The organism is Vibrio sp. SSH13-20 (assembly GCF_040104475.1).
Lineage (GTDB): Bacteria > Pseudomonadota > Gammaproteobacteria > Enterobacterales > Vibrionaceae > Vibrio > Vibrio harveyi.
Map to the genome: position 1 here is coordinate 1 of NZ_JBECOU010000009.1, position 55,293 is coordinate 55,293.

The 55,293-nt window shown below is 45.1% G+C and carries 65 protein-coding genes (1 of these 65 only partly in view); 15 read left to right on the plus strand and 50 right to left on the minus strand.

From position 1 onward, the window contains the following. Window positions 1-626: 626 nt before the first annotated feature. The 7 genes from ABMY42_RS22225 to dusA all read right to left on the minus strand — a co-directional run bounded on the left by ABMY42_RS22225 (window position 627) and on the right by dusA (window position 7,654). The gene (locus tag ABMY42_RS22225) at window positions 627-1,406 is read right to left on the minus strand and encodes a phosphoadenylyl-sulfate reductase (RefSeq protein WP_272759049.1); all 780 of its coding nucleotides are present in this window, start codon (window positions 1,404-1,406) and stop codon (window positions 627-629) included. Next, entirely contained in the window at window positions 1,399-3,135 is a 1,737-nt protein-coding gene (cysI, locus tag ABMY42_RS22230; RefSeq protein WP_272759050.1) for an assimilatory sulfite reductase (NADPH) hemoprotein subunit, read from the minus strand. Before cysI ends, ABMY42_RS22225 begins: the two co-directional genes overlap by 8 nt. Beyond that, on the minus strand, window positions 3,135-5,009 hold the full coding sequence (locus ABMY42_RS22235; RefSeq protein ID WP_152163024.1) for an assimilatory sulfite reductase (NADPH) flavoprotein subunit: 1,875 nt from the start codon (window positions 5,007-5,009) through the stop codon (window positions 3,135-3,137). Before ABMY42_RS22235 ends, cysI begins: the two co-directional genes overlap by 1 nt. Window positions 5,010-5,126: 117 nt before the next feature. Beyond that, complete coding sequence (locus tag ABMY42_RS22240; RefSeq protein ID WP_005451530.1) at window positions 5,127-5,357, minus strand: hypothetical protein; 231 nt, start codon at window positions 5,355-5,357, stop codon at window positions 5,127-5,129. A gap of 150 nt (window positions 5,358-5,507) precedes the next feature. Beyond that, complete coding sequence (locus ABMY42_RS22245) at window positions 5,508-6,173, minus strand: TIGR04219 family outer membrane beta-barrel protein (RefSeq protein ID WP_009697568.1); 666 nt, start codon at window positions 6,171-6,173, stop codon at window positions 5,508-5,510. Between the two features lie 100 nt (window positions 6,174-6,273). Further along, entirely contained in the window at window positions 6,274-6,489 is a 216-nt protein-coding gene (gene pspG, locus ABMY42_RS22250; protein WP_005451528.1) for an envelope stress response protein PspG, read from the minus strand. A 163-nt stretch (window positions 6,490-6,652) separates the two neighbouring features. Beyond that, the gene (gene dusA / locus ABMY42_RS22255) at window positions 6,653-7,654 is read right to left on the minus strand and encodes a tRNA dihydrouridine(20/20a) synthase DusA (protein ID WP_349266811.1); all 1,002 of its coding nucleotides are present in this window, start codon (window positions 7,652-7,654) and stop codon (window positions 6,653-6,655) included. 109 nt (window positions 7,655-7,763) lie between these two features. On the opposite strand from dusA, the gene ABMY42_RS22260 reads away from it, so the two are divergent. The 3 genes from ABMY42_RS22260 to ABMY42_RS22270 all read left to right on the plus strand — a co-directional run bounded on the left by ABMY42_RS22260 (window position 7,764) and on the right by ABMY42_RS22270 (window position 10,224). Beyond that, window positions 7,764-8,825 carry a site-specific integrase gene (locus ABMY42_RS22260; RefSeq protein ID WP_349266812.1) on the plus strand — a complete coding sequence of 354 codons (1,062 nt, stop codon included), beginning with the start codon at window positions 7,764-7,766 and terminating at the stop codon, window positions 8,823-8,825. Between the two features lie 102 nt (window positions 8,826-8,927). After that, on the plus strand, window positions 8,928-9,188 hold the full coding sequence (locus ABMY42_RS22265; RefSeq protein ID WP_289880714.1) for a hypothetical protein: 261 nt from the start codon (window positions 8,928-8,930) through the stop codon (window positions 9,186-9,188). Continuing rightward, window positions 9,178-10,224 carry an LPO_1073/Vpar_1526 family protein gene (locus tag ABMY42_RS22270; protein ID WP_349266813.1) on the plus strand — a complete coding sequence of 349 codons (1,047 nt, stop codon included), beginning with the start codon at window positions 9,178-9,180 and terminating at the stop codon, window positions 10,222-10,224. The genes ABMY42_RS22265 and ABMY42_RS22270 overlap by 11 nt, the downstream gene beginning before the upstream one ends. Window positions 10,225-10,249: 25 nt before the next feature. Here ABMY42_RS22270 and ABMY42_RS22275 read toward each other — a convergent pair whose 3' ends face one another. From ABMY42_RS22275 to ABMY42_RS22375, 21 genes are all read right to left on the minus strand, one after another. After that, on the minus strand, window positions 10,250-10,417 hold the full coding sequence (locus tag ABMY42_RS22275; protein ID WP_349266841.1) for a hypothetical protein: 168 nt from the start codon (window positions 10,415-10,417) through the stop codon (window positions 10,250-10,252). Next, entirely contained in the window at window positions 10,401-10,601 is a 201-nt protein-coding gene (locus tag ABMY42_RS22280) for a hypothetical protein (RefSeq protein ID WP_050908608.1), read from the minus strand. Before ABMY42_RS22280 ends, ABMY42_RS22275 begins: the two co-directional genes overlap by 17 nt. A gap of 97 nt (window positions 10,602-10,698) precedes the next feature. Then, window positions 10,699-11,181 (minus strand): structural protein, encoded by a 483-nt coding sequence (locus tag ABMY42_RS22285; protein WP_140201449.1) that lies wholly within the window; start codon window positions 11,179-11,181, stop codon window positions 10,699-10,701. A gap of 12 nt (window positions 11,182-11,193) precedes the next feature. Further along, on the minus strand, window positions 11,194-11,892 hold the full coding sequence (locus ABMY42_RS22290; RefSeq protein WP_349266814.1) for a hypothetical protein: 699 nt from the start codon (window positions 11,890-11,892) through the stop codon (window positions 11,194-11,196). 2 nt (window positions 11,893-11,894) lie between these two features. Then, window positions 11,895-12,470 (minus strand): hypothetical protein, encoded by a 576-nt coding sequence (locus tag ABMY42_RS22295; RefSeq protein ID WP_349266815.1) that lies wholly within the window; start codon window positions 12,468-12,470, stop codon window positions 11,895-11,897. Then, entirely contained in the window at window positions 12,467-12,898 is a 432-nt protein-coding gene (locus ABMY42_RS22300; RefSeq protein WP_043037037.1) for a hypothetical protein, read from the minus strand. Before ABMY42_RS22300 ends, ABMY42_RS22295 begins: the two co-directional genes overlap by 4 nt. Window positions 12,899-12,901: 3 nt before the next feature. Next, window positions 12,902-13,276, minus strand: a complete 375-nt coding sequence (locus ABMY42_RS22305; protein ID WP_050925318.1) for a hypothetical protein — start codon at window positions 13,274-13,276, stop codon at window positions 12,902-12,904. After that, window positions 13,273-13,464: a hypothetical protein gene (locus ABMY42_RS22310; protein ID WP_043037031.1), complete on the minus strand. Its 192-nt coding sequence runs from the start codon at window positions 13,462-13,464 to the stop codon at window positions 13,273-13,275. Before ABMY42_RS22310 ends, ABMY42_RS22305 begins: the two co-directional genes overlap by 4 nt. Before the next feature lies 1 nt (window position 13,465). After that, window positions 13,466-13,591, minus strand: a complete 126-nt coding sequence (locus tag ABMY42_RS22315; protein ID WP_257887079.1) for a hypothetical protein — start codon at window positions 13,589-13,591, stop codon at window positions 13,466-13,468. Then, on the minus strand, window positions 13,591-13,923 hold the full coding sequence (locus tag ABMY42_RS22320; RefSeq protein WP_043037028.1) for a hypothetical protein: 333 nt from the start codon (window positions 13,921-13,923) through the stop codon (window positions 13,591-13,593). Before ABMY42_RS22320 ends, ABMY42_RS22315 begins: the two co-directional genes overlap by 1 nt. An 11-nt stretch (window positions 13,924-13,934) precedes the next feature. Further along, window positions 13,935-14,765, minus strand: a complete 831-nt coding sequence (locus tag ABMY42_RS22325) for a major capsid protein P2 (RefSeq protein WP_049538370.1) — start codon at window positions 14,763-14,765, stop codon at window positions 13,935-13,937. Between the two features lie 2 nt (window positions 14,766-14,767). Then, complete coding sequence (locus tag ABMY42_RS22330) at window positions 14,768-14,896, minus strand: hypothetical protein (RefSeq protein WP_025556568.1); 129 nt, start codon at window positions 14,894-14,896, stop codon at window positions 14,768-14,770. A gap of 125 nt (window positions 14,897-15,021) precedes the next feature. Next, on the minus strand, window positions 15,022-15,771 hold the full coding sequence (locus tag ABMY42_RS22335) for a hypothetical protein (RefSeq protein ID WP_349266816.1): 750 nt from the start codon (window positions 15,769-15,771) through the stop codon (window positions 15,022-15,024). Beyond that, window positions 15,746-16,183, minus strand: a complete 438-nt coding sequence (locus ABMY42_RS22340) for a hypothetical protein (RefSeq protein ID WP_025556566.1) — start codon at window positions 16,181-16,183, stop codon at window positions 15,746-15,748. Before ABMY42_RS22340 ends, ABMY42_RS22335 begins: the two co-directional genes overlap by 26 nt. After that, window positions 16,176-16,685: a hypothetical protein gene (locus tag ABMY42_RS22345; RefSeq protein WP_349266817.1), complete on the minus strand. Its 510-nt coding sequence runs from the start codon at window positions 16,683-16,685 to the stop codon at window positions 16,176-16,178. Before ABMY42_RS22345 ends, ABMY42_RS22340 begins: the two co-directional genes overlap by 8 nt. Then, the gene (locus ABMY42_RS22350) at window positions 16,678-16,986 is read right to left on the minus strand and encodes a hypothetical protein (RefSeq protein ID WP_025556563.1); all 309 of its coding nucleotides are present in this window, start codon (window positions 16,984-16,986) and stop codon (window positions 16,678-16,680) included. Before ABMY42_RS22350 ends, ABMY42_RS22345 begins: the two co-directional genes overlap by 8 nt. 71 nt (window positions 16,987-17,057) lie before the next feature. Continuing rightward, window positions 17,058-18,920: a replication endonuclease gene (locus ABMY42_RS22355; RefSeq protein ID WP_349266818.1), complete on the minus strand. Its 1,863-nt coding sequence runs from the start codon at window positions 18,918-18,920 to the stop codon at window positions 17,058-17,060. Window positions 18,921-18,944: 24 nt separating this feature from the next. Further along, on the minus strand, window positions 18,945-19,298 hold the full coding sequence (locus ABMY42_RS22360; protein ID WP_079324809.1) for a hypothetical protein: 354 nt from the start codon (window positions 19,296-19,298) through the stop codon (window positions 18,945-18,947). 4 nt (window positions 19,299-19,302) lie between these two features. After that, the gene (locus tag ABMY42_RS22365) at window positions 19,303-19,569 is read right to left on the minus strand and encodes a hypothetical protein (RefSeq protein WP_079324792.1); all 267 of its coding nucleotides are present in this window, start codon (window positions 19,567-19,569) and stop codon (window positions 19,303-19,305) included. 2 nt (window positions 19,570-19,571) lie between these two features. Further along, window positions 19,572-19,754 (minus strand): hypothetical protein, encoded by a 183-nt coding sequence (locus ABMY42_RS22370; protein WP_025556561.1) that lies wholly within the window; start codon window positions 19,752-19,754, stop codon window positions 19,572-19,574. Window positions 19,755-19,763: 9 nt separating this feature from the next. Beyond that, window positions 19,764-20,018: a pyocin activator PrtN family protein gene (locus ABMY42_RS22375; protein WP_017819663.1), complete on the minus strand. Its 255-nt coding sequence runs from the start codon at window positions 20,016-20,018 to the stop codon at window positions 19,764-19,766. A 135-nt stretch (window positions 20,019-20,153) separates the two neighbouring features. Here ABMY42_RS22375 and ABMY42_RS22380 point away from each other — a divergent pair, with 135 nt between their 5' ends. The 4 genes from ABMY42_RS22380 to ABMY42_RS22395 all read left to right on the plus strand — a co-directional run bounded on the left by ABMY42_RS22380 (window position 20,154) and on the right by ABMY42_RS22395 (window position 22,768). Next, entirely contained in the window at window positions 20,154-20,759 is a 606-nt protein-coding gene (locus ABMY42_RS22380; protein ID WP_017819664.1) for a S24 family peptidase, read from the plus strand. 5 nt (window positions 20,760-20,764) lie between these two features. Continuing rightward, window positions 20,765-21,442 carry a hypothetical protein gene (locus tag ABMY42_RS22385; protein ID WP_349266819.1) on the plus strand — a complete coding sequence of 226 codons (678 nt, stop codon included), beginning with the start codon at window positions 20,765-20,767 and terminating at the stop codon, window positions 21,440-21,442. Window positions 21,443-21,832: 390 nt separating this feature from the next. Continuing rightward, window positions 21,833-22,288: a zinc uptake transcriptional repressor Zur gene (zur, locus tag ABMY42_RS22390; RefSeq protein WP_009697566.1), complete on the plus strand. Its 456-nt coding sequence runs from the start codon at window positions 21,833-21,835 to the stop codon at window positions 22,286-22,288. An 18-nt stretch (window positions 22,289-22,306) separates the two neighbouring features. Continuing rightward, the gene (locus ABMY42_RS22395) at window positions 22,307-22,768 is read left to right on the plus strand and encodes a chemotaxis protein CheX (RefSeq protein ID WP_005381269.1); all 462 of its coding nucleotides are present in this window, start codon (window positions 22,307-22,309) and stop codon (window positions 22,766-22,768) included. 100 nt (window positions 22,769-22,868) lie between these two features. Here the strand turns inward: ABMY42_RS22395 and pgi are convergent, their stop codons facing one another. Next, a complete protein-coding gene (gene pgi, locus ABMY42_RS22400) occupies window positions 22,869-24,521 on the minus strand; it encodes a glucose-6-phosphate isomerase (RefSeq protein ID WP_017190915.1) in 1,653 nt (550 codons plus the stop codon). 306 nt (window positions 24,522-24,827) lie between these two features. On the opposite strand from pgi, the gene ABMY42_RS22405 reads away from it, so the two are divergent. After that, window positions 24,828-25,247: a secondary thiamine-phosphate synthase enzyme YjbQ gene (locus tag ABMY42_RS22405; protein ID WP_005451524.1), complete on the plus strand. Its 420-nt coding sequence runs from the start codon at window positions 24,828-24,830 to the stop codon at window positions 25,245-25,247. 51 nt (window positions 25,248-25,298) lie between these two features. Here ABMY42_RS22405 and ABMY42_RS22410 read toward each other — a convergent pair whose 3' ends face one another. Genes ABMY42_RS22410 through ABMY42_RS22420 form a run of 3 tightly spaced genes read right to left on the minus strand, consistent with a single transcriptional unit; the run spans window position 25,299 to window position 28,989 of the window. Next, window positions 25,299-26,495: a hypothetical protein gene (locus ABMY42_RS22410; RefSeq protein WP_349266820.1), complete on the minus strand. Its 1,197-nt coding sequence runs from the start codon at window positions 26,493-26,495 to the stop codon at window positions 25,299-25,301. A 3-nt stretch (window positions 26,496-26,498) separates the two neighbouring features. Next, the gene (gene alr, locus ABMY42_RS22415) at window positions 26,499-27,575 is read right to left on the minus strand and encodes an alanine racemase (RefSeq protein WP_005451522.1); all 1,077 of its coding nucleotides are present in this window, start codon (window positions 27,573-27,575) and stop codon (window positions 26,499-26,501) included. Window positions 27,576-27,588: 13 nt separating this feature from the next. Further along, window positions 27,589-28,989 carry a replicative DNA helicase gene (locus ABMY42_RS22420; RefSeq protein ID WP_349266821.1) on the minus strand — a complete coding sequence of 467 codons (1,401 nt, stop codon included), beginning with the start codon at window positions 28,987-28,989 and terminating at the stop codon, window positions 27,589-27,591. Window positions 28,990-29,309: 320 nt separating this feature from the next. On the opposite strand from ABMY42_RS22420, the gene ABMY42_RS22425 reads away from it, so the two are divergent. Further along, window positions 29,310-30,074, plus strand: coding sequence for a DUF481 domain-containing protein (locus ABMY42_RS22425; RefSeq protein WP_009697565.1), 765 nt, complete (start codon window positions 29,310-29,312; stop codon window positions 30,072-30,074). Between the two features lie 78 nt (window positions 30,075-30,152). Here ABMY42_RS22425 and rplI read toward each other — a convergent pair whose 3' ends face one another. From rplI to pilM, 13 genes are all read right to left on the minus strand, one after another. Next, entirely contained in the window at window positions 30,153-30,605 is a 453-nt protein-coding gene (gene rplI, locus ABMY42_RS22430) for a 50S ribosomal protein L9 (RefSeq protein ID WP_005451518.1), read from the minus strand. A gap of 32 nt (window positions 30,606-30,637) precedes the next feature. Beyond that, a complete protein-coding gene (rpsR, locus tag ABMY42_RS22435) occupies window positions 30,638-30,865 on the minus strand; it encodes a 30S ribosomal protein S18 (protein WP_000090472.1) in 228 nt (75 codons plus the stop codon). A gap of 288 nt (window positions 30,866-31,153) precedes the next feature. Beyond that, on the minus strand, window positions 31,154-31,534 hold the full coding sequence (gene rpsF, locus ABMY42_RS22440; protein ID WP_005451516.1) for a 30S ribosomal protein S6: 381 nt from the start codon (window positions 31,532-31,534) through the stop codon (window positions 31,154-31,156). A 257-nt stretch (window positions 31,535-31,791) separates the two neighbouring features. Continuing rightward, the gene (gene rpe, locus ABMY42_RS22445) at window positions 31,792-32,463 is read right to left on the minus strand and encodes a ribulose-phosphate 3-epimerase (RefSeq protein WP_005451514.1); all 672 of its coding nucleotides are present in this window, start codon (window positions 32,461-32,463) and stop codon (window positions 31,792-31,794) included. Between the two features lie 99 nt (window positions 32,464-32,562). After that, the gene (locus ABMY42_RS22450) at window positions 32,563-33,402 is read right to left on the minus strand and encodes a Dam family site-specific DNA-(adenine-N6)-methyltransferase (protein ID WP_005451513.1); all 840 of its coding nucleotides are present in this window, start codon (window positions 33,400-33,402) and stop codon (window positions 32,563-32,565) included. A gap of 69 nt (window positions 33,403-33,471) precedes the next feature. Further along, entirely contained in the window at window positions 33,472-34,974 is a 1,503-nt protein-coding gene (locus ABMY42_RS22455) for an AAA family ATPase (protein ID WP_349266822.1), read from the minus strand. A 53-nt stretch (window positions 34,975-35,027) separates the two neighbouring features. Continuing rightward, complete coding sequence (gene aroB, locus ABMY42_RS22460; RefSeq protein WP_349266823.1) at window positions 35,028-36,128, minus strand: 3-dehydroquinate synthase; 1,101 nt, start codon at window positions 36,126-36,128, stop codon at window positions 35,028-35,030. Between the two features lie 31 nt (window positions 36,129-36,159). Continuing rightward, window positions 36,160-36,678, minus strand: a complete 519-nt coding sequence (aroK, locus tag ABMY42_RS22465; RefSeq protein ID WP_005451507.1) for a shikimate kinase AroK — start codon at window positions 36,676-36,678, stop codon at window positions 36,160-36,162. Between the two features lie 189 nt (window positions 36,679-36,867). Then, window positions 36,868-38,619, minus strand: a complete 1,752-nt coding sequence (locus ABMY42_RS22470; RefSeq protein ID WP_005451505.1) for a type IV pilus secretin PilQ family protein — start codon at window positions 38,617-38,619, stop codon at window positions 36,868-36,870. Window positions 38,620-38,653: 34 nt separating this feature from the next. Further along, entirely contained in the window at window positions 38,654-39,169 is a 516-nt protein-coding gene (locus tag ABMY42_RS22475; protein WP_005451501.1) for a pilus assembly protein PilP, read from the minus strand. Next, a complete protein-coding gene (gene pilO / locus ABMY42_RS22480; RefSeq protein WP_005451500.1) occupies window positions 39,159-39,752 on the minus strand; it encodes a type 4a pilus biogenesis protein PilO in 594 nt (197 codons plus the stop codon). The genes ABMY42_RS22475 and pilO overlap by 11 nt, the downstream gene beginning before the upstream one ends. Continuing rightward, window positions 39,745-40,320, minus strand: coding sequence for a PilN domain-containing protein (locus ABMY42_RS22485; RefSeq protein ID WP_005451499.1), 576 nt, complete (start codon window positions 40,318-40,320; stop codon window positions 39,745-39,747). Before ABMY42_RS22485 ends, pilO begins: the two co-directional genes overlap by 8 nt. Next, window positions 40,304-41,320: a type IV pilus assembly protein PilM gene (gene pilM / locus ABMY42_RS22490; protein ID WP_026138410.1), complete on the minus strand. Its 1,017-nt coding sequence runs from the start codon at window positions 41,318-41,320 to the stop codon at window positions 40,304-40,306. Before pilM ends, ABMY42_RS22485 begins: the two co-directional genes overlap by 17 nt. Before the next feature lie 178 nt (window positions 41,321-41,498). On the opposite strand from pilM, the gene ABMY42_RS22495 reads away from it, so the two are divergent. Continuing rightward, window positions 41,499-44,069: a PBP1A family penicillin-binding protein gene (locus tag ABMY42_RS22495; protein ID WP_222327319.1), complete on the plus strand. Its 2,571-nt coding sequence runs from the start codon at window positions 41,499-41,501 to the stop codon at window positions 44,067-44,069. 66 nt (window positions 44,070-44,135) lie between these two features. On the opposite strand, the gene oxyR is transcribed toward ABMY42_RS22495, so the two are convergent. Continuing rightward, window positions 44,136-45,044 (minus strand): DNA-binding transcriptional regulator OxyR, encoded by a 909-nt coding sequence (gene oxyR / locus ABMY42_RS22500; protein WP_005451495.1) that lies wholly within the window; start codon window positions 45,042-45,044, stop codon window positions 44,136-44,138. A gap of 174 nt (window positions 45,045-45,218) precedes the next feature. Between oxyR and ABMY42_RS22505 the strand changes: the two genes are divergently transcribed. From ABMY42_RS22505 to ABMY42_RS22515, 3 genes are all read left to right on the plus strand, one after another. Continuing rightward, window positions 45,219-45,947 (plus strand): redoxin family protein, encoded by a 729-nt coding sequence (locus ABMY42_RS22505; RefSeq protein ID WP_005451494.1) that lies wholly within the window; start codon window positions 45,219-45,221, stop codon window positions 45,945-45,947. Between the two features lie 216 nt (window positions 45,948-46,163). Beyond that, window positions 46,164-47,636 (plus strand): dihydrolipoyl dehydrogenase, encoded by a 1,473-nt coding sequence (locus ABMY42_RS22510; RefSeq protein ID WP_349266824.1) that lies wholly within the window; start codon window positions 46,164-46,166, stop codon window positions 47,634-47,636. Between the two features lie 386 nt (window positions 47,637-48,022). Beyond that, the gene (locus ABMY42_RS22515; RefSeq protein ID WP_026000384.1) at window positions 48,023-48,304 is read left to right on the plus strand and encodes a DUF3624 domain-containing protein; all 282 of its coding nucleotides are present in this window, start codon (window positions 48,023-48,025) and stop codon (window positions 48,302-48,304) included. A gap of 154 nt (window positions 48,305-48,458) precedes the next feature. On the opposite strand, the gene argH is transcribed toward ABMY42_RS22515, so the two are convergent. The 4 genes from argH to argC all read right to left on the minus strand — a co-directional run bounded on the left by argH (window position 48,459) and on the right by argC (window position 53,706). After that, window positions 48,459-50,333, minus strand: coding sequence for an argininosuccinate lyase (gene argH / locus ABMY42_RS22520; protein ID WP_005432701.1), 1,875 nt, complete (start codon window positions 50,331-50,333; stop codon window positions 48,459-48,461). A 250-nt stretch (window positions 50,334-50,583) separates the two neighbouring features. Beyond that, window positions 50,584-51,798, minus strand: a complete 1,215-nt coding sequence (locus tag ABMY42_RS22525) for an argininosuccinate synthase (protein WP_005451488.1) — start codon at window positions 51,796-51,798, stop codon at window positions 50,584-50,586. Between the two features lie 90 nt (window positions 51,799-51,888). Next, window positions 51,889-52,680: an acetylglutamate kinase gene (argB, locus tag ABMY42_RS22530; RefSeq protein WP_017819673.1), complete on the minus strand. Its 792-nt coding sequence runs from the start codon at window positions 52,678-52,680 to the stop codon at window positions 51,889-51,891. A gap of 21 nt (window positions 52,681-52,701) precedes the next feature. Further along, the gene (argC, locus tag ABMY42_RS22535) at window positions 52,702-53,706 is read right to left on the minus strand and encodes an N-acetyl-gamma-glutamyl-phosphate reductase (RefSeq protein ID WP_009701791.1); all 1,005 of its coding nucleotides are present in this window, start codon (window positions 53,704-53,706) and stop codon (window positions 52,702-52,704) included. Window positions 53,707-53,850: 144 nt separating this feature from the next. Between argC and argE the strand changes: the two genes are divergently transcribed. Both argE and ppc read left to right on the plus strand, forming a co-directional pair. Further along, the gene (gene argE / locus ABMY42_RS22540) at window positions 53,851-54,987 is read left to right on the plus strand and encodes an acetylornithine deacetylase (RefSeq protein ID WP_017190923.1); all 1,137 of its coding nucleotides are present in this window, start codon (window positions 53,851-53,853) and stop codon (window positions 54,985-54,987) included. Between the two features lie 278 nt (window positions 54,988-55,265). Continuing rightward, window positions 55,266-55,293, plus strand: partial view of a phosphoenolpyruvate carboxylase gene (gene ppc, locus ABMY42_RS22545; protein WP_269989311.1) — the 5' end (the start) only. Its footprint extends 2,606 nt past the window's final position; only the first 28 of its 2,634 coding nucleotides appear in the window; the start codon lies at window positions 55,266-55,268; its stop codon lies beyond the right edge, outside the window.

Genomic DNA, 55,293 nt, shown 5'->3' on the forward strand with positions numbered 1-55,293 from the left:
GAATACTGACTTCAAAACTACTAATGTAATTTTAAAGCTATTATCGTTCCAACAGAACGATAATGAATTGACTGTGCCAAGTCCGAAGACTTGATTGGTCACTTCGTTTCATTGAAACCTAATTTGATACCGAAGTATCTAATTGGATTATCATCAACGAGTGCCCACACAGATTGATAGGTTCTTATTTTTAAAGAGCTACTCTTCTTTGTGATTTACATCACTTCGGAAGAGGCGGTCATTCTAGCGAGATAATTTTCTGTGTCAAACACTTTTTGCTATTTATTTTACTTTTTAAAAGTAAAGGCAATTAATTATTTCGCTTTTCTTTCTGACCTTGCCAACTTAACCTCGAACCCTTGTGAGCTCTGCCCTGTCGACAAGGAGGCATTATAGAGATCGCGCTCACATTGGCAAGCGTTATTTTGCAAAAATTGCAAAAATAATAGTTAAACGACGACTTTTCGATCAAAGCCTTATTTATCCAACTTTACCCCAAGACTGCATACAACTTATCCACAGAGTTATCCTTTTTATGCTCCTTTTTCTTTCGCTATATATAAAGAAAGCTGCTTTACAGCAGCTTTCTTTATTTACCCTAAACACGGCTTTTGCCAGATTAGCATCTAAATACCTGAGCCATCCTGCTCACTACCATCGTCTTCATGCAATCCACATTCACGCTTTAAACCAAAGAAACGAGTTTCTTCTTCCGACATGCCCGGTTCCCACTTTCTAGTTGTATGAGTGTCACCGACAGAAAGGTAACCTTGATCCCATAGAGGGTGATAACTCAAACCATGCTCTTCTAGGTAGTAGTGCACATCTTTATTCGTCCAGTCGATCACAGGTAAGAATTTAAATACGCCATTTTGGATCGACAAGATTGGAAGACCAGCACGAGATTGACTTTGCTCTCGACGCAGTCCTGAAAACCAAGTACCGACATTTTGCTCACGCAGAGCTCGTCGCATTGGCTCGACTTTGTTTATCTTGTTGTACTTTTCAATTCCCTCTATACCCTGTTCCCAAAGTTTTCCATAACGTGCTTCTTGCCAATTCGCACTTTCTTTAGCTTGATACACTTTAAGGTTAAGGTTCAGTTGCGCTTTCAACTGATCGATGAATTGATATGTCTCTGCAAATAGATAGCCGGTGTCCGTTAGGATAATTGGAATATCCGGTTTTTGTTGTGTCACAAGATGGAGCATCACTGCGGCTTGGATACCGAAACTGGACGAGACAGCGAACTCCCCTTCCAAATTCTCCAATGCCCACTTTACTCTATCTTGTGCCGAAAGCTGTTCGAGCTCGACATTGATTTGAGCAAGACGGAGGATTTGCTCCGTCTTAGTTAATGTCAATAACTCTATTAGCTCCGGTTTGGACGCTACAGAATCAAGCATGGAAGTCCCTCTTTGATACGAATACTTCTTGGATAATGCCAGCTCGAATCGTGAAATCGCCAAATGCCTCGCCTTCTTCACGTTCAGCAGCCCAACGAGCCACCAGCAGATCAATCTCTTCTAAGATTTGCTTATCCGTAATGTTCTCTTTATACATCTTCGGTACACGAGTACCGCCTCGGTTACCACCTAGATGTAAGTTGTATCGACCTGGCGCTTTACCAACTAAGCCGATTTCTGCCAGCATTGCTCGCCCACAACCATTTGGACACCCTGTTACACGAAGAATGATATTGTCTTCTTCAGGCAGACCATGCTTTTCTAGAATATCTTCTACATCGGTTACAAATTGAGGAAGGAAGCGCTCTGCTTCTGCCATGGCTAATGGACACGTTGGAAACGCCACACACGCCATCGAGTTCTTACGTTGTTCACTTACGCCGTCATCCATCAAACCATGTTCACGAGCAATCTTCTCGATCTTCGCTTTTTGGCTTTTTGGTACACCAGCAACAATCAGGTTTTGGTTTGCAGTCATACGAAAATCGCCTTTATGGATTTTGGCAATTTCAGCAACACCCGTTTTAAGTGGTTTACCTGGGAAATCTAATAGACGACCATTTTCAATGAAGAGTGCTAGGTGATGCTTACCATCGATACCTTCAACCCATCCGATACGGTCACCACGTTCCGTGAATTCGTAAGGACGGCTTTGCTCAAACTTAACACCGGCACGTTTTTCTACTTCCGCTTTAAACACATCACTACCGACACGATCTAATGTGTATTTGGTTTTTGCATTCTTACGGTTAGAACGGTTACCCCAATCACGTTGAGTTGTTACTACAGCAGCAGCAACATCAAGCGTCTTCTCTAATGGAATAAAACCAAAGTCATCCGCTCTACGTGGATAAGTCGATGTATCGCCATGCGTCATCGCTAGACCGCCACCAACAAGCACGTTAAAACCAACCAACTGTCCGTTATCTGCAATCGCTACGAAGTTAAGATCGTTAGCGTGTACGTCTACGTCATTTTGCGGTGGGATAACCACTGTGGTTTTAAACTTACGTGGTAAGTAGTTCTTACCTAGAATCGGTTCGTCTTCTTCCGTGCTTTCTACTTTTTCACCGTCTAACCAAATCTCGGCATAAGCGCGTGTCTTCGGTAGTAGATGCTCACTGATCTTCTTCGCCCATTCGTAAGCTTCTTGGTGTAGCTCCGACTCCACTGGGTTAGTGGTGCACAACACGTTACGGTTAACATCACCCGCAGTTGCAATCGAATCAATACCAATGCTGTTGAGCGTTTGGTGCATTAACTTGATATTTGGTTTTAGCACGCCATGGAACTGGAACGTTTGACGAGTAGTAAGACGAATACTTCCATATAGAGAATGCTCGGTTGCAAACTTGTCGATCGCTAGCCATTGCTTTGGCGTAATGATGCCACCCGGCATACGCGCACGAAGCATGACATTGTGCAGCGGCTCCAACTTTTGTTTAGCACGCTCGTTACGGATATCGCGGTCATCTTGCTGGTACATTCCGTGAAAACGAATCAATTGGAAGTTGTCTGCAGTAAAGCCACCAGTAATGCGGTCTTGCAGATCTTGTTCAATCGTTCCACGCAGTAAATTACTTTCTTTTTTAAGGCGCTCGTTATCCGAGAGTGGACCAAGCACCTCACCTAATACTTCTTGGCTGTTTGATTGTTGATTCGCGCTCATTAGTACACATCCCTTTGGTAACGTTTCGCTTTACGTAGATCGTTGATAAATGCTTCGGCTTCTTCACGAGATAGCTTGCCTTGTTGCTCGGCTACAAATACCAGCGCATCGTGAACATCCTTTGCCATACGAGTGGCATCACCACATACATAGATGTATGCACCATCTTGAATCCATTGCCACACTTGTTCAGCGTTTTCTAGGATGCGATGTTGAACGTAAACCTTCTCTGCTTGGTCGCGACTAAACGCGACATCAAGGCGAGTCAGCAAACCTGACTTGAGGTACTTCTGCCATTCCACTTGGTAAAGGAAATCTTGAGTAAAGGTACGGTCACCAAAGAACAACCAGTTCTTGCCTTCCGCGTCACGGTTATCACGCTCCTGAATAAAGCTGCGGAAAGGCGCAATACCGGTACCAGGACCAACCATGATGATTGGTGTGTTGTCATCTTGTGGCAGTTTGAAGTTATTGTTGTGCTCAACAAACACCTTCACTTCACCGCCTTCTTCTAGACGTTGAGCGAGGAAACTTGATGCTCCGCCATAGCGCTTTTCATCACCTTTGTCGTATTCAACCAAGCCTACGGTAAGGTGAACTTCTTCATCGACTTCCGTTTGACTCGAAGCGATAGAATATAGACGAGGTGTCAATCGACGAAGTAAACCAACTAATTCTTCTGCACTTAACTTGGTCTTCTTCTCTGCAAGTACATCTACCACTTGGGTATTTGCAGCGTACTCACGAAGCTTGTCTTTATCTTCCACTAGCTTTTGTAGTTTCTTACTACCAGATAGCTCTGCGAATTTAGTGACAAACTGAGGGTTTGATGCGGTGATTTCGTACTTGCTAACCAATGCACTGTGAATAGAAAGGCTTTCGCCATCGACTTCAACACTTTCTACACCGGATAGACCAGCCTTCGCTAAGATAGCGTTGGCTAATTCTGAACTATTGTCGAACCAAACACCTAGCGCATCACCTGGCTGATAGGTCAAACCCGACTCTTCGAGATCAATCTCTACATGGCGAACGTCTTTACCTGAATCACGACCTGTGATTTTCTGGCTTGTCAGTAACGTTGCGGTATATGGATTTTGCTTGTTATAAGCAGAATGTCCTGGAGCAGCTTGACCAACAGGCAGTTGGACTACTTCTGCTTCATTGCCTGAAGAAAGGGCTTCTTTTACTTGTTCAAGTGCTTGCTTACGCCATTCAGCGGCCGGCGCTTCATAATCCACATCACAATCAATGCGATCGATGAAGGCAGTTGCGCCTAACTTAGACAAGTAAGTATCGAAGTCTTTGCCCGTTTGGCAGAAGAACTCGTAACTAGAATCACCCAGCGCAATCACGGCGTATTGTAGATTTGGTAATTTTGGTGCTTTCTTAGATTGAAGGAACTCATGCAGTTCAATGGCATTATCTGGCGCTTCGCCTTCACCATTGGTCGACGCCACGATGATCACGTGAGTCTCTTTTGCTAAGTTCTTGCCTTTGTAATCGCTAGCATCAAACAGCTCTACAGCAATGCCTTCTGCTTTGGCTTCTTGCTCTAGCGCTTCAGCAACGCCTTTCGCATTACCAGTCTGAGAAGCAAAAATGATGCTTAGCTTGCCTGCTGGTTTTGCAGCAACAGAAGCAGCAGCCTGTGCGATTGGTGTTGCAGCCGCTGCACTTGGTTGGTTTTGAGCGAGTCCCCAGAAGTAACCGCTGACCCATGCAAGTTGCTGTGAAGACAACTCTGAGACAGTTTGCTGGAGTGAGTTAAATTGCTGGTCATTTAGTGGGCTTGCGATTGGTGGATTAGCACCCTGCCCATTATTATCTTCCGACACTTTCTTGTGAGAATATTCATTCTGTTGAAAAGACATTGTCACGACATCCCTATTCATTGCGTGACGATAGATTAACCACTCTCTCTAATAACAAGAAAGAATAGAAGAGAATGTTTTATAACTTTTTGGAAGTAAGAACGCTGAGCTTAGTGCTCAACGATCCTCAATACGAACTTGTTGAAAGCCAACCGCCAACGCCGATTTTGATGCCGTATCAAGATCATCATATAGGCACTCTTCCCCATGACTGTCTGTGAGGCAAACAAACCCACCACGGGCATGGCGAAACTCGACAACCCATCCTCCCTCTTGAATTGAAGGCTCTATAATGGCTTCGACTAGCTGGTTGTCACGAAATAGATGTCGTAATTCGTTTATTGTCATCGCAATCCCTGCTCCAACTTTTATACATTGCTCCTAGATAAGCATGGTAGAAGAGTGAAACTTGGGCGAGAAATTCGATTTAATATAATGAAGTGATATAAAAAAACGCCGCTTATAAAGCGACGTTTTAAAGGATTTGAGGTTATGTAGTTAGAAAGAGTATTGAGCACCAACGAAGAAGCCGTCTGCAAAGATAAACTCTTTACCTAGGCTCGATAAAAACTCCTCTGACTCTAAATCAATCACACGGTAACCACCACGGAAAGTGAGTTGAGACTCTTGAAAAGGAATTCGGTACTGAACACCAGCCATTAGATCAGTACTCTTAATACCTTTGTTATCACCAAAGTTCATCTCACCAATTACATCAAAGTTTGTATTTGGCACAGTGATTTCTGCGTAGCCATACCAAGCCCAAATCAGCTCATCAAAATCTTCCGTACGAGCATTAGTGCCTGCGTCTACGTATTTTGTATCACTCAAGTTACTAAAAGTAAGACCCGCATCGAAGTGCATCAGGTCGTGTTCAAGAATTTGGTAGTAAAGAGTAAGGTCGAGCTTGTCAAAACCCATGTAATCCGCATCAACACTTGAGTAACGAAGGCGCGCATTCGGTACGTATTTCACGTCATGCTCAATCGCAGCGTAGAAAGACCCCGTTGTGTCGCTATCTCTTCTTACTTCATTCACTTTGGTATCCGCGACCCAAACTTCCCCACCAACCGTCGTAGTGAAAGAAGACTCTTGTTCTGCGAAACAAGGGTAAGACGCAGCCAACGATAGTGTCGCTAAAGCGATGGTCGCTTTATATGTCATGTAATTTTTACTCCGAGATAGCTGATTTCAACATTAAGGGGCATGTGAGAAATACTAACATACTCTCACAGCCCACCATCAACTAAATCTCTACTATCCGTTACTTATAACGAGGCTGGGCAACGAAGTTTTTAAAAAACCATATACCTAGTGCAATGACTATCAACCAAGGCAATAGTTTTAGTACAGCGCCTACCATACCCAATAAGAACATCACAACCAATGCGATACCTGTTGCGGCAAATACCGTTACCATAGTAATACCGGTTACTAATAGGGTTGCTGTGAAAACTAAAATAAAGATCAGCTCCAACATAATCACTTCTCCTTTGTTTTAGTTTTACTAGAGCAGGTTCCATACCAACTTATAAATATATATCTAATACCATGATCTATAAGTAAAAATAAAGCCAGAGGCATTTCTGCACTCTGGCTTTGTTATTTATCAGTTGGTAAATTTCACCAACCACTGGTGAAATTTACACGTTCAATTCTTTTGGAATCTTCGCCAGTGCATCTTGCAGCACTTCTAGACCTGAACCCGGTTTGTGCGCGTTTTCACTGATGTGACGACGCCATTGACGAGCACCAGGCATGTTTTGGAACAGACCCAACATATGACGCGAGATATGACCAAGGTAAGCACCTTTTGCCAATTGCGCTTCAATATACGGGAACATCTCTTCAACGATTTCGCTGCGCTTTTTCACTGGTGCATTTGAACCAAACAGCTCTTGGTCAACAGATGCTAGCAAGTAAGGGCTTTGGTAAGCCTCACGACCAATCATCACACCATCTAGGTGTTGTAGATGCTCTTTCGCTTCTTCTAAAGATTTCACGCCACCGTTAATCGCAATCGTTAGGTGTGAGAAGTCCTTCTTCAATTGGTAAGCGCGTGGGTAATCCAATGGTGGGATCTCACGGTTCTCTTTCGGGCTTAGACCACTTAACCATGCTTTACGTGCGTGGATAGTGAACTGCTCACAGCCACCCTTCTCAGAAACAATAGACACGAAATCCGTTAGGAATTCATAAGAATCTTGGTCATCGATGCCGATACGTGTTTTCACAGTAACAGGCACGTCTACCACATCTTTCATCGCGGCTACGCAGTCTGCGACCAACTGCGGCTCTGCCATTAGGCATGCACCAAATCGACCATTTTGAACGCGATCCGATGGACAACCAACGTTTAGGTTAATCTCATCGTAGCCACGCTCTTGCGCAAGCTTGGCACACGTTGCCAAATCTGTTGGGTTTGAGCCACCAAGCTGAAGGGCTAACGGATGCTCTTCCTCGTTATAAGCCAGGAAATCCCCTTTTCCATGAATGATCGCGCCTGTGGTCACCATTTCGGTGTACAGCAGGGTTTCTTTGGTCATTAAGCGATGGAAGTAGCGACAATGACGATCCGTCCAATCCAACATGGGTGCAACAGATAAGTGGTTAGCCGCGTATTTACTAGTATTGTCAGGTTTCATAAGGTGTTACTCGAAATCTATATACTGTATATATATACAGCAACTTGCTAGAATTGCCCCCAATTAATCCACTCAGTACGCATATAGTACGCATCACAGGAGTAGGACAATGGCGTCATTTAGCATTAAAAAAAGAACACTAAAAAGCGGTGAACCACGCTTCACAGTGGACATAGTAGTCAAAAAGAATTCGGCGATTATACACAGGGAATCGAAAACATTCAGGAAAAAAGAACTCGCTAGAACTTACGCATTAAAGCGGGTTAGTGAGCTGGAAGATCCGAACTTCTCACATCAAAAATCCGTACCGCTATACGTACTGCTCGATATGTTCATTGGTGATAGAGACTTATGGGATAAAACTGGACGCACAAAGCAATACGTAATACGTATGCTCAGAGATTGCGATATTGCCCAAATTCAAAGTGACCAGCTAAAAATTAGCGACCTCATAGAGCATTGCCGCAATAGAAAAGGTGCCGGAGCCCAGCCAGCTACCATCTATCACGATATAGCTTACTTGCGATCTGTCATGAAAAAAGCAAGTCCAGTATTTAACATCAGCGCTAACCACGACATCTTTAATGAAGCGGTATCTGTCCTTGTCGATATGGGTTTAATTGGACGCAGTCAGAAACGTACCAGACGCCCAACAAGTAACGAGCTAGACAGATTGAGAGAAGGGCTACTCGAAAGACAATCGTACAGACCAAACGGAAAGACCCGCATCCCTTTCATCGATATTTTAGACTTCAGCATTTTAACTTGTATGCGCATTGGAGAGGTGTGTTCTTTGCGATGGGAAGACCTCAACACCGAACACAAAACCATTCTAGTTCGAGACCGCAAAGACCCAAGAAAGAAGCAAGGCAATCATATGATAGTCCCTCTTTTGGCTGAGTCCTTCGATATTGCTACAAGACAGCCTAAAACCGGAGCCTTAATCTTTCCCTATAACTCCAAAAGTGTCAGCGCGGGATTTCAGCGAGTAAGAGATAACTTAGGGATTTCTGATTTGAGGTATCACGATTTAAGACGAGAAGGTGCAAGCAGACTGTTTGAAAAAGGCTTTTCGATAGAAGAAGTAGCTCAAGTTACGGGGCATAGAAACTTGAACATACTGTGGCAGGTTTACACTCAGCTATTTCCACACAAACTTCATAATAAATAACGGGGTTAACTCTAATCAAAAATATTACTTTTTTTCGTTTACGCGATCATTTATTAGCGCTAATAATATGCCAAAAGTAACACGACAAAAAAGGTTAATAATTTGTTTATTATTAGGATTTTAGCTCTAACAACCTTACTAGGCTCCATTGCTTGGTGCTGGGCTGACCCAAGCTATGAGCCTGCAATTGCTATTGTCACATCTTTATCAACACTCATTGGACTTTGGCTCGCCAATAAAAAGTCACCAGAGGAACCAAAACAAACACAAAGTTTAGGCAATAACTCAGTAGGAATACAAACTCAAGGTGACGTTTCTGTTGGAGATATATCAACAAACAAGGAAACTAATAATGTTAAGTAAAGATCAAAATCAAGAGTTAGGTCAAGGTTCTGTTGGTTTACAGGCTGGTGGCGATATCCATTACGGTGTTACTGCTACGGAAGCAAGGGCTATAGCTCTAGATGTGGCAAAGGTAACGTTTTATGAATTAACTGGAACGGCAAAAGAACTCGCAACTGTTCGAGTGGAGCAAATCACTGACAAAGTCATCGAAAAACTAAAACAGGATTATCCCGAAGGTCTACAAAAAGCAATTGACCCAGATTTTCAGTATGCTCTCCATACGGTTCAAAAGGAGTACGCTAGAAATGGCGATGAAGATTTAGCAGACTTGCTGGTTGATTTACTTGTAGATCGAAGCAAGCAAGACTATCGAAATCTTGAACAAATAGTTTTGAACGAGTCCTTAGCTACCGCACCGAAACTGACTAATTCGCAGCTATCCAGCCTCGCTATCATTTTCTTGTTTCGATACACTCAAAATAACCACGTCCTTGACCATGAATCTCTCAAGCAATACCTCAACAATAATGTAAAACCATTTTCAAATTCTCTAGCAACAAGCCAAGCTAGCTTCCAACATCTAACTTTTGCAGGCTGCGGAAGCTCTGAGTTACAGGAATTCACTTTAGAAGGAATATTGAACACTACCTATCAAGGAGTTTTTCTAAAGGGTAACACTCAAGAAGAGATTGAATCCGAAGGGATTAACGTTGGAAAGTATAAATCATACTTTATATCTTGTTTAAACGATCCAACAAAACTACAGGTCAATGCCATTAACGTTGAATCATTAAATAAGCGTTTCGAAATGGATCAGATAGACCAAGATACTCGTACCATTATTTTGAATATATTCAACAATAGTAAATTTAATGATGATGAGACAAAGAACTTATGCCTAAAGCTAGCTCCATATATGAGTGCTGTTTTTGATGCATGGAACACTTCTGGTATGAATGCATTTAGTCTTACTAGTGTTGGTATCGCTATTGGACATTCTAATGTTAAAAGAGTCGCTGGAAAATTTAGTGATTTATCGATTTGGGTTAATTAGTTTATTAGTAATCTCATAAGCCCCACTAAGTGGGGCTCTTGTTTTCTAATTTAGTCAATCGCTCATCCATCTTTTCCATCATTAAGCGCAGCCATTTCACATCAGTTTTGAGCGCAACGCCTACGCCAATCCCACTCGATAAAGCGCTTACTGCAGCTATGACAATGGTTTGGTACTCAGCCATTAAACTCATCTCGAATTGTTTCCCATAGACCAAGTAAGATCGGCGCAGCCACACCAATCAAACCACCCATTTGCACACCTTCTGGTGTCACACTTGCGGTTAATAGCTCAGGGTGACCCGTTGCCAATGCGATACCCGCACCCAATAAAGCAATCCCTTTCTTTGTTGATGGTTGTTTCAAATCTATTTTCATGATGTTGGCTCCTAACCGTTGATGCGCTTCCAGATATAAGCGCTGATTAAAGCGGTCAGAATCCCAACCACTAACTTTTGCATTACTTCTTGTTTGGTCATGCGAGTGCTACCCCTTTCGCAGCATCACTCAATGAGTAATAACGCCCCACTTCCATAATCGACATGGTATGAACAAGGCGAGCCATAAAGGCATCGTCATACAGGTTCAAAGGTGCATTTCGGTTTACGTTCAACTTGCCGGCCACAAACTGAATGTAGTTATCCGTGTCGTTGTTATCGCTGGCTGGCGCCCATCGGTGAATGATGCCTGACAGCGTATTTAGCCCATACAGGTTCTGATAGTTGCGGATGAGTTTTGCCGCCGCACGAAAGCCGTATTTTGAATCCGAGAAGGTTTCAAATGCCTTATCTTTCGAAGGCGTTACCTTCCCCGTCCAAGCGTTGCCACTAATGCGAATGTTGAGCGGGTTGTTATTGCGAATACCGCGATTGAGTTGTGATTTCATAATCTTTTGCCCCTGATACAGAGAGAAAATTAAGATGACAGCAATGATGGTGATAATGAGCTTGCGAGCCATAACACCTCCCTGTTAGTTGGGTACTGGTGAACCCGACTCTGAGCTCGGCTCGCGCGGTACTAATGTCAGGTCTATCGATGACACATCCAAACCAATAATCGCGACATCGCCATTGTGAAGGTACAAGTCACTCACAATCCCCTTATTGGTTCTGCCACTGTCAGCGGCGTAAACGGGGTCAGCTTGGATTAACAAGTGAGGAAAGACTTTTTGCTTATCTTTGATGGTATCTTTGCCAATCAGCAAAACGCCCGTTTCGTTAACGGTGACACGCTGCCCTAGTTCTGAGGCTTTGCCGTGAACGGTTGTACTCTTTAGCTCAAGCTTTCTTAGGTAGCCGTCATTCTCTTTGATGACGTTGCCCTGCTCATCTGCCAGCACAATGTAAAAACCCAATTCGCCTTGGAAGCCTGATAGGCGAGCCATTGCGGAGATATTGAAGAACACTCTTACTAGCTCCCCGTCACTTTCAAGCTTGGGACGGATGAGAGGCATAATGTCCATATCCCCATCTTCAACATAACTCGGCGCATCGTATTTAATGAAAAAGCCGTCTAGGTCTGCATTCCACCCAGTATCATTGTTGGGCATAAATCGCCCTTGGATAATCGGCAATGCGCTACCAGAGCCAGATTCACCTGAGTTCATGTGTTTATACAAAAATTCGATTTTATTTCGGCTGCTACCCGTTGGTAGCGGTGGTAGTGCCATGGTTAATACTCCAATAGTTGCGCGGTATCTGGCGCTTTTCCTGATAACTCGAACGCCGCCGTTGTTTCAATGGTGACCGTTTCGCCTGCTGCGAGCTCAAAGCCCTTGATACTCACCAAACCTGTATTGCTCGATGCCGCTTTGATAATCACCCCTTTGCGGTTGGCATTAGCAGGAATAGGCAATGGCAATTCACCACGACGCCCAATAAGGTTGTCGCCAACGTGTACACGGATGGTTTGACCTTCTTCGAGAGTGACGTCAGGCAGCTCGCTCACTTTCATGCTTTGCCCTGGCAACAATTCGACCTTTGGCATGGCTTGAATTTCGAGCTTTTGCCCTTCGACTGGCGGGGTAAAATCACCACTACCATGTTCAAATGACAGCTCACCTTCACCGCTGAGTAAGATGCGCCCCATTGGCTTGCCATAGCGAAGCACCGAGCCACTAGGTAACGTGAACTCTTCACCCGTCGCATCTAATCGCACCGACAATTTGCCCTGATAGGATTCGATGAATAGCCAGCTCGATTCCACATTGAGCGGCACTTCTTGCCCTTTAATAAGTGTCAGGTTCATTTCTGCACCGCCTTAAACAGGACAAAACCAAGCACGAGCACAATGATTGCCATGAGGATCAACTGCTGTTTATTTAGAGCGCTTTGTCCGTTGTCTTGTTTGAACTTGGCAAGCTCGGTCAGCTTGTCTAAGTTCTGTGTGTTTTGAGCCGCTTGGTTACCCGCAAGCCCCGCTATCATTTGAAGGTTTTCGCTATTGCTTGAGCTGTACTCTTTGAGTGCGCCATTGGCGAGCTTGAGAGATTCATCAAGCGCGTCACCTGCAAAGTTAAACGACTTTTCAATGCTGCCATGGTCGGTGACCGTGGCATTAATCGTTGAGCCTTCGATACCACTTAGCGCAACCCCAAGGTTGTCGCCGCTAATGGCATTCTGGCTACTGGTATTCTTCGTGCTGGTTTTATTGCTTGAACTGGATTTACCACCCATGTGCTAAACCTCCCATCGCAATAATTGGTGATCGCCTTGCACTGTGGTAGAGACATTGCCAAGACGCTTGAGAAGGCGCGCCACCAATGGAAAATACGTTTTAGTGGTAATTGCATCTAAGCCGCTGCTTTTCACGTAGGCAGCCAGTTCCCGAGAGGCATTCACTGCCCCTTTTCCCTCGACCGCCCACACAAAGTAATCATTGCCGACTACTTCACCCGCAACCGCTAAACGATAGTCATCACCATGAATGAGGTAGATACTGACAAACCCATCCTCAATGGCTTGCTCCATCACCTCGAAGTCATCAGGGCAAGCGCGAAACGCTTCGCGCAGTTGCTCTTTTATGCCTTCGTCATGCGTTACCACCTGAATCATTTAAGTACCTTTAGGGCGACGATGACCAACACAGCAATAGCAAGGATGAGCCAAGGACTCACACCACCACCCATGTTGATGCCACCAATGGATTGCCCAGATTGGTTACTGCTTTTGGCTGTCGATGGTCCAGCGCTACCGCCTTGCAAACCACCACCACCCGTTAAACTGGTCATTGCTCCAAACATATCAACCCATTTTCATCCAGATAATCAGCGCTAAGATCACTACAATGAGCCACGCTGATTTGTTGATTTCCTTGGCGGTCAGAAACCCAAGAGTTAAGCCCGCCACACCAAGATAGATAACTGGCATTACTTGCCCCCTTTGAGCGCAAACGCCAATCCACCGAGCACAACCAACAGCAACACCACCACAATGGCAATGGTCTGCCATTGAACACCTTTACTTGTATTCACTGGCTGCCCGTTAGGTTGCTGATAGTTGTTATTGTTGGCGCGGTTTTCGTCTGGACTGGCTGACTTAGCGCGTTCTAGCTCGTTACCCATCTTGATACCGAGCCAGTCATTACCGAAGTCGCCCACGACATCGACCGCACCACCAACAAGCTCACCCGCACCTTCTAAGATGCTGTCAAACCAGCTGCCAGAACTGGCAGCCGCTTTTGCTTGGTCAGGTAAGGACATTGCTCACCCCCTTAGTTCGCTGAGATAACGCCCACTTGCTCGATCGCTTCAATCAACACTGGCACACTGCCTGTTTGAGACTTATCAAGCTCAAATTGAAGCTGTTTCATGGCATTGGTAGGCAAACGCCCTTCCACACCAAAACCAGTACGAACAAAATCAAGGCTGAACCAACCGTTGTTTTGCTCTAAGCCAACAATGGCAAGGTCAAAAGCGTTATCGGCTTTGTTGACGTTGATTTCTTCGACGCTGTCACGAAGGACGCGAACACGATCAATGGATGCGTCTTTGAAGTGAATACGCTTCAATGACAACATTGGCGAACGCTCAGAAAAATCAAAAGGCGTACGACCTGTTGCACTTGCAAACCAAGACAGTGAGTAGATGCGCGGCAAGTAAATGCGCTGTGATTGAGCTTGGGTGGTGTGAGAACGTGCGCGGATGCTTGGCGCAGCTGTGCCACCAGATTTTGGAGCAAGCTGGATGTATACAAACCAGATCTCACCTTGCAGAGTCACAAGCTCACCAGTACGTACACCACCTTTTGTTCGCAGCGTTAGGTCTGCAAAAGGAATAACGTAACGTCCCGCTTGAGTGAACTGTTTGCGGTGCTCTTGAATATCAACCAAGTCTTGACCTGTTAGGTTGTAGACTTCCTTACCGTTTAGCGTGATACGTACACGCTCAATATCAGCAGGATTGGTAATGTCTGTTACCAGCTCAATGGATTGGTAAGTTGGACCACTAACCAAGCGTAAGCTTGCTTGGTTGCCCCAATTCACCCCTTCTACAGGGTCTAAATCGAGTGGGCGTGGGTTAAATGGTGTGTTGAGTAGTTCCATAATTAAAACCACCCTGCATTGCCGTTAAGCTGTTCTTTAACTGGCTTAAGTGCGCCAATATTGTTGATTGCCGCTAATGCCAATAGCGCAACGACAACCGTCATCAGCATAGTTTTATGACTTGCTTTCATGATTTCCCCTGTTTCACAACGTTGGAAAGAGTTAAAAGAGTCATTATCAAATCAGACAACCGAGAAACGGTCATGAAGTTTCAACCTATAGGTAGAACTTTTAACCTATAGGTTGAAATGTGAGTTTAACGGTAGTTTCGAGATAGGAGTTTGCCGCTTTCGCAGTTCAGCGCGCCGCGCTCTAGGTTGCCAATACCATCGCGAACGATGAGGTATTCTGCAATCGCTTTACCGATAAGTTTTTTGTTTACCTTGGCACTTTTAAGATCTGCAACTTCATTGGAGTGAATGCCTTTTTGCTTGGCTACCCAATCGGCATCCACACCCGAGTTCACCGCGCCCAACCACCAAACGCTGGATTGGTTGGTTACGGTTTTTGGCACTTCCTGGCCACGCTGAAAGATGGTGTGAACAACATGACCAAACTGACGCCCACCACGCAAAAGCTCACCCGTTTTCCCTTCCAACTTTCCAGAGGTCTCCGCGCAGCTGGCTAACTCTTCAATCACCACATGTAACTTAGGTTTACATCCATCCCCAAGCGCCCAAGCGATCGCGCTGAAGGTTTCCAACTCTGACATGCACGCCCCTTTTGGCGGAACATAGGCAAGCTTGAACGAACATCCAGTACGACGACCATGCACCGCCGCTTTAATGAATTTAGCGGGGTCAGAAAAACCATGGCACATTTGACCGTGGAATTTTTGCCCGGCGTAATTTCGATACGGGTCAAAGAACAGAGCTTGCGCCTTTTTAGGCACTAACCCTATAAACTTGACCGCACTGGTTTTCCCGCTACCTGTACCACCTAAGTACACGGTATGCTCGGCATCGTGAGAAGGATTAGAGTTAATCGGATTTACGACTAGCGACACGCTTTTCCTCCTCTTCTTTTTGCAGCTCTAGTACCGTGATTTGTTTCTTCGACGCCCACCACAAACCCAAAATTGCCAAGGCTAATGTCATCACGTTCATGTAATCGCCGCACTGCTCAAGCAATGCCCCGCCATATTGTTTCGCAACAGGTCGCGCCGCATTCACAACGCTTTGCTTGGCACGTTCATCAAAGGCGAAATCAATATCTTTGAGGATAGAGACAGCTTGCTCAACCACGACCAACCCCGTTTCAACCAATGCATCGAACGCTTCACTGGTATCGACTTCGGACTCAGGTTCAGCGCTACCATTCGGTTGGTTTTCGGTTGACGTGTTCGATTGCAACTCGGCAACGTACATATCAAGCTCGGCAAGGTTGTCAGCGCTCATTTCAACGGTTGTTTCATCCATTGCCCTGCTCCTCTTGCGTTGGTTTTGGCGTTGCCAGTAGATGCTTAATGGTAAACAGTAAAACCACTATCAACCCCAAACAGGCACCAACCTTTAACAGTTGCGGTTTAACGCTCGGTTTTGATTGCTGTACTTCTTCTTTGACAGGTTCAGTTGAGAGCATTTGGTCTACCGTAGTCATTTCGGTTGAATCGCTGACGGTCAACGCTTCAACAACGGCAGACTCTTCTTCGACTTGCTCAGGTTGAATAGTTTCATGGCGCGCTGGCAACAGGTCAGCAGACGCTTGCATGTGCTCAGTGCAATAGTCACTCACCGTTTTACTCATTGAGCTATTGCCGCAGCTTGGACACTTGTAATAAAGCAATCCGAGGTTGCGCCCGTTCTTAACCGTTTCGCCCGTATCAATCATCTTGCCTTCCCCCACCATGTGAACGGTAGAGATTCGATTACACACAGGGCATGGCACATAGCCCCGTGTTGGATTCGGTGTTTTACTCATTGGTTTGCGCCTCTTCAATCACATTAGACATCTGCTTTTGAAGCTGCTTTTTGCGCTCAATACGTATGATACGGTTGGCTTTTGCGACCAGCTTTGCCTTGTCCACCAGTTTAGGATCAAGCCCTAGCTCAGTGAGCGGATTGGTTTTACCCACGAGTAGCTTAGGCGCAAGCGTCAACAGGTCACTTGGTGATAGGTCTTTGACCTTATCAAATGCCACTTCAAGCTCTTGCTCTAGTGCATCAATGGTCTCAATGCGTTTTAGCTCGGCTTGGCATTCTTCTTTAGATAGTGTTTCCATAGTTGTCCCCTGTCTCTCGACGTTGGTTGTTAGTTAAAAAAGCGCCCCTGTTTCACAACGTTGGCATTGATTTAATACACAATCAGACGATTGTTTTTGAAACTGACCGTCGTGTATCGGTCAATTTGAACTTTCGCCCCTCGCATGAGTGGCGAAATCAAGCACTGAACCCCTTGTGAGCTCCATCCTGTAAGCCTCATCAGTGGTTCAGTGAGAGGGTGGTTACACTTATTTTCAGTGCTCCAAGAAGGGGCTCCGCCCCTTTTTGCTTCGCTGCGCTCCGCTTTCCACGCTTTGGCGTCCGATTTCGAAACGATAGAAAAGCGCGCGCTGCAGGTTTCAATGATTTGACCTAACCAAGAAATCCCGATCACTCTTTTAACGGATTCTCCGTATTGGTTTTGGTCATACTCATACGCCAAACGAGCATCACCAATGTGCTGGCAAAATGCCTTCCAGCGAGAGTTATCAGCATGGTCATGAAGTGTGGCTAGGTCTTTATCGATAGAAACATCGAGCTTGGTGGCTCGGCGCAGTTGGCGCCATATCCCAACCGATGGCGAGCCGGATTGTGAGAACTGTTTAATCCCCCATGCACTCGCCCATGCTCTGGCTGAAATTGCCGACTCTTGCGCATCACCTTCTGGCATGTGTGCGCCGTTAATGTTCTTGGAAATGTACTTAATGATGTAACCCGTTGCGCTTCCTTTGGCAGGGTCACATGGCTTGGCTTGAAAGCGCGCTTTACGCATCTTTTTCGTCACTAACTCTTCTGCATCTTCACTTCTGGCAATCGCCGCACAAATGCGCATTAAGTTTTCTTTATGCTCGGCAGCGCAGTACAAAAATGCATGTAGGTGCGGCGTGCCGTCTTTGTGTGGCTCTGCTACCCGCAAACCAAACCAAGGAATTTCCGCCTTAGCAAAATGCGCGCGCGCTAGCTTCCATTGCTCCATTAGATTGCGGTGTGCTTCTTTCACCGTGCAACCATTCCATTTGTGAGAGTTACGGTGATATTTGGACGGCAAAGTCCACGTAATAAACACGCCCTCAAAACCCATATCAATGGCTCTTTCTTCATCACCACGACTACGTACAACCAATTCAATACGGCGATTTTCTGGATTTGCCGTGGTGCGCTTGGCAACCTCATCAAGCCCGAACTCTTCCAGTGTTTCATGGTTAATCACCACCATCCCTTTCATGAACTCTTCACTTTCGCGCATCTGTTGTTTGAAGTTCTGGATAGTGATCCGTGAAACGTATCGAGATTGACCTTGGCGTTTGCCCACATTGCCTAATGTCACTTGTGCATGCTCAATGTATTGTTTGCGCAGACGCTTAAGCTTTCGCACCAAAAAGCGCGGGTCAAGACAGCGCTTTAAAGCTATCTCAAGAATGAACTCAGCATCCTCTATCGAGAGCTTGCCGCCCAGCTGGGACAAATCAACACTCGGTGGTTTGATATGGGCGTGAATCATGACACCGGAAATTTCATCAAAGGCACGAACAAGCGCACCTAAATATCCCGTATGGCTAGTCAGTCCGGTATCGATGAACTGTTCTTTCTCATCCACTTCAATACAGCTAATGATTTCCTCAAAAGCTGAAACCAGCTTAAGAGCGAAATCCTTGCACTGACTGTTACACATCAGAGTATCGTGCGTCAGTTCTAGCGGTTCGGGTTCATGGCTTGGCATCGAAAAAGGAAATAGACGTGTGAAATGGTGCGCGACTTTATCAACGAAGTTCACACGCTCATGCGCAAAAATGGCAAGGTTGCGATCATCGGCATTGCCGCGCTGTTTACGCCGGCCAACTTTCAAATCAATATCGCGGCGCATCATTACTGGTAAGTGTGCCGTGATATTAGAAATGTACTGAGCCAGAGATAAACCCATTTCGGGCTCAAGGAATCGCTTATAAACACTCATAGGTCAAATACCGCCATGCCTGCTTTATGGCAATTCCGCCAATCGCTTACCTGCCGTTCTAAGCTTGCTCGTCGCCCCCTTAAAGCTCTCAATATCTGTGATGACATAGTATTTAGAGTTCATGAAGCCCCGCTCAATTGAAATGCTCTTATTAAGCATGTTGGAGACGTGGACTAAATCCTTTCCGGCTTGTTTTATCTGACTGTCCTTGTATTGCTTCTTTGCCTTTTTGTTTTCAAAGTGCAATTCAAACGTAAAGTATTCACAGACAGGACATTGTTTTATTGCAGGAAATACCGTGAACGCCTTTTGTGTATAGCTTTTGGTGTGGTCGCAATGGCTACAGCGGTAGTCTCTAGTGATAGGTGCGAGTGTCATTAGGTTACTCCTTGTTTGCATTACTTACTGCTCCCCAAGGCTCAATACACCCTCGATTGGTACAGGTGTAATTTAGTGGCTTTGGCTCCGGCTTAACGCGCTTTTTAATACCGTGCTTTTCACGCAGCTTCGATATTAAAAAACACGCTCGCTGCGTTTTTTCGGGGTCGTAATTCACAAGCCCCGCCATATCTGGACAAGGCTTGTGTATCGGGTCATTGATGGGTAAATCTGCAATAGATTTACCCACGATGTAAGTAACATCCCCCATGGTTACGCCTCTAGGCTTTCCAGTAATTCAATCGCTTCTTCGAGCTCAACCAAGATCCCCGACAAGTAATTATCTTCATCAACGTCATTGCATGGGTTCATGTGATTCTCAATAACTGAGTGCAACAACTTAGCCTCGCTTGAATGAGTGAAATCGATGTTGATTGCGTGAATTGGTGTGTTCATAACAGCTCCTTAATCATTCACTGATTGCCATTCATTTTTGGCTTGCTCGTATTGACGGTCGATGTGCTTTGCTAGGTCTTCAATCTTGACCAAAGTCGGGCTGCGCTCAGAGTCACGCAACTTGAAGGTGGGAATAGGAAAGTCGCAAGCTTTTGCCCGCTGCTCTGCCGTTTTAGGAGTGATGCCAAAGAATTCTTGGCAAACTTGTTTTAGCTCTACCGTAGGACTTTCGAAGCGAGCCAATAGTGCAAAATTTGTATTCATGTAGCCTCCATGTAGTACACTTGGAGCTATTCAAGTCGCCACGAACGACTTCAAATAACCTTCAAACTCAACGCGAAGCATTATTGCGGATCAAAAATCAGATCGCAATACCTTTGCAGACATTAGGCAGCACTTATGAAGCACATAGAGACTCAGATTGAAGAACTTAAAAAACTAACAAGGACAGCAAAAAACGTTGATTTAGCTAAAGTTTTAGGCATTTCACCAAAAACTATTCAGTCATGGAAAAGTAGAGAAAAAATTCCAGAAGATATTTTTCTAAAAGCCGAAGAGATCTCAAAAACAGGCTCTGTAGCCCCTAAAGGATATTTAGAACTCAAGTTCTATGACGTAGAAGTAAGTGCTGGACATGGAACACTAGTTGAGAAAGAAGAAGAATCAAGTGCAATGGTCTTTAGCGAACGATTCATAAGACAAGAGCTTGGCTTCAACCCCAACAATATCTTTTTAATGCCAGTTCGTGGGGACAGCATGGCTCCTACACTCAAGAACCAAAGTATCGTCATGGTTAATCGTGTTGATGGTTTCTCTACCGATGGGATTTATGTCTTCAGATATGACAACCGATTAATGGTGAAAAGACTTCAATTCTTACCAAACGGTATCAAGGTGGTTAGTGACAATAGCTCTTATGAAGCTTGGGAACTTGGAAAGAAAGATATTGAAGGTGCCGATTTTGAGATCATCGGTGAAGTGGTTTGGTCAGGGCAGAGAATGTAAAAAGCATGATTGAGCAATTAAAAGTACTACAAGAAAATAATCTACTAACTCCTATATCGACTGTATTTACGGGGGTTATTGCTATTGCAGCGGTGCTAATTAACAACTTTTTTATCCGCCGCAATTTAAATCGCCAAATAGAAGCTCAATCACAAGAAAGTGATAAGAAGATTATCAATGATAGATGGATGACAACTAGAGAGGAAAAGCAACTCAAGTTAGAGGGACTGTTCGAAAATCTACAGCTGTTTCTAGAAGTCCTCAATGAAAGCCATAAAGATATTGCAAGGATTGCGATTCTAGATACAGATACCTATCGAACAAAATTTGAAGAGCTGTCTAAGGTTCGCGAAGGCTATGTTAAAGGGCAATCATACCGAAGAAAGGCTCTAATCTTGGGTTATTCATATTCAGACAATAGTGAACTATCGATTTCCTTAGACGAACTAAAAGAACTAGACGAAAATTTTAAACGTCTATTGAACCAAGTAACTAATCTTTTTATGGAGGCATCAACTGCGGAGCAGGAAACTGGTGAGGTAATCAAAGCATTGATGGTAATACTAAACAATATAACGTATGTATCTGTAAAAATAAAAAATGAGGTAGAGAGTATTGAAGTACTTGTTACTCAAGAGATTCGACAAGCCCGAACCGCTTCAAGTATAGAGGCAACGTTTTAACTAGTACTCATATAGTACGTATGACTTGCTTTTAACTACTGGTATTACTTAAAAGTGGGTCCAATCCAACATTGGTGCTACAGAGAGCCTGCAAGAATGAGTCATGATATAAACACCCGTTTTTACGTTGCCAAGATAGAGCGCGACGGTGCGCTCAAAAAATGAAGTCGGGTATTGTATACCCACTGTGCAGTGGATGCGAGTGTTGTGAGCTTACTTACCAATAGACATATTTCGGCATTGGGATCTCGTTCTGTGATATCGATTACTCTCTCTGATATACACTGGCTTGCTTTAATTCATGATTTTCGTTCTGATAGTAGGTAAAATGAAGCCTTTCTAAACGAACTTCGTATAGAAATGGTTTATCATAAAGCACGTCCGATAGTTATGGTGAAAGATTTGGACCCAACAATCCTTGAACAAATTGAACATATCTGCGCTGAGCGCGGAGTAAGGTTGACGCCGCAACGCCGACGCGTTTTTGAGCTCATTTGTTCTAATCGCCGCGCCTCTAGTGCGTATGAGCTATTGGAGCAACTGAAAGAGAGCGAACCACAAGCGAAACCACCGACGGTATACCGAGCATTAGATTTTCTTCTAGAACAAGGCTTTATTCATCGAGTGGAATCTAACAACAGCTTTATCACTTGCTGTTCGTTCAACACTCAACAGCACTTTTTCCAACTGCTAATTTGCGATAAATGTGGCGATGTCGTTGAACTTGAAGACGAGACGCTGATATCCTTATTAGCCAATAACGCCGAGAAACATGGATTCAAACTGACGAATCAAGTTATCGAAACCCATGGCGAATGCCAGGCATGTTCCTCGGAGACGAAATAAGAAAGATAGAAGAACGTTATGCGCGCTGAATTTGTAAACCCGTTTTTAGCTTCTTTAATGAATGTTCTAAAAACTATGGCTTCGCTTGAATTGAAGCCACAAAAACCGCGAATCAAGAAAGATGAGATCGCACGAGGTGACGTTTCTGGTCTTATCGGTATGGTTGGTCCACAAACTCGTGGCTCAATGTCGATTACCTTTGATGAAGCGTTAGCACTGGAAATCATGCAGAACATGCTTGGTGAACGTCCAAATGGACTGAACGAAGAAGTGACGGATATGGTTGGTGAGATCACTAATATGGTGACAGGCGGTGCGAAACGCATTCTAGCGGAAAGTGGGTTTGACTTTGATATGGCAACACCAGTTGTAGTATCTGGTCGAGGTCACACCATTCGCCACAAGTGTGAAGGCTCAATCATCATCATGCCTTTCTCTTCACAGTGGGGAAATGCCTTCATCGAGATTTGTTTCGAATAATAGAGAAAAAATAGGTTGGTCCGTACCAACCTATTTTGTTTCTGCCTCAGGCAATAAAAAAGGTCAGCATTTGCTGACCTTTTCTTTTTCTATTCAAACATTAAGCTTTAAACGCTTTAAATGCATTGATTAGACCGTTTGTCGAGCTATCGTGTGAGTTGATTTCAGACTCATCAGCTAGCTCAGGTAGGATTTGGTTCGCTAGTTGTTTGCCTAGCTCAACACCCCATTGGTCGAAGCTGAAGATGTTCCAGATAACGCCTTGAACGAAGATTTTGTGCTCGTACATTGCGATCAGGTTACCTAGCGTGCGAGGTGTGATTTGCTTAACTAGGATAGAGTTCGTTGGGCGGTTACCTTCAAATACTTTGAACGGTACTAGAGACGCCATTTCTTCTTCGCTCTTACCTGCTTTCGCAAATTCTGCTTTTACTGTTTCTGCTGACTTACCAAATGCCAATGCTTCTGTTTGTGCAAAGAAGTTAGACATCAGTTTTTGGTGGTGATCGCTTGCTGGGTTGTGGCTGATTGCTGGTGCAATGAAGTCACATGGGATCAGCTTAGTGCCTTGGTGAATCAGCTGGTAGAACGCGTGCTGACCGTTAGTTCCTGGTTCACCCCAGATGATAGGACCAGTTTGGTAAGTCACTGCGTTACCTTCACGGTCAACGTACTTACCGTTAGATTCCATGTTACCTTGCTGGAAGTACGCCGCGAAACGGTGCATGTACTGATCGTAAGGTAGGATTGCTTCAGACTCAGCGCCGTGGAAGTTGTTGTACCAAATACCGATCAGAGCAAGAATCACAGGGATGTTGCTTTCTAGATCTGTCGACACGAAGTGGTTATCCATCTCGTGAGCACCATCTAGAAGCTCGATGAAGTTGTCGTAACCTACAGCTAATGCAATTGAAAGGCCAATTGCAGACCATAGTGAGTAACGACCACCAACCCAGTCCCAGAACTCAAACATGTTGTCTGTGTCGATACCAAACTCAGATACCGCAGGAGCATTAGTAGATAGCGCTGCGAAGTGCTTAGCAACGTGTGCTTGATCGCCAGCAGTTTCTAGGAACCAATCACGAGCAGAGTGCGCGTTTGTCATGGTTTCTTGAGTCGTGAACGTCTTAGACGCGATCAAGAATAGTGTTGTCTCTGGGTCTACTTTCTTCAAAGTCTCAACGATATGAGTACCATCAACGTTAGAAACGAAGTGTAGGTTCAGGTGGTTTTTGTATGGTGCCAATGCTTCTGTCACCATGTAAGGACCAAGGTCTGAGCCGCCGATACCGATGTTTACGATATCTGTGATTGCTTTACCTGTGTAACCTTTCCACTCACCGCCGATTACACGCTCAGTGAAGGATTTAATTTTTTCTAGAACCGCGTTTACCGCTGGCATTACGTCTTCGCCGCCAACCATTACAGGTTTGTTCGAGCGGTTACGCAGTGCAGTGTGAAGAACAGCGCGATCTTCTGTTTTGTTGATCGCTTCACCACTGAACATCGCTTCAATTGCTGACTTAAGCTCAGTCTCGTTAGCAAGAGCGAACAGGTGCTTCAGAGTTTCCTCGTTGATTAGGTTCTTTGAGTAATCGACTAGGATGTCTGAGCCGAAGCGTGCTGAGTATTTGTCGAAACGCGCAGCGTCTTGAGCAAATAGCTCTTTCAGATCCATATCTTGTGCAGATTCGAAATGCGCAGTTAGCGCTTTCCAAGCTTGTGTTTGCGTTGGATTGATATTTTTCAACATGGTCTTTATCCCGATGTTACAGTAGGTTCCATTCCTTACAGTCTAGCGAAAACTGCGGAATCCCCGATTTAGCAAATAGAATATAAATGAGATGTTTGGGCGAATTGCCACAAAACAAGTCTTTGTAATTTTTTTTCAGTCGCCAATTATGACTGAGTGCCCTTACACTCACATTGAGTTAGGTCACGTTCCCTGTTTCGAATTTAAACAATTCATTTATGACGTTGGGAATCATATCATTTACTAATGACAGGCTCTAATTGGATTAGGATAGACGCCAAACCAAATTTTTCCAAAGGAACGCATATGTGGGCACAAAAAACTCTGCAATTAAAAGCACGTAGCCGAGGCTTTCATCTGGTCACTGATGAAATTGAACAACAATTACCACAAATCCAATCGCTTTCAGTAGGTTTGTTACATTTATTCATTCAGCATACGTCTGCCAGTTTGACTTTAAATGAAAATGCCGACCCAACAGTACGCATGGATATGGAAGCCCACTTCAATAAGTTTGTGCCTGAGCGCGCCCCTTACTACCAACACACTTATGAAGGTGATGATGACATGCCAGCTCATATAAAAGCGTCTTTACTTGGCAGCAGTGTGACAATTCCTATTCAAAGCGGTCAATTAGCGTTGGGAACATGGCAGGGCATTTACTTAGGCGAGCATCGAGACTACGGTGGCAGCCGACGCATTATCGCCACCATCAACGGCGAATAGCTTAGAGACAACAAAGGCTAACCTCAGGGTTAGCCTTTGTTTTATATCGAGTTAGAACGGTTGGTTTATCATGACTCGGAAAGTACCTTCATCGGCACCTTTTGCCATCTCTGCACGAACAACAATCCCTTCCACTTGGAAGCGTACTGCGCCACCGACGTTCCACTTCATGTCTTCATGTAATATCTTGAGGTCATAATCGTCCGCGACTCGCCCCACTTCAACAAACGCTACCCATTGCCACCAAGGTAAGTCGTAATAGTTGATCAGAGGAATATCATCAAGCGGCTGCCAGTCTGGCAATACGCGGTATTCCGCAGAATAGTGAATCGCGCTGCGTCCATGGTAACGACCCGCAGTATAACCACGCAAGCGATACAAGCCACCCAAGCGAACTTGCTCCTGCTCTGGAGGACGACTACATACTGCGCCATCGCACTGATTCCATGTCGGTGTATCTGCAGTATAGAAATCGAATGCCAGAACTTGCTGATCAAACCAATCACCTAACGGACCTAGGGAATAGTACTGACTGTTTTGGAACTCCCACTTTAGCCATAAGTCTTCCGCCTGTAAGCTGTCTGCTCCTGTGGTTAAATCAAACGAGGTATGGGAGCCTCGCGTGGTATTACGCACACTGTCGCGGTTGTCCCAGTCAAATGTCAGGCTAAACCCTGTCGCTTCTTCTTTCTTATCGTTGTAGATGTCTAATTCACGAGAAGAATAAAACGGCGTGAAGATAATTGAGCTGACACCAGAATCGACCGGAGAAGCAAAACTTACATCGCGAATAGGTTGGAATGCACCAAGTAACCCATGTTCACGAACGTTACCCCAAGGAAGCAAGTACTTGAACTCGAGTTTATAGTTCTCTTCATCCCCATTGGTTATCGTTTTGTCTTCCGTTGAAGAGTTGTTTGAACCTTGATTGTCTAGGTAATATGGGTTGTCGTTAAAGCGCGCTTGATACATTTGCGTGCTAAACAAAAGATTTGATGACAAAGCGTAGTTGAAGGCAGAAAGAAAACCGACATAGCTATTTTTCTCAGAATACAGCCCCATACCAAACAATGCAGCTTGAGGTTGACCAACACCTTTTGCCACACCAGCTAAACCGATCGTGCTACCCATGGTATCCGTACTGAAATAGAACGGAACAAATGCTGAGTCTTTCTCTTTCGCGACTATCTGCGGGGATAAAAAAAGGCTGGCAGAGAATGCCAGCACTGAGAATAATCTTTTCTTCATGGGTTACTTCGAATATTCCATTTCGACGCGAGAAGTCAGTTTAGTTACCAATTCATAAGCGATAGTGCCGATGTGACTCGCCACTTCTTCTACTGGTAAATCCATACCCCACAAAATAGCTTCGTCGCTTACTTTATCAGTCGCGTCTGGACCTAAATCGACCGTCAGCATATCCATAGAAACGCGACCTGCAATTGGTACTTTGCGTCCGTTAACAAGAACTGGCGTACCATTCGGTGCTGTTCGTGGATAACCATCTCCGTACCCAACAGCAATGACACCGACTTTAGTATCTCGCTCACTGGTCCACATGCCACCATAGCCGACACTTTCACCTTTCTTCACTTCACGTACCGCGATTAAGTGCGATTTCAGTGTCATGACGGGTTTATAGCCCATGTCTTGTGCCGTTTTATCATCAAATGGAGACACGCCGTACATGATGATTCCAGGACGAACCCAGTCTAACTGGCTTTGCGGCCAAGCAAGTAAGCCTGCTGACGCCGCTAAAGAGCGCTCTCCTTGACAGCCTGCGGTAAGCGACATAAATAAGTCGATCTGCTCTGTCGTAATACTATTACCTAGCTCATCGGCACAGCCAAAGTGACTCATGTAACGTAGCGGTTTCGCCACGTTTGGACACTCTTTAAGGCGTGTGATGAATTCATCGTACTGCTCTGGACGCACACCAAGTCGGTGCATGCCACTATCGATTTTGAGCCAAACGACAACTGGCGTTTCAAGCTCTGCTTGCTCCAACGCAGTCAACTGCTCTTCACAGTGGACGACCGTTTGAATGTTATTCGTCACCAATACAGGCAAATCACCTGGCGAGTAAAAACCTTCAAGTAAAAGAATCGGCTTTACTACGCCACAAGCGCGTAACTGAAGGGCTTCTTCGATACGAGCAACACCAAAAGCATCCGCATGAGTAGCGTGTTTAGCTACATGACGAAGACCATGACCGTAGCCATTCGCCTTCACCACGGCCATCACTTTGCTGTCTGGTGCTTGTTCTTTTACTCGCTGTAAGTTGTGCTGCAGTGCTGACAAGTCAATGCATGCCATCGCGGCTTTCATGTAGCTCATTGCATTACTCATCATCAATATCAAATGCTGGACCCGCGTAGTTATCAAAGCGCGAGTGTTGACCTTGGAATGTTAAGCGAACCGAACCGATAGGACCGTTACGTTGCTTACCAATAATGATTTCTGCCGTGCCTTTGTATGGGCTGTCAGGATGGTAAACCTCGTCACGGTAAATGAACATGATCAAGTCGGCATCCTGCTCGATAGAGCCCGATTCACGCAAGTCTGAGTTAACCGGACGTTTATCTGCGCGTTGCTCTAGGGAACGGTTTAGCTGTGATAGCGCAACGACAGGCACATTCAACTCTTTCGCCAACGCTTTAAGTGAGCGCGAGATTTCCGCGATTTCCAAGGTACGGTTATCCGAAAGAGCAGGCACACGCATTAGCTGAAGGTAGTCGACCATGATCATGGACAAACCACCATGCTCACGAGCGATACGACGAGCACGAGATCGCACTTCGGTTGGCGTTAGACCCGAACTGTCATCAATGTACATGTTCTTCTTGTCCATAAGAATGCCCATGGTAGAAGAAATTCGCGCCCAATCTTCATCATCTAGCTGACCAGTACGAATCTTCGTTTGGTCAACACGAGATAAGGACGCCAACATACGCATCATCAGCTGTTCAGCAGGCATCTCTAACGAGAAGATAAGTACAGGTTTGTCTTGGCTCATCGCCGCGTTTTCACACAAGTTCATCGCAAAGGTAGTTTTACCCATCGATGGACGCGCCGCCACGATAACCAAATCCGAACCTTGTAGACCTGCCGTTTTATTGTTGAGGTCATTAAAGCCGGTCGTTACCCCCGTCACACCGTCTTGCGGGGTTTTATATAGAATCTCAATTCGCTCTAGTGTTTTCTCCAGAATGTTATCCACGTTTTGTGGACCTTCATTCTCGCTAGTGCGTGATTCTGCAATGGCGAAAACTTTACTCTCCGCCATATCAATTAAGTCTTCTGAGCTTCGACCTTGAGGATCGTAACCAGCATCAGCGATTTCGTTCGCGACACCAATCAAACCGCGTACAATCGCGCGCTCCGCGACAATATCAGCGTACGCGTTAATGTTCGCCGCACTTGGGGTGTTTTTGGCAAGATCAGCAAGGTAGGCAAAACCACCCACGTCTTCCAATTGTTCGTGACGCTCTAGGTGTTCAGATAACGTGATCAAGTCGAGAGGCTTACCATCTTCAAGAATGGTTTTAACCCCTTCAAAAATCAGGCGATGGGGACGACTATAGAAATCACTACTTACAACACGTTCGGCTACGGTGTCCCAACGTTCATTGTCTAGTAATAGACCGCCAATTACTGATTGCTCAGCTTCTAGCGAGTGAGGTGGCACCTTGAGTGCTTCGACCTGACTGTCTGAAGGTTTGCGATTTCTGTTTTCCGCCATGACTTTGCTCGATAACTACTAATGACCCAAGATTATAACCTTAAACTTAGCTAAGATGCTTCCCTCATGAGACAATTACTTGTTAAGAATTCCACAAGTGAAGAACTAAAAAGTGGCTTTTTATAGTGCGAATTTGTTCGATTACGATAGAATCTCATCAATCCGTACTGAAGCATATTGTTTGTAAAGTTTAACGCCTTCATAAAGGTGTCTAACAAGGTTCTACCACTTAGGTCTAATAAAAATTAACCTATCATTGACCCAATAAAACATCTGTATCAGTATCATGCCCCTCCTTTTTATTTACGTTCGAGGTTTTTGTGTCCCGATACTGGTTACTTGGCTTTAGCTTACTTTGCACAGGAGCATCGTACGCTGAAGAATCAGTGAAGCCAGAGCAAGAAATTGAAGTGCCCGATCCTCTAAAAACTGAGGTCGAGTTCGGCTATCAAGCTCACACAGGTAACACGGACTCTCGTTCCCTGAATGCTCGTCTGAGTGCTGAATACACTTCTGGTCGCCACCGTTCTAATGGCGAATGGAAGTACTACAACCTTTACAAAGATGGCGAAGAAGACAAGCGCTCTTCGACCTATAGCGCACAAACCGACTACAAGTTAGGTCCAAAGACATACTTGTATGGCAGTTTTAAAGGGGTTGATTCACGCTACAGTGCTTACTTTAAAGACTACACTCTTTCTGGCGGTCTGGGTTACCAGTTCGCTTATACTGAAAACTTCACCCTTGAGGCAGAAATTGGTCCTGGTTTTCGCTACCAAGAGCCAAATTTAGATGAGATTGATGATGATGACATCGTCTTTCCAGATATCGTTCAAGAAGGGATCTTGCGTGGTAACATCAATACCACGTGGCATGCACTTGATAACTTGAGCCTTTCTGCAGATATCACGTTAGTGAGTGGTAGAAGTAACACGCGTGTCGACAGTGATCTTAGTGTTACCAATGACATTACCGAAGACATTGCTCTTAAATTAGCGCACTCTCGCCAATATCACGATAAAGTGCCAGAGGGCTTGAGCAAGGCGGATAGTGTTTTTTCCGTCAACCTTTTGTTTGCCTTCTAACTCCCGCTTTTCATCATATTCAGACATAAAAAAAGCACCTCCGAGGAGGTGCTTTTTACTATTTCGCTTGGTACTGAATTACTCAGCAGCAACAACTTGTAGGTTGATTGTAGCGAAAACTTCAGAGTGAAGTTGAACGCTGATCTCGAACTCACCAGTGTTACGTAGAGCACCTTCAGGAAGGCGAACTTCGCTCTTAGCAACTTCAACGCCTGCAGCTGTGATAGCTTCAGCGATGTCACGAGTACCGATAGAACCGAATAGTTTGCCTTCGTCACCAGCTTTAGAAGCAAGAACAACTGCTTCTAGAGCGTTAACTTTCTCAGCACGTGCTTCAGCAGCAGCTAGTTGCTCAGCAACTTTAGCTTCTAGTTCAGCGCGACGAGCTTCGAACATTTCAACGTTGCCTTTAGTCGCCATAACTGCTTTACCTTGAGGGATAAGGAAGTTACGTGCGTAGCCAGATTTAACGTTTACTGTGTCGCCAAGACCACCTAGGTTACCGATTTTATCAAGTAGAATAACTTGCATTGCTTAATCCTCTTTCTTAATAAAACGACCGATTACTGATGCTTATCAGTGTACGGTAGTAGAGCTAGGTAGCGTGAACGCTTGATAGCGCGAGCTAGTTGACGTTGGTATTTAGCGCTTGTACCAGTGATACGGCTAGGAACGATTTTACCAGCTTCAGTGATGTAGTTTTTAAGAGTTGCTACGTCTTTGTAATCAATCTCTTGTACGCCTTCTGCAGTGAAACGGCAGAATTTACGACGACGGAAGAAACGAGCCATGGGCTATCTCCTGATCTTAAATTTGAGTAATGTTGTCGGCGATAACACTAACTTCCTAAATCTTTCGATTGGAGTGACAAGTGATAAGCTCACTTATCTTAATGCTACTGCCTTGTACTAAATCTGAGTGAATACTTGTGACCTAAGCCCAGTGACGACTACCTGTCTAAATCTGCAGAGTAAAACTCTATCCGAAACCAACAGTGTCTTATTATCAATAGGCTTAATTACGAATGGGCAATTTGGCAATGAAGCCAAGTAGCACCATCCGGATGGTCAAAAGAAAAATTACTCAGCAGCTGCTTCTGGCTTAGCTTCAGCACGCTCTTCGCGACGAGGAGCACGCTCTTCTTTCTGCTTAAGCATGATAGATTGCTCAGTGATAGCCGCTTTAGTACGCATGATCATGTTACGTAGAACTGCATCGTTGAAACGGAAAGCAGTTTCTAGCTCATCGATTACAGCTTGGTCAGCTTCAACGTTCATTAGAACGTAGTGAGCTTTGTGAAGCTTGTTGATTGGGTAAGCCAGTTGACGGCGACCCCAGTCTTCTAGACGGTGGATTTTACCGCCAGCTTCAGTGATTGAACCAGTGTAACGCTCGATCATGCCAGCAACTTGCTCGCTTTGATCTGGGTGCACCATGAATACGATTTCGTAATGACGCATTGGTTGCTCCTTACGGATTATTCAGCTTCCACAAATGGCTCAGTCGTCCAGAGGAAGCAAGGAACTAAAGAAAATTGACTGAGTTTTAAGGAGCACGAATAGTACAGAAAGGACGCAAAATAGGCAAGTGATTATTTGCACACCGCGATGGATATTTTTTCTCGGTTCGCACTAGAAACAACAAAGGCTGCCGGTACGGTGGCAGCCTTTCAAATCATAGCGTTAACGCGCTAGTTTAAGAGCGTGTTTATCCGCGCTTATTTTGCTTCTGCAAGCTCAGCGCGCATTTTATCGATCACTTGCTTGTAATCTGGCTCACTGAAAATCGCAGAGCCCGCAACAAACATATCTGCGCCCGCTTCTGCGATTTCACGAATGTTGTCCACCTTCACACCACCATCGATTTCTAGGCGAATATCACGACCAGACTCATCAATCATCTTACGCACTGCGCGCAGTTTATCTAATGTGTGAGGAATGAATGATTGGCCACCAAAACCTGGGTTAACTGACATCAGTAGGATCAAGTCAACTTTATCCATAATGAACTCAAGATGAGCAAGTGGAGTTGCTGGGTTTAGAACCACGCCAGCTTTACAGCCGTGCTCTTTGATTAGTTGAAGCGTACGGTCTACGTGCTCAGATGCCTCAACGTGGAAAGTAATCATTGATGCACCTGCTTTCGCGAAATCAGGAATGATGCGATCGACTGGCTTCACCATTAGGTGTACATCAATTGGAGCTGTGATGCCGTAATCACGTAGCGCTTTACACACTGGAGCACCAAAAGTCAGGTTTGGTACATAGTGGTTATCCATAACGTCGAAGTGCACCACATCCGCACCCGCTGCGAGAACTTTCTCTACGTCTTCACCGAGACGAGCAAAATCAGCCGATAAAATGGATGGAGCAATTAGAAAATCTTTCATACCTGACCTCAGTAGTGGCGAGCAAACAGCAAACAATTTGCGCGCAATTCTACCGAAGCCAGTGGGGAGATCCACTATTTCAATGCAATAGTGTGAGAATTAAGAGTCAGATTTGTCCGCGTCAGGTGCACGAAATAGCGCCAGCAACTCGTCAACTTTATTACGGCCACTGCCATTACGACTGATGGTTCGCTTCACTTTTACGACATTAAGCTCCGCACCATGATAAAGGCGACGCGTTAATGTCGTGTCATGGTTTGAGATCAGAACAGGGATACCACGTTCAGTTGCGGCTTTCTCTGCAATATCAGCCAATGCAGCTTGATCATCCAGCGTAAAGCCGTTGCCAGCATAAGAGGTAAAGTTCGCCGTGTTCGACAACGGTGCGTACGGTGGATCGCAATAAACCACGCTGCCTTTACGCGCTCGACTGAACGTTTCTGGGTAACCTTCACATACGAACGTCGCTTTCTTTGCTTTTTCAGCAAAGAATTCTAGCTCCGCTTCTGGGAAATAAGGCTTTTTGTAAGAACCAAACGGGACATTAAAGCCGCCTTTTTTGTTATAACGACATAAGCCATTAAAGCCAAAGCGGTTCATGTATAGGAACGCCAACGAGCGGTACATCACGTCATCCGTTTTATTAAACTCGGCGCGAATATTCAAGTACGCTTCTTTGCGATTGTTCTCTGCAACAAACCAGCGCTTCGCTTCTGAGATGTACTCTTCAGGACGCTCTTTTAGTAAGTTATAGAGATTAATCAGGTCGGGGTTGATATCCGCCAGTAGATAGTGGTCATAGTCGGTATTTAGAAAAACCGAGCCAGCACCAACAAAAGGTTCAACTAGCTTTCGAGCCGGTGGTAAATGACGTTGGATGTCTTCAACCAGACCGTATTTGCCTCCTGCCCACTTAAGAAAGGCTCGTTGCTTTTTCATCTACTGCTCTATCTATCGACCAAAAATTAAGGCTGCGGAATGTAACATATTTTTCAACGAAGCTCAGGATTATTTCACGCGATCAATTTCTCGATGTACTTGACCCAGTGATTTTGCCCATGGACTCACCGATTTAAGTGCATCTGGCAAGCTTTCAACAGCGTCTCGCGCCAGCTGAATCGTAGGGTAATCTTGGTAAGTGATAATGTACCACTCTGTTCCGCTACGAACGGTTGGATAAATTCTCACCTGACCATTTAAGTCGTACTTATCAAGGAACGCTTGTACATCCTCCATCGCCGTCATTGCCCCCAACTGTAAAGTGTAAGCACGAGGCGATAGTGCTTTCAGCTCTTCTCGAGCAAAAGAGAACTTCACTATCGGTTTTCCAGACGTCGCTTTCTCTGCTTCAGGCTGCTGACCGGTTTGAACCACATTGATCAATGAGGAATTTGATGCGCTTTTCGCTTGAGGGATCGATTCTTCGACAACCGTTTCAATGTTAGTGGTATCGGCTGCTTCAGGCTTGCCTTCTAGAAGTGCGTCAACGACATCCGACTCAATCACAACGCGTTGCTGCTTATCTTCGCTGCCGACACTCGCTACTTCACTCGTTACCGCTGGAGGAAGAGCATCTGAATCATCCGTAGCGTCTGTCAGGTTAGTATCATCCGAAGGCTCTGAGCCATCATCCATCGATGAATCTGCACGACTGATTTGAGCCTCTGGCTCGTTTAGAGTTGGAATGGCAGTTTGCTCAATGACTCCAGTGATTTGCTGCGCTTTATCATCAGGGCTTGGTTGATTATACATCCACCAATATCCACCAGCCGCCAACAAAAGTAATACCAGCACAACGAGTGCAATGTTAAGGGGCGAACCGACAATTGAGCGGATAATGATCCTTTTTTCCACTTTCATCTCTCCTAAAGCCATGATGTCACCCGGTACCGGGTCAACTTTCTTGAATGCATCTCGAACGCGTTTTTCAGAGTCATCATCGACATATCGAATCACTAGCGACTCAAAAAAGCGACGAGCTTCAACTTCTGACAGCATATCAATATCGAGTTCAACTGGCTTGTACTCTTGTCCGTAGCTAATACGCGACAATACTGACTCTAAACACCCAGTTTGCGTGAACAGTAAGACGTTGATTTTCCAATTTGGATTGGCTTGCGCAGCAAGCACTAGCATCCATAGCTCTGAAACTAGGTTTTCACTCAACAAATGCGCATCATCGACCACGATGGCAATATCGCACGTGTCATCACCTAAGATTCTCTCCAAGCTATCGAGCAAAGTATCTTGCTGATTGAACAACGCATCCGAGACGATCTGACTCAAGATAAGCATGCGACGCTGCACATCATCTTGATTTGAATGACAAAGTAACAAACATTGATTTTTGTTACTGGCACCGAGCTCAAGGTATCGCTGTGCCAACCAAGATTTTCCGTACCCGGCTTGACCATTAACAGCGATCAGATTAGACGCAAAGTTAGTTAATAAGCCTAATCGGTCTAATAACTCGGTTTGTGAATCCAATTCAAGAACGTGAGCGAAACTCATCTAAATAACCTTAATAAACTACAAGAATGACGCCCCAAGGCGCCATTACAAGGTTAAATGTCTCGACCGAAGTCGATAGCTTGTTTGATTATGTCTTGCGGCGTATCAGCAATGACTTCGGCACTACCAATACCCGTAGGTAAAACTAAGCGTAATCGACCAGACAATACTTTTTTGTCGCGCATCATGTGCGTCATGAAGTCATCAAAAGTCATGCTATCTGGCGTATGCACTGGCAGTTTTGCTCGGCGCATAATGGAAATGATGCGATCAAGCTGCTCTTGCGAAATTAATCCACGCAAATGAGATGTTTTCGCCGCCATAATCGTACCCGAAGATACCGCTTCACCGTGTAGCCAGTTACCATAGCCAAGTTCAGCTTCAATGGCATGGCCAAAGGTATGACCCAGGTTCAACAGCGCTCGAATGCCCGACTCTTTCTCATCTTGAGCAACCACTTCCGCTTTGATTTCACAACAACGTGCAATAGCGTAAGTTAGCGCCTCTTCGTCAAGTGCATACAATCGTTCTAGATTCTCGTCTAGCCAATCGAAAAAAGCAGTATCGTAAATGATGCCGTATTTGATCACTTCTGCAATACCCGCTGCAAACTCGCGTTCTGGCAGTGTCGATAGGCAGTTGGTATCGATGATAACGGCTTTAGGTTGGTAGAAGGCACCAATCATGTTTTTGCCCAGCGGATGGTTAACTGCGGTTTTACCACCAACTGATGAATCCACTTGAGACAATAATGTGGTTGGGATTTGAATGAAATCAACACCACGTTGGTAACACGCCGAAGCAAAACCTACCAAGTCGCCAATAACACCACCACCTAACGCAATAATCACCACATCACGAGCATAACTTCCCTCTAGCAGGAAGTTCATGACTTGATTAAATACGTCTAAGCTTTTGTATTGTTCGCCATCTGGCAATTCAAGCAGGGATGCATCACAACCGAGCTGTTTTAGTTGGCTAAGAATTTTATCCGCATACAGAGGCGCGACCGTAACATTACTGATCACAACCACTTTCTGGTTTACGTTTTTGCTTGAAAGAATTTGAGAAAGGTACGCCGGGTCTTCAAATAACCCGGCGCCAATTGAGATTGGGTAGCTACGCTCTGCTAGATTGACCGTAATCCGTTCCATCGGTGTGCTCCAATTTGAAAAAGATAAATGCTTATCTCTCTTCTAGCATTTTTACGATCTGGTTGGCTACCACTTTTGCACTCTGATCGTCAGTACGAACTGTGTAATCCGCTACTTCTTCGTATAGAGGGTTACGTTCGCCTGCCAAACTTTCCAACACTTCACGAGGGTTTTCAGTTTGAAGTAGAGGACGCTTCTTGTCGCGGTTTGTACGCGCAAGTTGCTTTTCAATAGTTGTTTCTAGGTAAACAACAACACCACGTGCTGAAAGACGGTTACGGTTTTCTTTGCTCTTAACAGAACCACCGCCTGTTGCTAGCACGATGCCTTGCTCTTGAGTTAGGTCTTCAAGTACCGCTTCTTCGCGCTTACGGAAGCCTTCTTCGCCTTCTACATCAAAAACCCAAGCAATGTCTGCACCAGTGCGTTCTTCGATCACTGTATCAGAGTCTACGAACTCCATATGCAGTTGCTGTGCTAGATGTCTACCAATTGTACTTTTGCCGGCACCCATTGGGCCAACAAGGAAAATATTACGTTTCTCAGCCATATTTAGCGATAATTTACAACGTTAATTCAATAAGATCGCCACAAGAAACACACAGCCAAACTGCTGTTCTACAAGGCTTGTGGCACCAATTCCTCACAGATAATTCGTGATAAGACCCGAAATTATCCAAGCATGGTGCCACTAATGCAACTTTATTTTTGATCTAATCGATTTTTTACTCGCTGAGTCTTACTGAATCACCACTTTAGGCGTAACAAAAATCAGCAACTCACTTTTACCGACATTTTCGTAACTTCGACGGAAAAGTGCCCCTAACAGCGGTAAATCACCTAATAAAGGTACCTTATCGACGGAGTTTGTAATGCTATGTTGGAAAATACCACCAAGCACAACCGTCTCACCATTATTCACCAATACTTGAGTGCCAATACGCTGAGTATCAATCGCAACTGCCTCACCGGTACCAGTTTTTACCACTTGACCCGGTCTATCTTGCGTAACACTCAAATCCAGCACCAAACGGTTATCAGGCGTGATCTGCGGTGTCACTTTTAAGCTCAGCACCGCTTTTTTGAACGTTACGGATGTCGCACCGCTGGAAGAGGATTCTAGGTAAGGAATTTCAGTACCTTGTTCAATATAAGCTGGCTTCTTATTGGTAGTAATTAAACGCGGACTAGAAATGATTTCTGCTTTTGATTCTTGTTGCAACGCAGACAACTCCAAATCCAACAAAGTATCAGACCCTAGTTTCGCAACTTGGAAAGCAATACTGGTTGCATTCGGGCTGGTTGCAGCAAGGTTAACGTTCAGGAAGTCATCAATACCAACACTGCCGCCACCGTCTTCACCATCGCCGTCGCCACCGCCGCCATCGTAGAGACCAATAGTTGCAAGGTTGTTCTCGATCGATCCACCAACCGTATGACTACCATTAATCGATGTGAAGCCCCAGCGAACGCCAAGTTCATCCATGTTACCTTCATTGATAGTCACGATACGTGCTTCAATCTGAACTTGTTTTACTGGAATATCTAATGATTCAATGATTTCACGAATTACTTGAATATTCTCTGGCAACTCACGGATCAATAATGAGTTAGTACGCTCATCAATCGTCATGCTGCCACGATCAGAAAGCATACTAATGTTACCTTCACCGTTAATCATCTCTGCAATATCCGATGCTTTCGCAAAATTCACTTTGATAATTTCAGAAGAAAGTTCACCCATTTCTTGTTCAAGCTTTTGTTTTTCTAGTTGTTGCTTCTCGCGCAGATCGAGCTCATCCTTCGGAGCAACCAATATAACGTTACCATCTACACGCTTATCCAAGCCTTTGACTTGAAGGATGATATCCAGCACTTGTTGCCAAGGTACACCGTCCAAACGCAAGGTCAGGTTCCCTTCAACTGAGTCTGAAACCACAAGGTTAAACTGGTTGTAATCAGCAATAAGCTGCAGCACATTTCGCACCGGAATATCTTGGAAGTTAATCGAAATCAACTTGCCTTCTTTTTCCAGAATACTTTTGTCTGGCGCTTTTTCGTTGGCTTTGAGCTTACCAACCTTCACCTCAAGGTAACGTCCTGTGAGGCGATAGTCATGGGTATAATCTTCATCAATGTAAGCGACCAAACGCGTCGTAGAGGTATCGCGGAAAACCTCAACACTCTCTACCACTGTAGAGAAGTCTTTTACATCAAGTAGATAAAGCTGATCGTCTTTAACTGACGTATTGAGCAAGTCGATACTTAAACCTTCTTGCACACGCTTGATATCAACAATAGCAGCTGGCGATGCAAGCTCTACGACGATAACCGCGTCTTTATCTTTATTAGTACGGAAGTCAATGCTCTTAAGCGAGTTAGACTTTACTTCTTCCGCTGCGACTAAAGGGGCTAAAAGTAGAAACAACCATAAAGAGAAGAGCCCTGTTAGCTTCCTTGGTGTCAGTGTTAATCCTTGTCTCATTTTCATCATTACTCAATATCAAAAATAAATGCAGCTATGCCTATCTCAAAGCCAACTTAACTTTGCGTTTTTGCCAACAGCCCAAACCGTCTGGCAAGGTTTCATTAATCAATAAATAGTTGTGGGATACATGGGTAACCTTGCCATTGTTGCGTCCGAGGTATTGACCTGGTTTTACTTTGTAAACAGTGCCATTCGGAGCCTGAACCAACCCAGAAACACTGCTGCCGATACCCATCACCCCCTTCAAGCGCAGTTGCGCAAGAGGAAACCTTTCCAATTTGCCAGTTCGCTTTCTTGAAGGAGGTTGCCAGCAGTCTTTTCTTGCAACAGGTTGAGTCGCAATCGTTGCCTCTTTTGGCAATTCGAAAGGTGCACGCAATATTTCGGGTTCGTAATTAACGACAACATACTCTTCAACAGGCTGCAGTTTGGTGACATCACGGCGAGCTTGGTTCTCCACGTCACGAATAAATTCCGTCAGTGATTCATCATTGGCTTGGCAGGCAGTCAAAACGCCAGCAATACACACCATCAGCAAAGATTTACTTCTCATCTTTCTTCACCTCTGGTTTGAACTGGTAAGTGTTTGCTTTCACACGAAAGTGCAGAGTTTCACTCTCTTGGCTGACACGCTGCCAAGTCACGTCTTTAAAAGTGATGATGCGTGGCAACGTCGCAATCGCTTGGGAGAAACGACCGATATCATGAAAATCCCCTGTCAACTCAATGTCGAGCGGTAAACGATAAAGGAAGTGTTCTGATTGCTTATCACCCCAGTCGATTCGGGTGAACGTCAACTTATTATCAATTCCGAGTTCATTCACCGAAGCCAACATGGTTGCCAGCTCTTTCTGTGCAGGCAGTTGTTGCAGTAGCAATTCGTATCGAGTAGTAAGCTCATCAAGTTGCGATTGCAATTGAGGCAAAGCAGCGACTTTGTTCGCTTTGATCCGTAACGCAACTTTTAAGGTTTGTTCTTCTTGAATAAGGTTATTCAGCTGTTCTTGCTCTGGCTTTAAATAAAACCAATAACCAAGGCCTTGAATCAGCACAACTAACAACAAGATCACTACTATCTGAGGCACCAATGGCCACTCAGCGATCTCATCCATTTCTAGATCTTGCCAATTAACCATGTTGGTTACCTCCTTTCACCGAGGCGTCTTTGAACATGAAGGAAACTTTGAAAGTCTGAAACTCTTTCCCAAAACGCGCTTTACCATGAACGATAGAATGCATGTCGACATCTAGCAGCTTGGCTGAACGCTCCATGTTGTCGAGCATGGTGGCCAAGCGAGGTGTACTATCAGAGATACCCGAGATTTCAATTTCATAATCATTCATTTTGATCTTATCGACGTAGACTCCTTCAGGGATCACCGACGGCATCAGGTTCATGAACTCCGTGGTCTTATTACGCCCATTTTGCAAACCTTCAACGATCTTTAACCTCTCCAAGATCTTGCTGTGCTCTTGTTCAGCAATCTTCATCGCTTCGATTCGTTTATCAAGCTGGGAGATATAGTGCGCCAAATAATCAAGGCGCTGCTGTTGTTGATCCTGCTGATATTGATAGAACTTACCAATGCCCCATTGCACGCCCAACGCAACAATCACCCCCAAGACGATCAAACTGAGAAAGCGGCGGCGGTGTTCTTCACGTTGATTCTCACGCCACGCAAGGAGGTTAATGTGATACAGCATGTTTGCCTCCTAGCCATTGAATACCTCTAACCGCTAAGCCCGCAGCCGCAGTAAAATGCTGCCAATCTGCTGCACGGCGTTTGCGTTTCGATACTTTCATCTCGAATAGACCGAGCGGATTAAGCAACTCACACTCCAATGCCAACTGACTTGAAAGTTCTTCTGCTAACATTGGCGTAGCTGCACCTTCACCAGACAACCAAATGCCTTTGATGTCTTGACTACCATTAATCGAGGTATAGAGCTGAATCTGGCGCTTTACACGATCAACGATTTGTCGATTAAACTGCTCAGTAGCAACTTGCGTGTCTTCAGCAAGAGGGTCTTGCTGAAATAGATCATTTGAAGTTCGCGTGCCGTAAGGAAATTCCTTGTGGAACAATTCACTCTGCTCTGTAAACATGGTGAAAGAGCTGCTCAATGCACTGATATCCAACAAGCAATACTTGCTCTTTTCAGGGAAGCGCTCGACAGCCAGTTTCCATATATGCCCTAAACTTTGTGAATGCACGTCCACCAGCACGGTTTTCAAGCCTGACTTTTGCAGAGCATCGACGCGAGTTTCAACGACATCTTTGCGAGTCGCGAATACTTGATAACTGTCTGTTCCACGCATCTGCTCATCGGCATCAAGCTTTACAAAATCAAGACTGAGCTCTTCAACAGGAAATGGGGATTGATGCGAGAAAGCTTGCACCACGGCAAACTCTTTCTCACTCTCCTCCAAGTTCTGCTCAATTTGCAGCTTCTTGCTGATCACGGCATTATCAGGAACAGAAATTGCGACCCGTCGAGCCCAAAATGGTAGCTCTTTTCTTATCTCTTTAAGGGTCTTTACAATTTCTTGATGATTTATGGTGTTATTTTCAGCGACAATACCTTCCTTAAGTATTATTTCTTTGTAACCCAATAAGGCGTAACTGTTGCCATTGGGTTTAAGTACCACGGCTTTGAGGCTGTTATGGCCAATATCTATGCCCGTAACTAATAGCTTATCCATCTCTACTCTCGCTCCGAAATTCCTGCGTGCTTATGTAGTTAGCGCACAGAGAATTTTCTTCGTGCAAAGGTTGTTATTAGCACCCAAATAGGAGTTAATACCTCTTATGTGCTAAATTTTTGACCTAAGAGTACAAGGGTTTGCCGTTACACAGCCTCAACCAATCAGGGATTCTCCGGTGAAGTTCATAAAGCGTTTATTATTTTTAACATTGATTTGCATAATTCTTGGAGTCACCACAATTTTTGGCTTCTATCAGTACGTGAAGCCTGAATTGCCAGATGTTGCAACCCTAAAAGATGTTGAATTACAAACACCTATGCAGGTTTTTAGTCAAGATGGGAAACTGATCGCACAGTTTGGCGAGAAGCGCCGAATTCCTGTTACCTACGACGAAATTCCGCAAGATTTGATTCACGCGCTGATTGCGACCGAAGATAGCCGCTTTTATGAGCACCCTGGTATCGATCCAATCGGTATTACTCGTGCTGCTGTTGTGGTGGCATTATCTGGTTCTGCAAAACAAGGTGCGAGTACCATCACTCAGCAGCTAGCGCGTAACTTCTTCTTATCAAATGAGAAGAAAATCATGCGTAAAGTAAAAGAGATCTTCATTGCGATTCACATTGAGCAGTTGTTGACAAAACAAGAGATCATGGAGCTATACGTTAACAAGATTTTCCTTGGCTACCGCTCTTACGGTTTTGGTGCAGCCGCTCAGGTTTATTTCGGTAAGAGTTTGAATGAACTGACTCTCAGCGAGATTGCTACGTTAGCAGGTATGCCAAAAGCGCCATCAACCATGAACCCACTTTACTCACTAGAGCGAGCGACAAAGCGTCGTAATGTGGTCTTGATGCGTATGCTGGATGAGAAATACATCACTCAAGCGCAATACGATGAAGCACGCTCAGAGCCAATTGTGGCACGCTACCATAGCGCTGAAATCGAACTGTCTGCCCCATACGTCGCAGAACTAGCACGTTCTTGGGCAGTAAAAGAGTACGGTGCAGACAAAGCGTATACGTCTGGTTTGAACATTTACATGACGGTAGATTCAAAGCTTCAAGACGCAGCAAACAAAGCATCCATCAACAATATCCTTGCTTACGATGAACGTCACGGCTATCGCGGAGCAGAGAAAGTACTGTGGAAACAAGGCGAACCTGCTTGGGATACAGAGCAGATTGAGAAGCATCTGAAGAAGCAGCCAACATATGGTCAACTTTATCCAGCGGTTGTGACCAAAGTAGACGGTAAAACGGCACAAGTTTGGGTGAAAAACAACGACGAACAAACTCTCGCTTGGACAGGCATGAGCTGGGCTCGTAAGTTCCTGACTGATGAACGCCAAGGCGCAGCACCAAAATCAGCGCAAGAGATCCTAGAAGTAGGCCAGCAAGTTTGGGTTCGCGAAGTCAGCACAACTGACAAAGATGGTAACACCATCAACAATTGGAAGTTGAGCCAAGTGCCAAATGCAAACACCGCGTTTGTCGCAATGAACCCAGAAAATGGTGCGGTACTTTCTCTCGTTGGTGGTTTTAACTTCGTCCATAGCAAATTTAACCGTGCGACCATGTCGGTCCGTCAGGTAGGTTCAAGTATTAAGCCTTTCATCTACTCAGCTGCGATCAATAAAGGTCTAACGCTGGCATCATTAGTTAACGATGCTCCTATCAACAAATGGGATGCAGGTTCTGGTTCGGCCTGGCGTCCGAAGAACTCACCGCCGACATACATTGGCCCTACTCGTCTACGTATCGGTTTAGCACAATCGAAAAACGTAATGGCGGTGCGCACTTTGCGTGAAGTAGGCTTAGATGCGACTCGCGAATACCTGACTCGCTTTGGTTTTGATATCAACGAAGTGCCGCGTTCAGAGACTATTGCGCTTGGTGCGGGTAGCTTAACGCCGATGAAAGTAGCACAAGGTTACTCGGTCTTTGCCAACGGTGGTTACTATGTTGAACCATTCTACATTGACCACGTTGAAGACTCTTTCGGTGAAGTGCTATTTAAAGCCAATCCAAAAGTTATCTGTCAGCATGATTGCCCTCAAATGGAGCAAGAAGCGCCGGTTGAAGATAAGTTTGCCGCAGAGTTTGGCGAGCAAGATATCGCAATCGATGAGCCAACATCAGACAACGCATTAGAAGACGATACACCACAATATGCGAAGCAAGTTATCTCAGCACAAAACGCATTCTTAATGCGTGAGATGATGTACAGCAACATTTGGGGCGGCGGTAGCTGGCGTGATGGTACCGGTTGGAACGGCACAGGTTGGCGCGCTCAGAAACTCGAACGCCGCGATATTGGCGGTAAAACCGGTACAACCAACGATTCAAAAGATACATGGTATAACGGTTACGGTCCGGGCATTGTCGCTATTGCATGGGTTGGCTTTGACGATCACTCTCGCACTCTAGGTCGAACGACTGTGAACAGCAACCTTGGTAAAGGACAGATTTCTGGTGCGGAATCGGGGGCGAAGACAGCTGAGCCAGCTTGGATTGATTTCATGCGCGTCGCACTTGAAGGTACGCCTCAAAAAGCGAAAAACATCCCAGAAGATATCGTCCGTGTTCGTATTGATCGTGATAGCGGCCTTCTGACTCATAAAGTCGATGGTTCATCCATGTTCGAATATTTTGAGAAAGGAACTGAGCCAACTGAGTACGTCGGTAACAGTTTAGAAGACAGTATCTATTCAGGTGGTGGTAGCGGCTCAGAAGAGTTGTTCTAACAACCACTCATCAGATAAAACAAAAAAGGGAGCCATTGGGCTCCCTTTTCTTATATTAACTTGCGCTTAAGCGGCAATAGAGTCTTCCTGAGCCTCTAGTACCCCTTTAATCGTTGCAGCCAAGGTTTCGAAACGAGCACGCAGTGGAGAGCCCGGACGATAAACTAAAACAATGCTGCGCGAAGGTGTTGGATTAATCGCAGGGACATAACAGACACCATCCTTCTTCTTCTCATGCGGTACAGATAACTGTGGTAATAACGTGATACCTGCGCCCGCCGCAACCATATTACGTAATGTTTCTAGACTAGTTGCTTTAAAGCGCTCGTCATCTTTTGCTCCTGCAGCAAAGCAAAAACCAAGTGCTTGGTCGCGTAGGCAGTGACCATCTCCTAGCGCCAAAACGGTTCGACCATTAAGATCCAACATGTCTATATGGTCTAAACCAGCCCATTCGTGATCGCAAGGTACAGCAACACTCAACGGCTCGTTATAGACTTCAATCTCTTTAAACGGAGCTGTTTCATCAACTGACGCTAGTACAAGGCAATCAAGCTTACCTTCTTCCAACTGACGTACCAATTGGTGGGTTTGAGCCTCATGTAAAAACAGTTCTAACTCAGGAAACTCTTCTTTCAGTCGAGGGACTATTTTTGGCAATAGGTAAGGGCCAACGGTTGGAATAAAGCCAATGTGCATTGGACCGGTCATCGCACCGCTTTGACCGCTCGCCATATCTTTGAAAGTTTTTACTTCACTTAAGATGCGTTTTGCTTGCTCCACCAATTGCAAACCAGAATCAGTAAACAGCACTCGACGGCTGCTCCTTTCTAGTAAGGCTGTACCAAGTTCGTCTTCCAGTTTTCGAATCTGGCCACTTAAAGTTGGTTGGCTAACAAAACAGGCTTCTGCTGCTTTTCGAAAATGCTTGTGCTCCGCAAGCGCCACCAAGTACTCAAAATCTCGGATATTCATACGTACGATTCGCTTCTTGTTTGGCGATAGAAATAATCTATCAAAACCATAGCATTAAACGATTAGAGCTATCAAAGTTTTTTTTCAATAATGAGCTCAACAAAACGAAACTGAGCGACAAATAACGCTAAGCTCGAAAACGAATTATTTCATAAATTTAAAAAGGAAATCATCATGTTTGCATCAAAAGAAGGTCAAGCTGTACCACAAGTTACTTTTCCTGTTCGTAAAGGTGACGCATGGGTGAACGTAACCACGGATGAACTGTTTAAAGACAGAACGGTTATCGTATTCAGCTTGCCAGGTGCGTTTACTCCAACCTGTTCGTCAAGCCACCTACCTCGTTACAACGAGTTATTCTCAGTATTTAAAGAGCATGGTGTGGATGAGATTCTATGTGTATCAGTAAACGACACGTTTGTAATGAATGCATGGAAAGCTGACCAAGAAGCTGAAAACATCACTTTCATCCCAGATGGTAACGGTGAGTTCACAGATGGCATGGGTATGCTAGTAGACAAAAACGACATCGGCTTCGGCAAGCGTTCATGGCGTTACAGCATGCTAGTGAAAAACGGTGTGGTTGAGAAAATGTTTATTGAACCAAACGAACCAGGCGACCCGTTCAAAGTTTCTGATGCAGATACAATGATGAACTACGTAGCACCTGAGTACAAAACTCAAGAATCGATCACTGTGTTCACTAAACCAGGTTGCCCTTTCTGCATGAAAGCGAAACAAAATCTGATTGACCACGGTCTTCAATATGAAGAAGTGATTTTGGGTAAAGACGCAACAACAGTCAGTCTACGTGCAATTTCGGGTCGTACGACGGTTCCTCAAGTGTTCATCGGTGGTAAACACATCGGTGGTAGCGAAGAATTAGAAGCTTACCTAGGTTAATAATTTGCCTAATGGGCTTGGGTTGGCAATTTAGCTGTCCAGAACTCAGCCCTCAGTCTCCCGGAGCATCCCTCGCCCGGGAGACTACCCCCTCAATCACTTCCTATGCTTAGTCTTGATCACTGCTCTTCTTCGGACTATCAAGATTAATGAACTCAAATTCACTCTTCTAAACTTAGTCATCTCAACTCAGTTTGGACAAAACGAGAATCCATTATGAAACAGTTAAATGTTGACGTAACAATCATTGGTGGTGGTACAGCAGGTCTTGGTGCATACCGCGCAGCAAAAGCGCACACAGACAGTGTTGTGATGATCGAAGGTGGTCCTTACGGCACAACATGTGCTCGTGTAGGTTGTATGCCCTCAAAACTTTTGATCGCTGCAGCAGAAAGCGTACATCAAATCGAGAAAGCACCAGGTTTCGGCGTGCACCCACAAGGCGAGATTTACATTAACGGTCGTGAAGTAATGGATCGAGTAAAGCGTGAACGTGACCGCTTTGTTGGCTTTGTGTTGGAAGGCGTCGATGAGATCCCTGCTGAAGATAAAGTTTCAGGCTATGCCAAGTTTATTGATGACAATACGCTAATCGTTAATGACCACACTCAGATCACCGCAAAACGCATTGTGATCGCAACAGGCTCACGTCCAGCATATCCAGCGGTATGGAATGAGCTCGGCGATCGCCTAGTCATTAACGATGATGTATTCGATTGGGATGACTTGCCAGAATCCGTTGCAGTATTTGGTCCAGGTGTCATTGGTCTTGAATTGGGTCAAGCGCTGCATCGTTTAGGAGTGAATGTGAAGCTATTTGGTCTTGGTGGTCAAGTAGGACCATTGACGGACCCTGAAGTGATGGCGTACGCCGATAAAGCATTCAAAGAAGAGTTTTACCTTGATACCGATGTAAAAATCGAAAGCATGAAACGTATTGCTTCGCCAAAAAATAACGGTGAAGATAAGGTCGAAATTCAGTTCATCAACCACGATGGTGAACTAGAAACCTTTATTGTCGATTACGTATTGGCAGCTACAGGTCGTCGCCCGAATGTGGATAAGCTCGCGATTGAAAACACCAGTGTGGCATTAGATGAGCGCGGCGTACCAACGGCGGATCACTATACATTGCAAACTTCGGTAGAGAGCATCTTCATCGCAGGTGATGCAAGTAACCAAATTCCACTGCTTCATGAAGCGGCAGACCAAGGTCGTATTGCTGGTGATAACGCTGGCCGCTTTCCTGATATTCGTGCAGGTTTGCGCCGCTCGCCTATTTCTGCTGTATTCTCTGATCCACAAATTGCCATGGTTGGTGAAACCTTTAAGCAATTGGAAGCACGTTTAGGCACCTGCGGCTGTTTCGCAACCGGAGAGGTCTCGTTTGAAAGCCAAGGTCGCTCACGAGTGATGCTACGCAATAAAGGCATATTGCATGTGTACGGAGAACAAGGCACCGGACGCTTCTTGGGCGCAGAAATGATGGGACCAAACGCCGAGCACTTAGCCCACCTGCTCGCTTGGGCACATCAAAATAAAATGACAGTTTCAGCAATGTTGGATATGCCGTTTTACCACCCAGTAATTGAAGAAGGCGTTCGCACCGCACTGCGAGATTTGAATGCAAAACTTCACTTAGGTCCAGAGACAATCAAGCACTGCCTAGACTGTGGTCCTGGTTGCTAATCCTGCCCTCATTTTCCTTAACATCGATAAACAAAAAGCCTCGTCATAGACGAGGCTTTCTTCTTTCAGCTTTATCAATTCAAGAATCAATAGAGCTGTGGTTATGCAGTCATCATTGCATAGCGGCTCACCAACACAATGGCTGTTAATCCAATCGTGAAAAAGCTACCCGCTAAACCAAGTGCTACTTTAAGTTCTGTCGACATTATTATTTTTCCTATTGTCAGGCTGACAGCGCACCATACATCAATTACGTGCTACACAATTTTGACCAAGCTAATTTTTCATTTTTGGTTTGATAAGCGAGACTAAGAAACCAAGCAAAAACACTATCAAACAGGAGTTGAGGTTATAATCAGAAACAAATAGATAGTTTGGGTAGAACAATGACTTGTCGAAGTTGCCAAGAGCATTGGTTTTGGAAAAAAATCGGGCGTTGCCAGCGATGCATGGATCAACTTACCGTGCTCTCTGTCTTATGTTGGATCGTATGGTGGTTTGCATTTAAAGATGATCCACAAAGCATCGAGTCGATCGCACTGATCTTTGCGGGCTTTGCGTTTAATGGTCTGCTGTTTTTACACCTCTGGATGCGCTTCGTTATTCTGCCGTGGCAGCGCCGCCATAGAAAACAAAATAAAGATGATCATCATCCAGATGACAGATAGAAAAAAGCCCCAAAACCAATACCGGTCTTGGGGCTCTCTTAGATTCTTCTAAGAAAAAGCAGTGGTACTTTAATAGACCGGGCTTCCTCTCAAAGGTTCCAAATTTTTTTCTGATTTTTTTAGTATTTTCTTAAATACTAAAAAAATCATTAACCTAGGCTACGTTACTTTTCTGGATCAATTGTTCGAACAAGTTGATCTCCAGTGCAACTTCATCACATGCATGCTGACGTGGGCACTGATCGCAATCTTTCAGTACTTTCTCTGGCAGCAATGACTTCGACGTTGGCAAGAAGCTTTGCTTCATAAAGAACTCTGGCGTACGTGTCAGCACAAAGACTTTCTTAATAGCCATCTGGCGCGCCTTCTCAACCAGATAGTTCACAATCGCACTGCCCTGCCCTTGACCTTGCCAACCCGCTTCAATACCTAAAGAGCGAATCTCTGCTAAGCCTGAGTCATAGACATACAAAGACGCACAACCAGTGACTTCTCCGTGGTGCTCGGCAACCGCGAAAGAACCAATGTCACGTACCAACTCATTACGTGAGCGTGGTAGATTCTCACCCATATTTGCCCAGTACGCCACCATGCCTTCCAGTGTCTCAATATCCGTCAGACGTGCTGGACGTACTTTGACTGCTGAAGTGTCACGTTGAGATAGACGCTTGTCTGCTTGGTCGACAGCATAAGCCACTTGCTGCGGCGACACGCCACCAAGCGCACAACGTTTCTCAAGGCATGAATCGATGGTCAAGATGTCATACACATCCGCCTCAATCACTTCAGAGAAAGATTTCAATTCTTCAATCGACAACTCTTCTAACGCACAGCCTTTGGCAATTGCACCAACCACAGCAACACCGACGATATGGTGCGCTTCACGGAATGGGATGCCTTTCGCCACTAGGTAATCCGCCAGCTCAGTTGAGTTTGCGTAACCTTGCTTCGCCGCTTCTAACGTACGCTCGCCATTAACTTTAATGCCATCGAAACACAATGCTGCCATTTCCATACAGTCATTCCATGTATCAAGCGCATCGAACAGACCTTCTTTGTCTTCTTGCATGTCTTTGTTGTAAGCCAGTGGCAGCGCTTTCACCGTCATCATCATGCCAGCAAGCGCGCCGTATACACGACCTGTCTTACCACGAATAAGCTCTAATGCATCTGGGTTTTTCTTTTGCGGCATCAACGAAGAACCTGAAGTCACGGTATCGGCTAGTTCAATAAAGTTGGACTCACCCGAGTTGTAGAAGATCATGTCTTCTGCCAAGCGAGATAGGTGCAACATTGAAATAGATGCCACAGACATCAGTTCCATCACATGGTCACGGTCAGAAACCGAGTCTAGCGAGTTACGTGTCGCACGGTGGAAACCAAGGTTGTGAGCCAGCTCTTCACGGTCGATAGGGTAAGCGGTCCCCGCAAGCGCACCCGAGCCGAGTGGACACGTATCCAAACGCTTTAGCGCATCGTTCAGACGTGAGTAATCACGCTCAAACATTTCAACATAAGCCAAGCACCAGTGAGCAAACGTCACAGGCTGAGCACGTTGTAAGTGCGTATAACCAGGAAGAACAGTACCTTGATGCTGCTTAGCAACACCAACCATTTGAGTTTGTAGGCGATCAAGTGCAATCAACAGTTGTTGACCTTGCTGACGACACCAAAGCTTGAGATCGGTTGCAACTTGGTCGTTACGAGAACGTCCCGTGTGTAGCTTTTTACCTAGGTCACCAACTTTATTGATCAGTTGCTGCTCGACCCAAGAGTGGATATCTTCAGCGTCTGAACGTAAGATTTGATGTGGGTCTTCCATCACTTCAAGCTTGAGTTCATTTAGTGCTAGCTCAAGCTTTTGTTGTTCATCTGCAGATAACACGTCAACAGACAGCAATGCTTTAGACCACGCAATTGAGCCTACGATGTCTTGCTCAGCCAATCGGTAATCGAAACGCAACGAATCGTTGAAGTCTTTAAATCTGGTATCTGCCGCTTGGGTAAATCTTCCGCCCCATAATGCCATTGCGTCTCTCCTGATGACTATTGCTTACGCTAACGTGTTATTCATTAAGTGTTGACCAAATCGGTGGTCATTTGCTCACTTTTTCTTATGCCTCAACGTTACGATAATCGTAGACAAAAATAAAGTAGAAATTCAATATTTCTACATATTTATTCATGACTATTTTATCTTTATGCCAATAAGGTCAGCAAAAACCAAAAAGACCTGCCAATAGTGGCAGGTCTGTTATCTTATAAGACGTTAAATTGGCTTATTTTTTCTGGCTGTTCAGCGCACGGATACGGCTTGATAGTGAGTAAAGACGGATAAAGCCTTCAGCATGGCTTTGGTCATAAACTTCATCTTCACCAAAAGTAGCAAACTCTTCAGAGTACAAACTGTTATCCGAACGTTTTTGCGTTACCGTTGCGTGACCTTTGTAAAGCTTCACAACCACTTCGCCATTCACGTCTTGCGCGAGCTCTTCAGAAGCCGCAAGAATAGACTTGCACAGCGGCGTGAACCAACGACCATCATAAACAAGGTGCGATGCTTTCAGACCAAGCTCCTCGCGGAATTCAAATGACGCTTTATCCAGCACCAGTTGCTCTACCGCACGCAGTGCTTCCATCATGATGGTGCCCCCCGGAGTTTCGTAACAACCACGAGACTTCATTCCCACTAGACGATTTTCGACAATATCGATACGACCAACACCGTGCTTCGCACCTTTTTCGTTTAGGTAAACCAACGCGTTATATGGTGTCATCGCTTCACCGTCTACCTCAACAACTTCACCTTTCGCTACTTTTAACGTCACGGTTTCTGCTTCATTCGGTGCTTGCTCTGGGTCTACAGTCCAAGCCCAGCAATCTTCATTTGGCGCGTTCCATGTATCTTCTAGAACGCCACCTTCAGTAGAAATGTGCCATGCGTTCGCATCACGCGAGTAAATCTTAGTAAGAGATGCTGAACAAGGAATGTTACGCTCTGCTAGGTAATCTAAGCACTCTTCACGGCTCACTAGATCCCATTCACGCCAAGGCGCAATAACATGCAGATCTGGTGCTAGTGCTGCAAATGCACCTTCAAAACGTACTTGGTCATTACCTTTACCTGTACAACCATGGCACAGAGCGTCTGCGCCCACTTTACGTGCAACTTCAACCTGCGCTTTGGCAATGATTGGACGCGCCATTGATGTACCTAGTAAGTATTTACCTTCGTAGTAAGCACCGGTTTTTAGCGTAGGGTAAATGTAATCCGCTACCATTTCTTCTTTCAGATCAGCGATGTAACATTCAGAAGCACCAGAAGCTTTTGCTTTCGCTTCAATACCTTCAAGCTCCTCTGCACCTTGACCAACATCGGCAACGAAAGCTACTACTTCACAGTCGTAGTTCTCTTTTAGCCACGGGATGATTACTGAAGTATCTAGACCGCCTGAGTATGCGACTACCACTTTATTTACGTTCACTTTGCTCATGTTTTTTCTCCAAACTTAACTGGCGCTGCTCTCGGCGGTCAGTGCCAACCACTTCCTAATGTTCAATTCTTTAACTGGTTTGCTTCTGCTCTATTGCGGCAGAAACTGCGTTCCGATACTTTCACCCGCGAATAGCTGGGTCAGTTTCTCTGGGTAACGCCATGTCGCAACTTCGATAGGACGACCAAGATCATTGGCAGCCTCCAAAGCGGCTTTAACTTTGACGATCATACCGTCGGTGATCACTTGCCCTTTGATCAATGCATCGGCTTCTTGCTCGGATAGCGTTTTGATCAGGTGACCTTTGCCATCGAGTACACCGCTAACATCAGACAGAAGTACTAACTCCGCATCTAACGCACCGGCCACTGCAACAGCGGCTTGGTCAGCATTCACATTCATCATCTGACCTTTTTCAGTCAGACCAATTGAGCTGATGATCGGCAATGCGTCTGCGTTTAGCACCGCTTGTAATAGGGTTGAATCACCCGGTGATGCTTTACCTACTGCGCCTAGCTCTGGGGCCAGCTCTTCAACATGACATAGCCCACCATCAGCGAGACTAAGACCTACAGCGTTTAGACCATCCGCAATCGCTTGACCTTGAAGCAATTTGTTTGCTGTACCCGCAAGCGCACCTGCAATCACAGGAATTTGCTCATAAGGCGTTACGCGAAGACCGTTTTTCTTTACGGTTTCAAGCTGAAGCTTTGCCATCAACTCATCAACTAGGTAGCCACCGCCATGAACGATGGCGATTTGTCGCTGTGCCGACTTTTGGTAAGCCGCAATGGCACCAAACAGTTGGCTTAAGGTTTGAGTGCAAGATAGGGCTGCACCACCGAGCTTAATGACTAAAGGAGCTTGATTGGTTTGCGTCATCGCATTTCCCTCTTTCAACGACTACAGCAACGCTGTCAGTTCTGGGTAACCGTAATGAATATTGAGACATTGCATCGCTTGACTCGATGCACCTTTAAGTAGGTTGTCGATCGCCGAAATCACAATGATGTGTTCGCCTTGTACCTTCCAGCCGATATCACAAAAAGGCGTATTTTCGACATCCTGAATACGTGGAATACCGTCACCTTTAAGGCGAACCGCTGGCTTGCCTTGGTAAGCTTGTTCAAACGCTTGTACCACTTGTGCTTCCGTCACACCTTGTGCCAATTTCATCGTGATAGTGGCAAGAATGCCGCGTTTGAAGTTGCCTAGGTGTGGAGTAAAAATCACATCGCAACCTAAATGCTGAGCAATCTCTGGTTGATGACGATGGTTAAAGACACCGTAAGGTTGCAAGCTCACTTCGCAGAAGCTGTTAACCATGGAAGCTTTACGCCCTGCACCTGATACACCACTGGTTGCGTTAATCACAGGCCATTGGTTGGTATCCAGTAATGCGTGTTCTAATAAAGGTTTGATTGCAAGCTGTGAAGCGGTTGGGTAGCAACCTGCCACTGCAATCAAAGGAGTGGTTTTTATTGATTCTTGGTTCCACTCTGCTAAGCCGTATGCTGCTTTATCTAGCCAGTTGTTATATTGATGTTCGAAGCCATAAAAGGTGTCGTAGAAGCCTTCGCTTTTCACACGAAATGCACCAGATAAATCGAATACCTGACATCCCGCCTCTAAGAAGATAGGAGCTAAGTCATGGCTCACTTCATGTGCCGTTGCCAGAAAGACCACATCAGACACTTGAGCAACTTGCTCAGGGTCAGTCAGTGGTGAAACTGGCATATCAATCACACCCGCTAGCTTGCCGTGCAATTGAGCAATATTCTTTCCTGCATCTACGCTATTGGCGGAAACGTATAAACCTGATAGCGTGAGTTCAGGGTGTTTGTTGACCATTAAAGCCAACTCTGCGCCGGTGTAGCCGCTGGCTCCGATAATCGTGGTTTTTAGCATTACATGACATCCATATACTTAAGGCTCAAAATGACTATTCATATTTAATTTTTGCTTTATTTTGATTTTTTATTCATCAAATATGATTTAATATGTGTTTTACATTTTTGTGCTCTGTCTGTCAATAGGAGAATTGAAGAATCCATGCAATTACCAAGTTTTCTAGAGGTCTATGAAGGACTGATCAGTACCTCTTCGATCAGCTCAACCGATCCAAGTTGGGATCAAGGCAATGCCAAAGTGATCGAGAAGCTAGCTTCTTGGTTTAAAGATCTTGGCTTCAGTGTTGAAGTGATCGAAGTGGAGCCAGGCAAACACAATATGATTGCACGTATGGGTGAAGGTGAAGGCGGTCTACTTCTCGCAGGTCACAGCGACACAGTGCCATTTGATGAAGGACGTTGGAGTTTTGACCCACATAAGCTGACCGAAAAAGACAACCGCTTTTACGGTTTGGGTACTGCTGATATGAAAGGCTTCTTTGCCTTTATTTATGAAGCGGTAAAGAAAATCGACTGGAGTAAGCAAACCAAGCCGCTTTATGTATTGGCGACCTGTGATGAAGAAACCACCATGCTAGGTGCCCGTCATTTCACTGAGAATGCGCCTTTTAAGCCGGATTACTGCATCATTGGCGAACCCACCAGCCTCGTACCAATTCGAGGTCATAAAGGGCATGTGGCAAATGCCATTCGCGTAACAGGCAAGTCCGGTCATTCGTCTGATCCTGCGCTCGGCGTCAACGCAATTGAAATAATGCATGAAGTCATGTTTGCCATGATGCAACTGCGCGACAAATTGGTTAAAGAGTATCACCATCCGGGTTTTGCTATTCCAAGCCCTACCCTAAACCTTGGTCATATCCATGGTGGTGACAGCGCAAACCGTATTTGCGGTTGCTGTGAACTGCATTATGACGTTCGTCCTCTTCCTGGTATTAGCCTTGATGGTTTAGAGAACATGCTGCGCGGAGCATTGAAAGAAGTCGAGGCGAAATGGCCAGGGCGATTAGAAATTATTCCCTTGCACGAGCCAATTCCGGGTTACGAATGTCAACACGATCACCCATTTATTGGTGGTGTTGAAGAGATCTGTCAAACCAGCTCAGAAACCGTCAACTACTGTACTGAAGCGCCATTTCTGCAGCAACTGTGTCCAACCTTAGTTCTAGGTCCCGGTTCAATTGATCAAGCTCATCAACCAGATGAGTTCCTCTCTTTCGACTTTATCGACCCAACCATCGACGTGTTATCACGTGCGATGGTGAAATATTGTTGTTAGTCGCATTCTGTACTTTCCTCACAATGCAGCTCGATTGAGCTGCATTTTGTTATCTTCGCCACTATTCTTCTAGCACGCTATATCCTTCTTTAAGCGGCAATTTTGTAATTAATTTTCACTTCGAGTGGCATAAGCTGACCTAATTTTGCTCTAAATCAGGTCAGCAGCGGAATAATTGCAAACTTACTCTGCTTTATTTGACTAGAACTGGTTATTTTCGCTAGATTGGAGTCTTAACAAGGACAATGGATGTAGTTTTTTTACGAGGCAGGATGACAATGAACGAGAAATACGCCGCACTTAAAA

What these genes read in the sequence shown, in the direction of transcription:
- ABMY42_RS22225 (WP_272759049.1), bottom strand. Translation starts at nt 1,406, where the DNA reads ATGCTTGATTCTGTAGCGTCCAAACCGGAGCTAATAGAGTTATTGACA.
- cysI (WP_272759050.1), bottom strand. Translation starts at nt 3,135, where the DNA reads ATGAGCGCGAATCAACAATCAAACAGCCAAGAAGTATTAGGTGAGGTG.
- ABMY42_RS22235 (WP_152163024.1), bottom strand. Translation starts at nt 5,009, where the DNA reads ATGTCTTTTCAACAGAATGAATATTCTCACAAGAAAGTGTCGGAAGAT.
- ABMY42_RS22240 (WP_005451530.1), bottom strand. Translation starts at nt 5,357, where the DNA reads ATGACAATAAACGAATTACGACATCTATTTCGTGACAACCAGCTAGTC.
- ABMY42_RS22245 (WP_009697568.1), bottom strand. Translation starts at nt 6,173, where the DNA reads ATGACATATAAAGCGACCATCGCTTTAGCGACACTATCGTTGGCTGCG.
- pspG (WP_005451528.1), bottom strand. Translation starts at nt 6,489, where the DNA reads ATGTTGGAGCTGATCTTTATTTTAGTTTTCACAGCAACCCTATTAGTA.
- dusA (WP_349266811.1), bottom strand. Translation starts at nt 7,654, where the DNA reads ATGAAACCTGACAATACTAGTAAATACGCGGCTAACCACTTATCTGTT.
- ABMY42_RS22260 (WP_349266812.1), top strand. Translation starts at nt 7,764, where the DNA reads ATGGCGTCATTTAGCATTAAAAAAAGAACACTAAAAAGCGGTGAACCA.
- ABMY42_RS22270 (WP_349266813.1), top strand. Translation starts at nt 9,178, where the DNA reads ATGTTAAGTAAAGATCAAAATCAAGAGTTAGGTCAAGGTTCTGTTGGT.
- ABMY42_RS22275 (WP_349266841.1), bottom strand. Translation starts at nt 10,417, where the DNA reads ATGAGTTTAATGGCTGAGTACCAAACCATTGTCATAGCTGCAGTAAGC.
- ABMY42_RS22280 (WP_050908608.1), bottom strand. Translation starts at nt 10,601, where the DNA reads ATGAAAATAGATTTGAAACAACCATCAACAAAGAAAGGGATTGCTTTA.
- ABMY42_RS22285 (WP_140201449.1), bottom strand. Translation starts at nt 11,181, where the DNA reads ATGGCTCGCAAGCTCATTATCACCATCATTGCTGTCATCTTAATTTTC.
- ABMY42_RS22290 (WP_349266814.1), bottom strand. Translation starts at nt 11,892, where the DNA reads ATGGCACTACCACCGCTACCAACGGGTAGCAGCCGAAATAAAATCGAA.
- ABMY42_RS22295 (WP_349266815.1), bottom strand. Translation starts at nt 12,470, where the DNA reads ATGAACCTGACACTTATTAAAGGGCAAGAAGTGCCGCTCAATGTGGAA.
- ABMY42_RS22300 (WP_043037037.1), bottom strand. Translation starts at nt 12,898, where the DNA reads ATGGGTGGTAAATCCAGTTCAAGCAATAAAACCAGCACGAAGAATACC.
- ABMY42_RS22305 (WP_050925318.1), bottom strand. Translation starts at nt 13,276, where the DNA reads ATGATTCAGGTGGTAACGCATGACGAAGGCATAAAAGAGCAACTGCGC.
- ABMY42_RS22310 (WP_043037031.1), bottom strand. Translation starts at nt 13,464, where the DNA reads ATGTTTGGAGCAATGACCAGTTTAACGGGTGGTGGTGGTTTGCAAGGC.
- ABMY42_RS22315 (WP_257887079.1), bottom strand. Translation starts at nt 13,591, where the DNA reads ATGCCAGTTATCTATCTTGGTGTGGCGGGCTTAACTCTTGGGTTTCTG.
- ABMY42_RS22320 (WP_043037028.1), bottom strand. Translation starts at nt 13,923, where the DNA reads ATGTCCTTACCTGACCAAGCAAAAGCGGCTGCCAGTTCTGGCAGCTGG.
- ABMY42_RS22325 (WP_049538370.1), bottom strand. Translation starts at nt 14,765, where the DNA reads ATGGAACTACTCAACACACCATTTAACCCACGCCCACTCGATTTAGAC.
- ABMY42_RS22330 (WP_025556568.1), bottom strand. Translation starts at nt 14,896, where the DNA reads ATGAAAGCAAGTCATAAAACTATGCTGATGACGGTTGTCGTTGCGCTA.
- ABMY42_RS22340 (WP_025556566.1), bottom strand. Translation starts at nt 16,183, where the DNA reads ATGGATGAAACAACCGTTGAAATGAGCGCTGACAACCTTGCCGAGCTT.
- ABMY42_RS22345 (WP_349266817.1), bottom strand. Translation starts at nt 16,685, where the DNA reads ATGAGTAAAACACCGAATCCAACACGGGGCTATGTGCCATGCCCTGTG.
- ABMY42_RS22350 (WP_025556563.1), bottom strand. Translation starts at nt 16,986, where the DNA reads ATGGAAACACTATCTAAAGAAGAATGCCAAGCCGAGCTAAAACGCATT.
- ABMY42_RS22355 (WP_349266818.1), bottom strand. Translation starts at nt 18,920, where the DNA reads ATGAGTGTTTATAAGCGATTCCTTGAGCCCGAAATGGGTTTATCTCTG.
- ABMY42_RS22360 (WP_079324809.1), bottom strand. Translation starts at nt 19,298, where the DNA reads ATGACACTCGCACCTATCACTAGAGACTACCGCTGTAGCCATTGCGAC.
- ABMY42_RS22365 (WP_079324792.1), bottom strand. Translation starts at nt 19,569, where the DNA reads ATGGGGGATGTTACTTACATCGTGGGTAAATCTATTGCAGATTTACCC.
- ABMY42_RS22370 (WP_025556561.1), bottom strand. Translation starts at nt 19,754, where the DNA reads ATGAACACACCAATTCACGCAATCAACATCGATTTCACTCATTCAAGC.
- ABMY42_RS22375 (WP_017819663.1), bottom strand. Translation starts at nt 20,018, where the DNA reads ATGAATACAAATTTTGCACTATTGGCTCGCTTCGAAAGTCCTACGGTA.
- ABMY42_RS22380 (WP_017819664.1), top strand. Translation starts at nt 20,154, where the DNA reads ATGAAGCACATAGAGACTCAGATTGAAGAACTTAAAAAACTAACAAGG.
- ABMY42_RS22385 (WP_349266819.1), top strand. Translation starts at nt 20,765, where the DNA reads ATGATTGAGCAATTAAAAGTACTACAAGAAAATAATCTACTAACTCCT.
- zur (WP_009697566.1), top strand. Translation starts at nt 21,833, where the DNA reads ATGGTGAAAGATTTGGACCCAACAATCCTTGAACAAATTGAACATATC.
- ABMY42_RS22395 (WP_005381269.1), top strand. Translation starts at nt 22,307, where the DNA reads ATGCGCGCTGAATTTGTAAACCCGTTTTTAGCTTCTTTAATGAATGTT.
- pgi (WP_017190915.1), bottom strand. Translation starts at nt 24,521, where the DNA reads ATGTTGAAAAATATCAATCCAACGCAAACACAAGCTTGGAAAGCGCTA.
- ABMY42_RS22405 (WP_005451524.1), top strand. Translation starts at nt 24,828, where the DNA reads ATGTGGGCACAAAAAACTCTGCAATTAAAAGCACGTAGCCGAGGCTTT.
- ABMY42_RS22410 (WP_349266820.1), bottom strand. Translation starts at nt 26,495, where the DNA reads ATGAAGAAAAGATTATTCTCAGTGCTGGCATTCTCTGCCAGCCTTTTT.
- alr (WP_005451522.1), bottom strand. Translation starts at nt 27,575, where the DNA reads ATGAAAGCCGCGATGGCATGCATTGACTTGTCAGCACTGCAGCACAAC.
- ABMY42_RS22420 (WP_349266821.1), bottom strand. Translation starts at nt 28,989, where the DNA reads ATGGCGGAAAACAGAAATCGCAAACCTTCAGACAGTCAGGTCGAAGCA.
- rplI (WP_005451518.1), bottom strand. Translation starts at nt 30,605, where the DNA reads ATGCAAGTTATTCTACTTGATAAAATCGGTAACCTAGGTGGTCTTGGC.
- rpsR (WP_000090472.1), bottom strand. Translation starts at nt 30,865, where the DNA reads ATGGCTCGTTTCTTCCGTCGTCGTAAATTCTGCCGTTTCACTGCAGAA.
- rpsF (WP_005451516.1), bottom strand. Translation starts at nt 31,534, where the DNA reads ATGCGTCATTACGAAATCGTATTCATGGTGCACCCAGATCAAAGCGAG.
- rpe (WP_005451514.1), bottom strand. Translation starts at nt 32,463, where the DNA reads ATGAAAGATTTTCTAATTGCTCCATCCATTTTATCGGCTGATTTTGCT.
- ABMY42_RS22450 (WP_005451513.1), bottom strand. Translation starts at nt 33,402, where the DNA reads ATGAAAAAGCAACGAGCCTTTCTTAAGTGGGCAGGAGGCAAATACGGT.
- ABMY42_RS22455 (WP_349266822.1), bottom strand. Translation starts at nt 34,974, where the DNA reads ATGAGTTTCGCTCACGTTCTTGAATTGGATTCACAAACCGAGTTATTA.
- aroB (WP_349266823.1), bottom strand. Translation starts at nt 36,128, where the DNA reads ATGGAACGGATTACGGTCAATCTAGCAGAGCGTAGCTACCCAATCTCA.
- aroK (WP_005451507.1), bottom strand. Translation starts at nt 36,678, where the DNA reads ATGGCTGAGAAACGTAATATTTTCCTTGTTGGCCCAATGGGTGCCGGC.
- ABMY42_RS22470 (WP_005451505.1), bottom strand. Translation starts at nt 38,619, where the DNA reads ATGAAAATGAGACAAGGATTAACACTGACACCAAGGAAGCTAACAGGG.
- ABMY42_RS22475 (WP_005451501.1), bottom strand. Translation starts at nt 39,169, where the DNA reads ATGAGAAGTAAATCTTTGCTGATGGTGTGTATTGCTGGCGTTTTGACT.
- pilO (WP_005451500.1), bottom strand. Translation starts at nt 39,752, where the DNA reads ATGGTTAATTGGCAAGATCTAGAAATGGATGAGATCGCTGAGTGGCCA.
- ABMY42_RS22485 (WP_005451499.1), bottom strand. Translation starts at nt 40,320, where the DNA reads ATGCTGTATCACATTAACCTCCTTGCGTGGCGTGAGAATCAACGTGAA.
- pilM (WP_026138410.1), bottom strand. Translation starts at nt 41,320, where the DNA reads ATGGATAAGCTATTAGTTACGGGCATAGATATTGGCCATAACAGCCTC.
- oxyR (WP_005451495.1), bottom strand. Translation starts at nt 45,044, where the DNA reads ATGAATATCCGAGATTTTGAGTACTTGGTGGCGCTTGCGGAGCACAAG.
- ABMY42_RS22505 (WP_005451494.1), top strand. Translation starts at nt 45,219, where the DNA reads ATGTTTGCATCAAAAGAAGGTCAAGCTGTACCACAAGTTACTTTTCCT.
- ABMY42_RS22510 (WP_349266824.1), top strand. Translation starts at nt 46,164, where the DNA reads ATGAAACAGTTAAATGTTGACGTAACAATCATTGGTGGTGGTACAGCA.
- ABMY42_RS22515 (WP_026000384.1), top strand. Translation starts at nt 48,023, where the DNA reads ATGACTTGTCGAAGTTGCCAAGAGCATTGGTTTTGGAAAAAAATCGGG.
- argH (WP_005432701.1), bottom strand. Translation starts at nt 50,333, where the DNA reads ATGGCATTATGGGGCGGAAGATTTACCCAAGCGGCAGATACCAGATTT.
- ABMY42_RS22525 (WP_005451488.1), bottom strand. Translation starts at nt 51,798, where the DNA reads ATGAGCAAAGTGAACGTAAATAAAGTGGTAGTCGCATACTCAGGCGGT.
- argB (WP_017819673.1), bottom strand. Translation starts at nt 52,680, where the DNA reads ATGACGCAAACCAATCAAGCTCCTTTAGTCATTAAGCTCGGTGGTGCA.
- argC (WP_009701791.1), bottom strand. Translation starts at nt 53,706, where the DNA reads ATGCTAAAAACCACGATTATCGGAGCCAGCGGCTACACCGGCGCAGAG.
- argE (WP_017190923.1), top strand. Translation starts at nt 53,851, where the DNA reads ATGCAATTACCAAGTTTTCTAGAGGTCTATGAAGGACTGATCAGTACC.